Genomic DNA, 57671 nt, shown 5'->3' with positions numbered 1-57671 from the left:
CTTCAGCGGCAAATGCTCGAACCCGTAGTGTTGCAATACCAGAAATAGAATCAAAATCTACCGTCAAGCGTTCTTTAAAATAACGATAAAAAGCTTCTTGTGAATCGTTGATTCCGAATGCATTAAAGCGACTGAGTAAATCCCCATTATTTTCATAATATCCACGAATCGGCAATTGTTGTTGTAATTGCTCCAATGCCGTTCGGGAACGGATATATTCCTGCACCGAATAGGTATCATCTTGAGCCCTTGCAAAACCGGTATTTTGCAATAATGCCCCGACGCCGCTTAATGCGGCTTGATTGCGTGGAGAACGCACAACAAAACTGGATTCTGAAATATAAACATCCGCAGCAAATAAAATAAAATAAAGTGCGGAAAAGAATGTCGGGATAATCACTGTTATCCACAACAACGGCTTTATACGTTTAAAGAGCGGTCGTTTTTTTGCGAGTTTATTATTCTGCACCATTTTTATACCTCTTATAAATTATTTACGCTGTTCACTGTACTCGTGATAGGCGATGTAATAGAAAAGATCATTCTTAGGAATTTTTGAAATTCCGCTAACGGTGCATTAGAAACATACACAATATCCTTATCTTTCACCGGGAAACGCTGAATTAAGAACATTGATTTCGGTTCAAGCAAATTCGCGCGATAAACCGTCGGTACATCCATCCCTGTTTTATATCCCCGTTTGCTCCAATCCTGTTGTTGTGCTGAATTAAGCTGCGCAAAAGGCACATAACGGAAAACAAAAATACCGCGCGGATCCGAACGCGTATCAATAAGTCCGCCCATTTTCCCGATAGCTTCTGCCAATGTCAGACCTTTTGTTGAAAATTTCATTTGTTGGTTATTGCCGACAGCACCTAATCCAGTAAAGCTATAAGGTGTGGTTAATAACGAGACCACATCGCCTGCCTGTAACAAAATGTTTTGATTCGGGTCTGCAATTAACGTTTCAAAAGGTAAGGTCTTGACTTGATTGGTTCTGGTTAACTGAATGGTAATATCCTGAATATCGGCAGGTGAACCGCCAACCGCTGCAACGGCGTCCAATACTCTTTCTCCGCTTGGTGTCAGCGGCATACGGATACTGTTTCCTTGGCGAATAACGGTAACATCTGATGATTGGTTATTAACAATTCTTACCAACACTTGAGGCTGGTTCGCTTTACGCTTCAATACTGCCGTAATCTGAGCTGCAATCGACTCTGGCGTTTTTCCCTTCACAGAGATATTGCCGACAAAAGGTACGGAAATCATCCCTTTTGTGTTAATAGTTTGAGGAGGAAGTTGAGTTAAATGTCCCGTTCCTTGCCCTTCACTACTGAATGTACCGCCAAAAAGTACGGCAGGAGGCGCTTCCCAAATTGAAATTTCCAATACATCACCCACATTCGCCACACCGGAATAACCATTCGTTTGGGCTAAATGATCAAATCCGGAAAAAAGCTGGTTCTGTTGTAACTGATAAAGTGTTTGAACTGAGTTTTCGTCCAACTCAACCACATTAACATTTCTGCTTTGGTTATTTAAGTCCAAAACCCTACTATGATTAGGACCCGAAGTCGGAAGCGTTGAGCATCCACTAATAAATGCCGATACGACAGAGAAAATAATGTATAGTTTTTGTAATTTCATAGGATAAAAATTATTAAAATTCAGAAAGTAACACAACACTATACATTCTATCCTAAAACAAATAATAATAAAATAATGATAGACACAATAAAGCCAAATCACTATAATCCACACAAATTGGTACTCTTGATTTACATAACGTCGTAAAGTGGGATACATGTTTCTAGTTTTACCCCAAATAATTATTAGTTGTTCTAAGACACTATTTTCGAGAGCATACTATCCAAGTCAATCTTCTAAAATATTACTGTCCTATCCATTTAATCATTTTTTACCTTCTTCATTGATGAAAGGATATGGATATAAAGATTACTAGTTTAAATCGGTTATTCCTAGTTTCTTACAATACAAAAGGATGAGAAACAACGTTAATTTTCTTTTTGCTTCTAATCAAAGAGTGGAGATCTTTGTTGTAAGACTAAAATGATATAAGGGAAAAAGTGAGTAAAATTATTATCGTAGGATATAATTCCTGTAGCTGTGAACGAGTTGAAAAGATGTTTAATTGCTATGGAATGAAATTAGCATTACCTTCTCTAAAAGAGAAGCTAACACCTATTGAAATAAGTAAATTATGGCAAGAGGAGATTTCAAACGAAACTGAAAATAAAACGAAGGTTTCTTATTTCCCCGTACAAATATCAAACAAAAAACGAAATAGATATTCTCCGCGACAATTAAAGAAAGCTATAAGGAAAACTGAAACCAAGAAATTATTAAAACAAAATTACTCTTCTATAATAAATGATATAGCATTGAATTTAATAAATGCTAACATATCTCAAGATTTTTGGGGGTGGGCCGATAGTAAAGCTATAAATTTATTAGATTTTTGGAAAAAATTAGATTACGGTATAAAATTTGTTTTACTTTACGATAATCCTCAAAGTATCTTAATTAAAGGACTTAATGAAGGTGAAATAAAATGTAAGTATACTATCAAGAATAAACTAAATGAATATTTTGTCTATAATCAAAAATTAATCTCTTTTTTCAAGAAAAATAAGGAAATTTCTATTTTATTAAACACTCAAGAGCTAGAATCCTCAGATGGAAAGAGTCTTAAAAATTTTAACAAAAAATTAAATGTCACATTTAAAGATAATTCAATCACTTTACACAGAGGTATAGAACTCCCATTAGATATTGAACTTTCTAAATTTATTATCGATATATTCGTTCAGAGTGATCAGAATGTAACAAATCAATATCTTGAAATGCAAGAAATTGCTGATCTACCCTATAACATTTCAAATAAGTATCAATTAGACAGAGCGCTAAGAGCTTGGGAAGTCTTGGTAGAACAAAAAAATAGACTAAAACGTCAACAAGAAGAAAATGAGGCAATTAAATTTATTCAAGAAGATATTATTAACCAAAACAAGGAATTGAATACAGAAAATATTGAACTTAAGAAAATTCAATCTCAGTTACTTAAAGAGAACCTAGGATTATACCCAAAAACTTCTTTATCTGATGAAAATCAGAAGAATTTGGGAAAAGAAATAGAAATGATCTTAAAAATGTATGAGGAGATTAGAATTGAAAATGAAGAGTTATTTGCTCAGTTACATTTGGTACAAGTTGAATTAGAAAAAGTCTATAAGGACAATGAGCAATTAAGAACAAGACCTTTGTTATGGGGAGCCGCTAATAGAATAAGAAGTCAACTAAATTATAGAATTGGTCACACATTAATCCATAAAAGTAAAAATATATTTGGATTGTTATTCATGCCATTAATACTTTTATCTATATACTATCAATATAAAATGGACTATAGGAAAAATAAATGGGATAAAACACCACCTATTAGCGAGTACCAAGATGCTTATGAAGCAGAAAAGATAAAAAGACATTTATCCTACAAATTAGGATTTATATTTACAAAAAACATAAGAAACCCTTTAAGATGGATAATTCTTCCATTTTTAATTATGAGAGAAATAAAGACATTCAATAAAAAAAACAATTAGATAAGAGAGCCTTAAATTTATGAATATATTGTCAAAAGCAGTTCATGCATATACAGAAAAAGACTATCAAAATGCACTAAACTTATTTAGACAGGCTGGTAATCTTTATGGAGAACATATCGTTAAGTTTCATATTGATCGTTGTTTAACTTTTTTGAACCAACAACAAGTAACGATAAAAGAACAAAAAATTGAAGTCAAACACACCTTATCATCTAGAAGCGCTGTGATTATTTCTCCACAAACAAATCTGTCGATAGAGAATCTAGATATAGCAACACGAATATTGTTAGCGAATGAGAAAAAAACTATTTTAACTGAAGAACAAAAACAAAGCGATATTAGTCATTGGCAATTGTTAACAGCACAAAAATCTCAAAATGCAGAAACCAAAATAATAAAACCTATACCTGATGATTTTCCAAAAGATTTAACACTCGCTCCATTGCCTGAAAATCTCAATGATTTTAACTGGAATCTGAGACGAAAGCGTGGGATATCTAATCTCGCAAAAAGCAGCGGTTTATCAGTAATTGTTCCAACATTTAACCGAAGTCATATCCTTAACATAACTTTAGCTTGCCTTGTTAACCAAATGACTGATTACGATTATGAAGTCATTGTCGCCGATGATGGAAGTAAAGAAGATATTGCAAGCATAGTCAAACAATATGAGGATAAACTTGATATTAAGTATGTTCGCCAAAAAGACTATGGCTATCAGTTATGTGCGGTACGTAACCTTGGGTTACGCACAGCAAAATACGACTTTGTTTCTATTTTAGATTGCGATATGGCTCCCAACCCGAAGTGGGTTCAATCTTATATGGAATTATTATTAAAAGATGATGATGTTGCACTAATTGGTCCACGAAAATATATTGATACACATAATATTACTCGTGAACAAATACTTAATAACTCATATCTTATCGAAAACTTGCCTGAAGTAAGAACAAATAATGCTGTCGCTGGTAAAGATCAAGGAGAAATATCTGTTGATTGGAGACTTGAACATTTCCAAAAAACAGAAAATTTACGTTTGTGCGACTCCCCTTTCAGATATTTTAGTGGCGGTAATGTTGCTTTTGCTAAGAAATGGTTAGATATTGCAGGATGGTTTGACGAAGAATTTACACATTGGGGGGGAGAAGATAATGAATTTGGTTATCGCCTGTTCCGTCATGGTTGTTTCTTTCGTGCCGTTGACGGTGGAATAGCATACCACCAAGAGCCACCGGGGAAAGAAAATGAAACAGATCGGGATGAAGGAAAAAAGATAACACTAAATATTGTACGAGAAAAAGTCCCATATTTTTATCGAAAATTACAACCAATTGAAGCGTCACACATTCATCGAGTACCTTTAGTTAGTATTTATATCCCAGCTTATAATTGTGCATCAACCATTCAGCGCTGTGTAGATAGTGCATTAAATCAAACTGTAACCGATTTAGAGGTTTGTATTTGTAATGATGGTTCTACTGACAATACATTATCCGTGCTAATAGCACTCTACGGCAATAACCCTCGTGTTCGGATTCTCGATCAAAAAAATGGAGGAATTGCTTCTGCCTCTAATTCTGCAGTAACTAATTCTCGTGGTTACTATATTGCTCAATTAGACTCCGATGATTATATAGAACCAGATGCTGTTGAGCTTTGTTTGAAAGAGTTTTTCAAAGATCGCTCCTTAGCTTGTGTATATACAACAAATCGCAATGTAAATCCTGACGGTTCACTAATTGCTAACGGCTATAATTGGCCGGAATTTTCTCGTGAAAAAATGACAACAGCGATGATCGTACATCATTTTAGAATGTTTACGGCAAGAGCTTGGTATCTAACAGAAGGCTTTGATGAAAAAATTGAAAATTCTGTCGACTATGATATGTACCTGAAATTAAGTGAGGTTGGTAAGTTTAAACATATTAATAAAATTTGCTATAACCGAGTGTTACACGGCAATAATACATCTATTAAAAAACTTGATATTCAAAAGAAAAATCATTTTCTTGTAGTTAACGCATCTCTTAAACGACAAGGTATTACACATTATAGCTACGACGCTCAAGATAATGATGATGCTAGTCGTAAATATATTTTTAATCGTAATACAGATCATAGCGGAGAATATAAAACGATTGAACAAACAAGTACAACCTCGTTCCAATTGCCACAAGTTCCGGCTAAACCACAAGTAAAAGAAATACCAGAAACAGACCTTGCTTTTAGCTTAGTCTGTTCTGGAAAACCTCAAGGATTAATCAAAAAACTAGAAAACATCTTAGAATATAATCCACAAACAAAAGCAATTATAGTTCATCTTGATAAAAGACAGCTCAATGTTGCGACACAAAGTGCGGTCGAAATTTTTGAAAAAGAACATAAAGTCCGTGTTCTTTTAAATCCGGAACAAGATATGGAAAATGCTAGATTCAGGCAGCTTGAATACCATTACAGCAATTTCAAACAATTAACTGAACAAAAAATTCAAACAGATTATATCGTCTTTGATTATATTGATAATATGTTTGTCCAGAAGAACTCAGTACAATATATTCAGAAATTTGATATAGGAATTAATTTAGGTACAATTTCAGGTTATTGGAAAGGTTCTATTTTATCTCATAAAACATTGCAAAATTGGATAAAAGAAAAATTGGGCAAGATGCCAAATGAACTCCGAATCAAAGGAACAGCTCAAGGTATTTTTATAAAAATAGAATTAGCTAAATCATTATTTGGTTACGTTGATGAAATTATTCAAAAATGCACTTTAAATAATGACTTACCAAAATACCTTACAGAAGAAATTTGGTTGCAAGTAGCCTTACTAATTTTTGAAAAAGAAGAAAATACACCTCTTAAAAAAGGGGGAACGTTAACTTATCTCCCGTGGGAGCGAAAATTACAATGGCTTCAAGAAGAAATTGAAAACTCTAAAAATGGTATAGGCTTGCCAGATAATAAGTTTATAATAGGAAACATAGACTTTTCAAAATTTAACTCTATCATTAAATAACATTACTTACAGAACAAGAGGCTCATATGTCTAATTTAAAAACTTACTCTTTTTGGCAATCTCCATCATATTCTGAGAATATCCCCCCCTATATACTACTTGGATTAGCTTCAGCTAGAATATTACTAGGTGAACGTTTTGAAGTTTTAAATCTAAATACAATTAAACAATATCTAGATTTATCTTTATTTAAAGATAAAATTTGGCAATTTAGAAATGAATCTGATGAAAGAAAAAAAGAATTAATGTCTATTATAGCAAAATCTGACTATATAAGGATGGCTTTAATCGAAAAAGTTGGAGGTGTATGGATTGATGCAGATACAATAATTATTGGAGATTATACTGAACATCTAGATTCAATAACCGAAAATAGTAAATTAATTTGGTATACAGAACAGTTTTTCTCTGCAGATAAAAACAATTTGCTCTTACAAAAAGCATCAAATAATATGCTTGAGGCAGATTATCAAACATGGGGAAATCCTGGATTAATTAAAAATTTAATATCTGATAATCCAGAAGAAATAAAGAAAATACCCTATGATCTTATAGACCCAAAATATGTAGAAAAATATCAATATGCTAGCAGAGATATTATGTTATCAGATAAGATTGATCCAAAGGAATTCTTATTAAATAACAAACAATGTATATTAATACTATATAATACTCCTTTTTCTCAAACACATTGGGCAAAAATGACTTGCGAAGAATTTTTAGAACAAAATATTTTATTATCTAAAATATTCTTACATATTAATCCATCTAAAGAGCTCTGGATAGAAAAAGTTCAGGATATTTTAAAAATGATTAATGCTTAAATTTTAAACCATGAAAAAAATAACCATAGCAGGTGCAGGTTATGTCGGTTTATCTAATTCCATATTGCTTGCACAATATCATCAAGTAACATTAATTGATATTAATCAAAAAAGAATTGATCTTATTAACCAAAAGAAATCGCCTATTTCGGATAATGAAATTGAACATTTCTTAATGAAAAAATCATTAAATTTAACTGCTTGTATCGCTCCTCAAACAGCCTATCAAGATTGCGAATTTGTTATTATTGCAACACCAACAAATTACGATCCTGATACCAATTATTTTGATACTTCTAGCGTAGAAGCAGTCATTCAAACTGTATTATCTATTAATCCACAAGCAACGATGATTATAAAATCTACCGTGCCTGTAGGGTTTACTGAAAAAGTAAAAATAAAATATCAGACAGAAAATATTATTTTTTCGCCTGAATTTCTCCGAGAAGGAAAAGCCCTGTACGATAATTTATACCCTAGTCGTATTATCGTCGGAGAAATTTCAGAAAGGGCAAAAATATTTGCTAATTTATTAAGTCAGGCAGCAATTAAAAAAGATACCCCCATATTGTTTGTAAATAATACGGAAGCAGAAGCTATTAAACTTTTTTCTAATACTTATTTAGCAATGAGAGTGGCCTATTTTAATGAGTTAGATACTTATGCAGCAATACACGGATTAGATACAAGACAAATCATTGAGGGGGTTGGCTTAGATCATCGTATAGGTAGACATTATAATAATCCAAGTTTTGGCTATGGCGGCTATTGTTTACCTAAAGATACAAAACAATTATTAGCAAATTACGACAAAGTTCCACAAAATTTAATTAGGGCAATTGTAGATTCTAATGATACCCGTAAGAACTTTATTGCAGATGATATACTAAAGCGACAACCTAAAACAGTTGGTGTATATCGATTAATTATGAAGTCAGGTTCAGATAATTTTAGATCTTCTTCTATTCAAGGAATTATTCGCCGATTACAGGCAAAAGGTGTGGCTGTCGTTATCTATGAACCTACATTAGATGGGAATGATTTTAATGGGATTGAGGTGATTAATAATATTGATATATTTAAAAAAAATGTAGATATTATTATTGCAAATAGAATCACACAGGAATTAAAAGATATTTCCAATAAAATCTATACCCGAGATATCTTCGGTATAGATAGTTAGGCATCTATGTTTTTTAAAAAGAAGAAGCTTAATATACAACAGCTTGCAATGAGTAATTTATCTATTGAATTGCAAGCTGATTTACTTTGTCAGCAAAATTTGTACTATTCAATTTTGAATAATACAAAATTATCTGATAGTTATGCTTATATTATCGCTTTAGCCGCTACGGGAAAGAAGATAGAAGCCATTCAGCAACTAACACAATTTGAGAAAAAAACTGATTTTGAAAAATATCGATTAAAACTACTAAAAGGATTATTACCTTTTTTACCTCATATTTCTTTTAGCCTATTAGACTCTCATATTTTAAAAAAAGAAAAATTACTTGTTACAAGTTTATTATCCTTTCTTAATAAAAAAAATGATTTAGCACCTATTCTCCAAAATTTATCACTAGAAGATAAAAAAAAACAACCTGAGTTTTTCTTAATAGAAAATCACGCTGACCTAAAACCACATGAGAAATTAAATAATATTAACTTATATTTAGGCGTTCACTCATTGCTTCCGATAAATCTAATAAATAGTGAAAAGTGTTTATATATTAATAATATACGATCAGAAAAAATAAAAAACTTTGAAAATAATAAGGCATTACCTTTAGTCAGTATATTGGTTACCGTGTACAATCGAGAGAAACTCATTAAAAATTGCTTATTATCACTTATTTATCAATCATATGAAAATAAAGAAATTATAGTTATTGATGATGCAAGTTCAGATAATTCAGTCAATATTATAAAAGAATTAGCACAAGTTTATTCTCAAATAAAACTTATTGAGTTAAAAAATAATGTTGGAACATTCATTGCTAAAAATATTGGAGCAAAAAGTGCAGTCGGAGAATTTATAACATGCCACGATTCTGATGATTGGGCACATCCTCAAAAATTAGAAAAACAAATAACACCTTTACTCAATAAACCAAATCTTATTGCAACTTTCTCTAAATGGATTAGGTTAACCGAAACTGGAAGCCCTTATTCCCGATTTATTAGCCCTATAACTCGATTAAACCCATCTTCTGCACTATTTAGAAGAGAGCTTGTCGAACAATCAATGGGATTATGGGACTGTGTTAGAACAGGGGCTGATAGCGAATTTAATCAAAGACTTAAATTAAATTTTCCAAATAGGACACTTAATGTAAATTTACCGCTGACATTAGGAAGCCATCATCCCGATTCGCTAATGAATACAGAAGAAACAGGTTATATTTCCGGGGTATCCACCCAACGTCTAGAGTATTGGGAAACATGGAATAAATGGCATATTCAATGCTTAAAAGAAAATAAACTTCCAAAGTTACCTGTTTTTGATATATACACTATAAAAAATAGATGAAAAACATATTAACTTTTTCAAAAGGTATTTTAAAAATAACTTATCTCCCCTTATTCCTGCCTGAATACCATATTCAGGCATCTTCCTGTTTACCTTGGAAAAATAAAAAAGCAGATCAAGTGTTGGGTTGGGGATTACGTCCATCCACTCGTAAAGCCAGAGCCTATGCGAAAAAGCATAAGTTATCTTATGTCGCGTTAGAAGACGGCTTTCTCCGTTCTCTAGGGCTTGGTGTACAGGGTTATCCGCCGCTTTCAATAGTAGTAGATAATGTGGGGATTTACTACGACACCACTCGTCCGTCGCTATTAGAGCAACTTATCCTTGAAACGGAATTAACCGAGGAGCAGGAAAATGAGGCTATTCGGACGATTTCGTTGATTCGGGAACACCGTTTATCCAAATATAATCATGCTCCTGAACTGACTGATATCCCCAAATGCTCAATAGTGTTAGTTATTGATCAGACTTTTGGCGATATGGCGGTTAAATACGGTCAGGCGGATGCAAGCCATTTTGAGCAAATGCTTAATTCCGCAATTTCAGAAAATCCGCAGGCTGAAATTTGGGTGAAAACCCACCCTGATGTGATCAGCGGTAAAAAGCAAGGCTATTTAACTAAACTTGTACAAAATGCCCCCAATGTACGTTTATTTAGCCAAGATGTCAGCCCATTGTCCCTATTGAATATGGCTGCAAAAGTGTATTGCGTAACATCACAAATGGGTTTTGAGGCATTACTATTGAATAAACAGGTCATTACTTTTGGTATACCTTGGTTTGCCGGATGGGGGCTAACCGATGATCGCCACATCAATGCTATTCCGCTATGCCAAAGTTCTCGCAGAAAAGTGCGGTCAATTTTAGCGCTGTTTTATGCCGCTTATTTTCGTTACAGTCGTTATATTAATCCGCATACAGGCAAGGCCGGCACAATATTTGACGTAATTGATTATTTGATTGAAGCGAAACGACACGATACTTACCTGAAGGGTGATTTATATTGTGTCGGTATGTCGTTATGGAAACAGGCTGTTATCAAACCGTTTTTTAGGTTCCCCAATTGTCGATTGCACTTTGTATCAAATCTGACTAAGTTACAACACCTCCTCGCGAACCAAGCGATTACCTCAGCAAAATTATTGGTGTGGAGTGAGGGAAAAGAGAAGCTGACGGAATTTGCAACGCGACATCAACTCCCTATTTTACGAATGGAAGACGGTTTTATCCGTTCCGTGGGATTAGGCTCAAACTTGGTTTCGCCGTTATCCCTGGTCGTAGACGAGCTTGGTATCTATTTTAATGCTCAAAAGCCGTCTCGTTTGGAAAATATTCTGCAAAATAAAGCCTTTAGCTCTCAGGATTTAGAGCGTGCCGAGCAATTACGCCAAGTATTAATCCAATCCCATATTGCTAAATATAATGTCGGTTCATCAGATTTTTCTGTGCAATCGAACGGTCTAATTGTGCTTCTTGTCGTAGGGCAAGTGGAAGATGATGCCTCTATTCGCTTTGGTTCTCCGCAGATTACCGATAATTTTACGCTGCTTAAAACCGTAAGAGAGAGAAATCCAAATGCCTACATCATCTATAAACCTCACCCCGATGTGGTCAGTGGCAACCGTAAAGGGAATATTCCCGAATATCAAGCTCATCAATTTGCTGATAGAATAGCTACTACAGCGAATATTTTAGATTGTATCAATCAAGCTGATGAGATACATACAATGACATCCTTAGCCGGATTTGAAGCGCTTTTGCGCAACAAAACAGTTCATTGCTATGGATTGCCGTTTTATTCGGGTTGGGGATTAACCGTTGATTATTTAACGATACCGCGCCGAAGCCGTAAACTCAGCCTACACGAGCTTATTGCGGCAACGTTGATTTACTACCCGCTTTATTTTGATCCCAATCAACAGCGCTTAGTCAATGTAGAGCAAGCTGTTTGTTATTTAAAACAACTGAAAGCCACACAGGGAAATGCCAATATTCATCGAACTTGGTTTGAGAAGCAGTGTGGAAAACTAAAACAACTATGGATAGCGCTAAGATAAAAGATAAAAGATAAAAGATAAAAGATAAATGAACCATAATCTTGATGAATTAATTAAATTATCGAACCGTATTTTGCTATTGCAAGGCCCGGTCGGCTCTTTTTTTACCGATTTTGCCCACTGGTTGAAAAACCAGAATAAAACGGTATTTAAGTGTAATTTTAATGCCGGCGATGACTATTTTTACCCAGAATCGGAAGGCAATGTTTTTGGCTTTCGAGATAAATTAGAACATTTTGCAGACTACTTAGCCCGACTTTGCCAAACATATAAAATTGATAATATCGTTTGCTTTGGCGATAACCGAAAATATCACAAAATCGCAAAACTCATTTCAAATCAATTGCATATTCATTTTTGGGTGTTTGAGGAAGGTTATTTCCGCCCTGATTACGTGACTTTTGAAAAAGACGGAGTAAATGCCTTTTCTCCTCTCCCCAGAAATGCTGAATTTTTTCTTTCCCACGCGGCGAAATATCAATTAGGTATTAAGAAACCGCAACCGCTTGCCAAAGGGTTTATCCCTATGGCAAAATGCGCCTCTTTATATTATTTGATGGCAAATTTGGGAGCAAAACACTACCCCGACTACCAAAATCATAAACCCTTCAAACTAGGTTATTACACTAAATTATGGTTAATCTCAGGATTAAAACGAATTTATTACGCCATACACGATAAAAGGTTTGCTAAAAGGGTAGAAAAAGGCGAATTTGGCGATTTTTTTATTTTGCCTTTGCAAGTCTATAACGATAGCCAAGTACAGATTCACTCGGATTATCTGAGCATAAAGGATTTTTTGTGTGAGGTCTTAGAATCTTTCGCACAGCACGCTCCGCATCAACTCACATTAATCGTCAAACACCATCCAATGGATCGTGGCTTTACTGATTATTCTGCAACCATTAAAGATTTTTGTAAAAAATATCCTTATTTAGTCAATCGAATTTTCTACATTCACGATGTACCAATGCCGTTTTTTCTCCGTTACGGTAAAGGAATGATTACGTTAAACAGTACATCAGGTATTTCCGCACTCTTGCATAATATGCCGGTAAAAACATTAGGGCGGGCAAACTATGATTTTGCAGGGTTAACCCACCAAGGAAGCCTTGAAGAATTTTGGTCTAAACCACAAGCGCCGAATGGCGAGCTATTTGATGCTTATCGAAAATATCATCTTAATAAAACTCAAATAAACGGCAGTTTTTATAATAAAGTGCTTCTTTCTACTCAAATTAGCCGTCAATCATAAATAAAAGTGCGATCAAAATTGATCGATTCCCAACAAGTTAGATTTATTTAATTTTTAGGTTGTTTAGTCTAACTTTTTGGGACAGATCAATTACTTTGGGTGTTCAGGTTATTGATCGGATTCGTCTTCTTCCGGCTTATCTTCTTTCATCTGTAATTCTTGCTGAAGATCTTCCAACGATTTGCCATTGATAAAGTACCCTTTTTCATTTTTTTCAAGGGCCAATACATAATCCTCTCTCTTTTCTTCAAAAGCGGCGGATAATTTGCCTTGTGGTTTTACGGTTTCTAATAAAAATAATCTCCACAATGGACTTAATGATTTGATTTCTCTTGCTTTTTCATTTGTGTCATCAATCAGCATTTTATCGATCGCAAGATTGAGGGAGCCCTCAAGATTATTCAAAAAAAACGCACTGGATTCGTTTTTTTTCTCGCCTTCCTGTGCCTTACTCACAATACTATTTACTTTTAATTTAACGGGATAGGCTTGGGTTTCAGGAAACGTATTAACGGCTACGGTAAGGGTCGCATTATCGATGATTAAATCCAAATTTTTTAACTGATTTTCATCATATTTATTGCGTGTTTCTTGGCTTAAATACGCCTTACAGATCGGCTCAAAAGGGAAGTGACAAAATGCGCTTTGGAGATAGGTTTTGTAATGATTTTGCCTAATCGGTAATGAAAGAGCAATATCCTCAAGCAGTATTCCTTCTGGTGGTAATCCCAGTTTTTTTACATTTAGTGTGATATTTTCATTATATTGATCATTTTCCAATGATTCATTTTGTAAGCGAAATTCGACCTCATTGGTAACGAGTTTGTCACTATTAAAAGTTTGTAAAGTGAAGTCAAATACTGTATTGCCATGGAATTCTTTTGCCCATTTATTTTTTAACACCAGTAATTTGGTATTATCTTTCGTTGGCGCATTTTTCACGGTTAGGGCATCTAAAAAGAACGGTACGAAGGCAAGTTCATTCATTAAATTGTAGCTATTTAATTGTCCTGATAATTTTCCACCTTTCGCTTCCCATTTGATCGTCTCGTTTTCTTGCATTTGTCTTACACTTTCAACATTAAGCACGACATTTACGTTTACCCCGGCAAGATTACGATTATCTAATTTCAATCTGGCTTCACCGTTTTTCAAATTGAAATAAGGTTTTTGGTTTTTCGGCGCATTAACCGAAAGTACGGAAAGTTTTGCGTCAAATATCTCGTTCAGCGTGATAGCGGAAAGTAGTGCGCTAACACTTTCTTTTAAATTCTTATTGACACTAATTTTTTTAAATTCATTATAAAAATTGACCGCACTTGGTACACCTTGTTGATTCAACGTGATATTTAAACCGCCAAATATCGTTTGGCTTTCTTCTGTGGTGCGATTTTTATTGGAAACACGTAAAATATCACTACTTAGCCTTGTGATTAAATCACGTTTTTCCGCATGCTCCTCTTTCTTTTTATTAAATTTATAGGTGGCGTTTTTTAATTGTAAACGTGTATTTTCACCATTTAATAAGGCTAATTCGGCATTTTCTGCGGTTAATTCAATATTGGTTAAATCATATTGGCTTGCACTTAAAGAGGTAAAATAAACCTTCCCCTCTACATTTTTTAATTTACTCTCGTTATCATAGTTAAAACCGGTCAAATCACCTTTCAATTCAATATCTCGCTCATTCAAGAAATTTAATGAAAGCGTCATCTGTTGCGGTTTATTGGCAAAATCCCGAAACTCCGTCAAAATATTGGATTGTAAATAATCGCCTACCGGTGAAAATTTGCTATTAATTGTATTTTTATCAATTGTAATATTTAAATCTTTATTTAATCTTCTCACAAATTGATCAGAAAATTTGGATTCCGCTGTAATAAAGAAAGGTAAAGTTGTTAATTTAGTGGAAATAATCTCAGCATTTTGTTCATTATTATCTTTTACACTGAATATTAAATCGCGGCTAAAAAAGTTTTTATGACTTTCAGTAATCTGTAATGTTGCTTGATTATCCAAAGAATAAGGGAATTTTTGTAATACCTGATCCACTTTATGATTAGTATAAATTTGCGCACCTGCGCCAGCGATAACGAGTATCGTAGCGAGGGTTAAGGTGATTTTTTTTCTTCTACTCATATTTCCCCCAAGTCAATATTGAGAACAAGCAAGAAAATGACCGCACTTCGTTAAAGTGCGGCCGAATTTTTATGGGTTTTAACCTAAGATTTTATCTAATTCTTGGCTGACAGCTTCTACTTTTTGTGTGCCGTCTAAGCGGAAATATTGTGTGTTGCCCGCTTTCGCTTCTGCTTGATAGTAATCCACTAGCGGCTGGGTTTGCTTGTGATAAACCGCTAAACGATCTAACACGGTTTCCGGTTTATCATCGGCACGGATGATGAGGTCTTCACCGGTAACATCGTCTTTGCCTTCCACTTTCGGCGGATTGTAAACAATGTGGTAAGAACGCCCTGAGGCTTGGTGCACACGACGACCACTCATGCGTTCCACAATCACTTCATCCGGTACGTCAAACTCTAACACATAATCAATTTTTACGCCTGATTCTTTCAAAGCATCGGCTTGTGGAATGGTACGAGGGAAACCGTCTAACAAGAAACCGTTTGCACAATCCGGTTGGGCAATGCGATCTTTCACTAATGCCACGGTTAATTCATCCGGTACTAATTTTCCTTCATCCATCAACGCTTTGGCTTGTTTGCCAAGTTCAGTGCCTGCTTTGATTGCCGCACGAAACATATCTCCCGTTGAAATTTGTGGAATGCCAAATTTTTTCATAATAAATTGCGCTTGTGTGCCTTTGCCTGCACCCGGTGCGCCTAAAAGAATAATTTTCATAGAAATCTCCATTAAATCAATGTAAATAAACTTGGGTAAGATACTGATAAAGCGAAGTGCGGTCAAACCTTTTATAGGTTTTACCACACTTTTTCACTACGCAAATTTTTTCTCATTCCAAGGCGCAACCCAAAACAAACAAATCATACCCGGAACCGCTAAAAATAAGCATAGCCAAAAATAATCATAATAGCCTACTGCCCCCACAACATAGCCTGAAAGCATTCCCAATCCTTTACTTGGTAATGCGGAAAGACTGGTGAAAAGCGCCAGTTGGGTGGCGGTATAAAGCGGGTTCGTTTCACGTGCCATAAAAGCGACAAAGGCTGCGGTACCAAGCCCCACGCCAATATACTCTGCTGCGATAACAATACCTAGTCGCCATAATTCGGTAGAAGTAATGATGTCAAAATGACCAAATTTTGCCAACCAAATAAACCCGCCAATGGTCACCATTTGTACAAAACCGAATAACCATAAGGCACGGTTAATCCCCAGTTTTAACATCATGACTCCGCCGGCTAGCCCGGATAAAATGCTTGCCCAAAGGGAGGTACTTTTCACTACCAGTGCAATGTCTTCTTTGCCAAATCCCATATCGTAGATAAATTTGGTTTGGAGTGTTGTGGCAAAGGAATCACCAAATTTATATAAAAATAAGAACAGTAAAAAACCTATCGCTTGCGCCACACCTTTACGTTGGAAAAACTCTTTCAAGGGAATCCAAAAAGCTTGGTAAAAAGGCTGATTGTTTTCTGGAGCATCAATCTTGGGTTCCTTGGCGAGGAACAATGTCATAAAAATCCCTATCAACATACAAAGTGCGGTCCATAAAAACACGATTTTCCATGGATAAATTGTGGCAAGATAAAGGGAAAGTCCACCGGGAATTAAACCTGCAATACGATAGGCATTAATGTGGATGGTGTTGCCTAAGCCAAGTTCGTGGTCACTTAAAATTTCACGGCGATAGGCATCAAGTACGATATCTTGTGTAGCCGAAAAAAATGCAATGAATAACGCAATATTGGCAACAATACTTAACTGAGAGATAGGATCAAAGAGGCTGATAGCATAAAGTAAGGCAAGTAAGATCACTTGAGAAATCAGAAGCCAACTTCGGCGACGACCTAAAAAGCTCGGGAAATAACGATCTAACAAGGGCGCCCATAAAAATTTTAACCCATAAGGCAACATAACGCCGGTCACTGCCCCAATTAATTCGACAGAAAGTTTCTTATCTGTCAGCCAAACCGGTAACATTTGTAATAAGACAAATAAAGGCAAGCCGGAGCTGAAACCGGTGAACACGCAAATCAACATCTTACGTGTAAAAATTTGGGAAGAAAGCGAATTTGCTATATTTGGCATATTAAAGTGCGGTCAATTTTAATGATGTTTTAATGGCACCGGGTTTTACCCGTGCCACCATAAAGCAATATTTTTCGGAAAACCTAATCTTTGTATCCTTGTGGATTATTTTTCTGCCAATTCCATGTATCTTTCATCATTTGCTCCAGATCACGTTCTGCTGTCCAGCCTAGTTCTTTTGCGGCTAAACTCGGATCCGAGTAACAAGTGGCAATATCCCCCGGACGGCGATCCACCAGTTTGTAAGAAATTTTAATATTGTTGGCTTTTTCAAAAGCGTTCACCATATCCAATACTGAATAACCTTGCCCGGTGCCAAGATTATAAATATGTAAACCCGTATCATCTTCATGACGCTGAAGCGCTTTTAAATGCCCAATGGCTAAATCTACCACGTGAATGTAATCACGTACGCCTGTGCCATCGTGAGTGTTGTAATCGCTACCGAAAACAGAAAGTTGTGCCAGTTTACCAATCGCCACTTGGCTAATATAAGGCAATAAATTATTTGGAATCCCGTTTGGATCTTCGCCGATTAAACCGCTTGAATGTGCGCCTACCGGATTGAAATAACGCAAAATCGTCATACTAAATTGAGGCTCGGCTTTTGCCACATCACGTAAAATTTGCTCAACCATATACTTTGATGTGCCATAAGGATTGGTTGTGCCGCCCACTTCGCAATCTTCGGTAATAGGAATAATTTGGGGATCACCATACACGGTAGCGGAAGAACTAAACACAAAATTCCATACTCCCGCTTTTTTCATTTCTTGTAGCAATACCACTGTACCGGCAACGTTATTCATATAATATTCCGCCGGTTTTTGCACGCTTTCACCCACCGCCTTTAAGCCGGCAAAGTGAATCACTGAATGAATGGTGTTTTCAGAAAAGATTTTTTGCAGTAATTCACGATCTAAAATATCCCCCTCATAAAACTTGACTGTTTTACCCGTGATTTGTTCGACACGCTCAAGGGATTTCGGTGATGAATTACAAAGATTGTCTAATACCACAACCTCTTTGCCTGCATTTAATAATTCAACAACCGTATGCGAACCGATATATCCGGCACCGCCGGTAACTAAAATTGCCATCTTTAACTCCTTTTCATCAACTTAGAATTGTTGCTGATTATAGCACTATTTCATCTCAAAAAACGGATCTATTTTGACCGCACTTTTATGTGATCTTCGTCACAGAACTATTTTTTGGCACTAGCATTATTTTTTATTGAAGTATATAAAATAGAAATAATTCTTTAACATGAGTATTACAAATAGCTATGAATCAACTTATTTCTCAACTGACAAACATTGTAGGAAGTCAATATATCATCACCGATCCTTCAAAAACAGAAGCTTATCGTAGCGGCTACCGTTTCGGCTCAGGAAATGCTGTCGCCGTCGTTAAACCTGCAACCTTACTTGAATTTTGGCAGGTGTTAAAAGTTTGTGTAGAACAGGATGTGATTATTATTAACCAGGCTGCCAACACAGGATTAACCGGAGGGTCAACGCCAAATGGCAATGATTATGATCGTGAAATTGTTATCATCAACGCCATGAGAATTGATGGTATTCAATTGATTAACAATGCCTCTCAGGTAGTTTGTTTGCCGGGTTCTACTTTAAATGACTTAGAAAATAAATTAAAACCTCACGGGCGTGAGCCTCATTCTGTGATAGGTTCTTCTTGCATTGGCGCTTCTGTTATCGGGGGGATTTGTAATAATTCAGGCGGTGCATTAGTTCAGCGTGGGCCGGCTTATACGGAAATGGCACTTTACGCCCAGTTAAATGAGCAGGGCGACTTGGAACTAAAAAATCATCTCGGCATTGATTTAGGCACTACACCGGAAGAAATTTTAACTAATTTGCAAGGACATCATTATCAACAGAAAGATATTATTCAGGATTGCGGAAAAGGACATGATCACCGCTATTGCAATCATGTTCGTCAAGTTGATGAAAACTCTCCGGCCCGTTTTAATGCAGACCCAGCCCGTCATTATGAAGCCTCCGGTAGTGCGGGTAAATTAGCGATTTTTGCGGTGCGTTTAGATACATTTCCATTAGAAAGTGAAACCGCCGTTTTCTATATTGGGACTAACCAAACAGAGGTTCTTAATGATATTCGCCGTCAAATGTTAGCAAATTTTGAACAGTTACCGATTTCGGGCGAATATATTCATCGAGATGCCTTTGATGTTGCCGCCAGTTATGGAAAAGATACGTTTTGGGTGATTAAAAAATTTGGCACACACTGGTTGCCTAAGTTATTTGCCTTAAAAGCGAACGTTGATCGCCTAAGTAAGAAAGTTTCATTTTTACCACGGCATTTAAGCGATAAATTTTTACAATTGCTTTCAAAAGTGTTACCGGAACACTTACCAAAAAGTTTATGGCAATATCGGGATCGCTATGAACATCATTTAATTATTAAAATGGGCGGGCAAGGTGTGAATGAAGCTCGTATCTTCTTAAAAGATTATTTTAGCGATAGTCAAAAAGGCGGATATTTTGAATGTAATTCGGTAGAAACACAAGCGGCAATGCTACATCGTTTTGCCGTTGCTTCAGCTGCTGTCCGCTATCGTGCCATTCATGAGAAAGACGTTGAAGATATTGTCGCGCTTGATGTTGCATTACGTCGTAATGATAAAGAATGGTTCGAGAAATTGCCTAAGGAAATAGATGAGCAAATCAGTCATAAACTTTATTACGGGCACTTTATGTGCCATGTGTTCCATCAGGATTATATCGTTAAGAAAGGATATGACTGTATAAAATTAGAACATGATATGCTGAAATTACTTGATCAACGGGGCGCTCAATACCCTGCCGAACATAATGTCGGTCATTTATATGAAGCGAAACCGGAGTTACGTAAATTCTACAAAGCATTAGATCCTACCAACAGTTTTAATCCGGGTATTGGGCAAACCTCAAAGAAAAAATATTGGGCTGAATAATATTCATATCAGCACACGTGAAGGTATGTATTAATCCACATAAAAAAGAAGAGGCAGCTTATAAGCTGCCTTCTACTCTATATCAAGGACTACCTGTTGGATTCAGTCCTTTTCTATCAATATTAAAAATTAACGCTCATTCCAACGTTTGATTGATTCACGAATCACTTCTTTCGCTTCTTCAACATCGCCCCAGTGTGTCACTTTTGTGCTACCCGGTTTTTTCAAGGCTTTATAATTGTTGAAATGAAATTCAATTTGTTTGATTAACTGAGCCGGTACATCTGCAAGGCTGTTGTAAGCATTGCCGGTGTCACGATCATCCGCCGGTACGCAAACAATTTTATCGTCCACTTCACCATCATCCACGAATTTCATCACACCAATCACTTTAGCTTGAAGGAATACGCCTGTTGCAAGCGGTTGACGGGTCAGTAATAACACATCTAATTCATCGCCATCTTCATCAAGTGTTTGTGGAATAAAGCCATAGTTGGTCGGTTTTGCAAAAATTGCCGGTTCAACTCGATCTAATTGGAATGCTGCAACTTTACGGTTCCATTCGATCTTATGACAACTACCTTCTGGAATTTCGTTTACAACGTTGATGATTCCTGCATCCACATCACCCGGAGTTAAGATTTGATTAAAATCAGCCATTGTCTTTCCTTATTTTTGATTGAGTTAAAAACGGCGGAAGTATAGCAGTTTTTAGATGATTTTGTCGCTCTAAATTTTCATTCAAAAACGACTGCACTTAGCTACGCAAACGTTTACATCTTATCTTGTTTAGGTAAAATAACGCCCTTTCATTCTGACTTATCTTTAGAGGCAATATGTCTAATTTAGAAAAAATCTTTGAACTCCAAAAACGGGGTTCAACCATTCGTCAAGAAATTATTGCAGGTTTAACCACATTTCTTGCGATGGTATATTCTGTGATTGTGGTACCTAATATGCTCGGTGCAGCAGGTTTTCCCGCTGAATCTGTATTTATTGCCACTTGCTTGGTAGCAGGTTTAGGGTCGATTCTAATCGGCCTATGGGCAAATGCCCCTATGGCGATTGGTTGTGCGATTTCCCTTACAGCCTTTACCGCATTTAGTTTGGTGATTGGTCAAGGTGTTTCTATTCCTGTTGCGTTAGGGGCGGTATTTCTAATGGGGGTAACCTTTACTCTCATTTCAGCAACGGGGATTCGCGCTTGGATTTTACGCAATCTACCTTCCAGTATTGCTCATGGAGCAGGAATCGGTATTGGTTTATTCTTGCTTTTAATTGCCGCAAACGGCGTAGGATTAGTGGTGGGCAATCAAGCCGGTTTACCGGTTAAATTGGGCGATTTCACCTCATTCCCGGTTATGATGTCATTAATTGGTTTAGCCTTTATCGTTGGCTTGGAAAAAATGCAGGTAAAAGGCGGGATTTTATGGGTGATCATTGCCATTACGATTATTGGTCTCATTTTTGATCCCAATGTAAAATTCAACGGTGAAATTTTCAAAATGCCAACCTTCGGTGAAAACTCCTTATTCTTACAATTAGATTTACAAGGTGCATTGCAGCCAGCTATTTTACCTGTGGTTTTTGCTTTAGTGATGACCGCAGTCTTTGACGCGACAGGTACTATCCGAGCGGTGGCAGGTCAGGCTAATTTATTAGATAAAGACGGGCAAATCATCAATGGGGGGAAAGCTTTAACTTCTGATTCTGTCAGCAGTTTATTCTCTGGGCTATTTGGTACGGCACCGGCAGCTGTCTATATTGAATCGGCAGCCGGCACCGCAGCAGGCGGTAAAACAGGGATTACTGCTGTTGTAGTAGGAATATTGTTTTTATTTATGCTTTTCTTTCAACCTCTTGCATTTTTAGTACCGGGGTATGCAACCGCTCCGGCATTAATGTATGTGGGATTATTAATGCTAAGCAACGTGAGCAAATTGGATTTTGATGATTTTGTCGGGGCGATGAGTGGGTTAATTTGTGCGGTATTCATTGTACTCACCGCTAACATTGTTACCGGTATTATGCTTGGTTTTGCCACATTAGTGATTGGTCGTATTGTGAGCGGTGATTTTAAACGCCTCAATATCGGTACAGTATTAATTGCTGTGGCATTAGTTGTTTTCTATGCCGGTGGTTGGGCTATTTAGTTCACAAGCAAAATTGATAGAAAAACGACCGCACTTTTAAAAGTGCGGTCAATTTTTAGAAAGATTTTAAGTAAAAATTAGGCGACTTAACTAGCCGCCTAAATTGAAATTACTGATTGTTTTGAACGTAGTCAATCGCAGATTGAACAGTTGTGATTTTTTCAGCTTCTTCATCTGGAATTTCAATATCAAATTCTTCTTCTAAAGCCATTACTAATTCAACTGTGTCTAAAGAATCCGCACCTAAATCTTCAACAAAAGAAGCTTCAGATTTAACATCTTCTTCTTTAACACCTAATTGTTCAACGATGATTTTTTTTACGCGTTCTTCAATACTCATTTGTTTTTCCTATGTTGTCATAACTCATTACTGAGGGTTAGTAGTGTATGGATTTTTGACAACCTTGCAACGCTTTCGTTAGTGGTCGCACCACAAAGGGCGAGCAAGCAAAAATACATACAGAAAAAATAGTTACATACCTTTACAATACATATAAAGCGTAACCAAATTAGGTTGCGGGGCAGATTTTAACATTATCTAAAATCTTTGGCTATGATTTTATATGTGAAATCTGCCGCGACAAAATAGCAAATTCCAACGAGGAATTAGTTCATATATAAGCCACCATTTACGTGCAATGTGGTGCCCGTAATATAAGAAGCATCATCCGAAGCTAGGAACGCCACTGCCTTTGCAATATCCTTTGCTTCACCTAAATGACCAGCCGGTACATTAGCAAGAATTCCCGCTTTTTGCTCTTCAGTTAATACATCCGTCATATCTGTTGCAATAAATCCCGGTGCAACCACATTCACAGTAATACCGCGAGATGCCACTTCTTTCGCTAATGCCTTCGAGAAACCAATCACACCCGCCTTAGCTGCACAATAATTAGTCTGTCCCGGGTTCCCCGTTGCTCCCACCACAGAACCAATATTGATGATACGTCCAAAACGCTTTTTCATCATAGAACGTAACATCGCTTTAGAAAGATGATATACCGAGCTTAAATTGGTTTGCATAATATCAAACCATTCATCATCTTTCATACGCATGAGTAAATTATCACGCGTAATCCCCGCATTATTCACTAAAATATCAATATCACCAAAATCGTTCTTAATTTGTTCCAGTGCAGCTTCAATAGAGGCTTTATCTGTGACATTTAATACTAAACCTTTGCCTTTTTCACCTAAATAGGTAGAAATCGCTTCTGCCCCTTTTTCAGAAGTTGCCGTCCCGATAACAAATGCACCTTTTGATACCAGTTCTTCTGCAATTGCACGGCCAATCCCCCGTGTTGCACCTGTTACTAAAGCAATTTTGTTTTGCATTTTTTCTCCTTTCATTACGCTAAAAATTCTTCAACGCTATTGAGTGAGACAAGATCATTCACCGATATAGCTTGTAAATCACCGACAATACGTTTAGTTAAGCCGTTTAATACTTTACCCGGCCCAATTTCTATTAGAGCTTGTATGCCATCTTGCGCCATTTTTTCTACCGTTTCTGTCCAACGTACTGGGCTATAAAGCTGACGGATAAGTGCGGAACGAATGGCTGAAGCTTCAGATTCTATCGTAACATCCACGTTATTAATCACAGGAATTTCAGATGTATTCAACGTGATCGTTTCTAAAGTTGTGGCTAAGGTCTCTGCTGCCGGTTTCATCAATGCACAATGTGATGGCACACTCACTGCTAATGGTAAGGCACGTTTTGCCCCAGCTTCTTTACATAATGCAGCAGCACGCTCCACTGCCGCCCTTGCACCGGCAATCACCACTTGGCCCGGTGAGTTAAAATTAACCGCAGACACCACCTCACCTTCTTCAGCTTGCTGACAAGCATTGATAATAGCTTCATTATCCAAACCAATGATGGCATACATTGCACCGGTTCCTTCCGGCACGGCTTTCTGCATTAATTTGCCACGCAATTCCACTAATTTAATCGCATCTTGAAAATCTAATACACCTGAACAAACTAAAGCTGAATATTCACCTAAACTATGTCCCGCCATTACTGTCGGTTTGTAATGAGGGTATTTTTCTTGCCACACACGATAGATCGCAACGGAGGCGGCCAAAAGTGCCGGCTGAGTTTGCCATGTTTTATTAAGTTCTTCGGCTGGGCCTTGTTGAACGAGCTGCCATAAATCATAGCTTAGTACCTCAGAGGCCTGTTTAAATGTATCGGTAACGACAGGATATTCCGTAGCAAGTTCAGCTAACATTCCCACTGCTTGCGAACCCTGACCAGGAAATACCATTGCAAATTTTTTCATTCTTTTTTCCTACTTTATTTTAAATTGAAATATTTCTTTGATAAAAATTAGTGTACGCGATAGCTGATGTAAAAAGTGCGGTCAAATTTAACCGCACTTTCCAATAATTCTACGGCGATTCTAACAGAATTATCAGAAACGCACCAACGCAGAACCCCAAGTCCAACCGCCACCGAAGGCTTCTAATAATAACAGCTGTCCACGTTGAATACGTCCATCACGTACCGCTTCATCTAATGCTACCGGCACGGTTGCCGCACTGTTATTCGCATACTTATCCAGCGTAACAACCACTTGAGACATATCCATTTCCAGTTTTTTTGCCGTTGCACTGATAATGCGTAAATTGGCTTGATGTGGCACAAGCCAATCTAAATCTTTTTTATCCAGATTATTTGCCGCTAAGGTTTCTTCTACGACATTAGAAAGTTCACGCACTGCAAGTTTGAAGGTCTCATTACCTTGCATTTCAATATAACCGGATTTTTCAACACCACGCTCAGCTTGTGGTAATACTAAAGCGTTATGTTTATCTGCAGAGGCGTGTAAATGCGTTGAAATAATCCCTTCTTTTTCACTGCCTTCTAAAATCACGGCACCAGCACCATCACCAAATAACACAACAGTGCTACGATCCGTTTCGTCTAATTTACGGGAATTAAGATCAGAACCGATCACTAACGCTTTTTTTACTTTACCTGTTCGGATAAATTGATCGGCCACACTTAATGCATAAACAAACCCCGTACAGGCGGCGGCTAAATCAAAAGAAATGGCATCATCAATCTCCAACATCCCTTGGATTTGACAAGCGGCACTCGGGTAAGCATGGGAACTACTCGTAGTGGCGACAATAATAAGATCAATATTTTGAGGATTAATCTCAGCACTTTTAATGGCATTTTTTGCTGCTTCAAAACCCATTGTCGCAACCGTTTCGTCCTCTGTGGCAATACGACGCTCACGAATGCCCGAACGAGTTACAATCCATTCGTCTGAGGTATCAACCATTTTTTCAAGATCCGCATTTGTACGGATTCTGCTTGGTAAATAACTACCGGTAGATAAAATTCTGCTATTCATAATTAATAAGTTAAGTCATTAATAACGGGATAAACCCGCCAAAATTTTTTCAGGAAGTTTCTGACGCGCTTGAAAAGCGGCATCGGCGATAGCGTGAGCAAATGCATTCACATTTGCACTGCCATGGCTTTTTACCACCACCGCAGTCAATCCAATAAACGAAGCCCCATTATATTCATCAGGATTAATACGTTTTAAGCGTTGATACTTTGTCTTAAATAAATAACGCATTCCCCAAAAAACAGGTTTTAAACAATAGTGTTTAGAGGGCTCTTTGAATAAAGATAAAACATTTTTTGCTGCGCCCTCTAAAGTTTTTAAGGCAATATTGCCGGAAAAACCATCACTGACAATGACATCCGCTTTACCGTTTAGCAATAAATCACCTTCAACAAAGCCGATATAGTTAAGTGCGGTTGATTTTTCTAACAAATTTGCGGCATCACGAATAAATTGATGCCCTTTAATTTCTTCCACACCAATATTTAATAATCCGACTCTGGGATAAACTAAATTGAGTTGATGTTCGGCAAAAATGCTCCCCATTATAGCAAATTGATAAAGATTTTCTGCACTGCATTCCAGGTTTGCACCGAGATCCAACATCACCGATTTTTCACCCTCAATTGTCGGTATCATGGAAACTAAAGCTGGTCTGCTAATTCCGTTAAGAGGTTGTAATAAAATCTTCGATAATCCCATCAATGCCCCGGTATTACCGGCACTTACACAACCTTGTGCAACACCATGCTGAACCGCCTCAAGAGCTAAACGCATTGAGGTATTTTTACTACGGCGTAGTGCATAAGAAACACCTTGATTATTATCAATAGTTCGAGTGCAATGATGGATTTGAATGCGTTCTAAACTGGCTTTTGGAATGTTTTCAAGAAAAGGGGATATTGCTTGGTTATCACCAAATAAGATCAAAGAAAGCATTGGATCATTTTCCAATGCTAAAAGCGATGCGGGGATAGTAATACGGGGACCAATGTCCCCGCCCATCACATCTAACGCTAAGGTTAGACGATTCAAGTGAATACCTATAAGTAAAAAATTACTTATTAATCACTTTACGACCACGATAGTAACCGTCTGCGGTTACGTGATGGCGTAAGTGAGTTTCACCACTTGCTTTATCCACTGATACTGCAGCAGTTGTTAACGCATCGTGTGAACGACGCATATCACGACGTGAACGAGATTTTTTATTTTGTTGAACAGCCATTGGCTATACTCCTAAATTTAATTTACTTTTGTTTTAAATTAGCTAATACAGCGAACGGGTTCGGTTTTTTTGCCAATTCTTCCGGCAATTCGCCAAAAACCTGTTCCTGCGCGTACACTTCACAGTGTTCAGATGAATGCTTTGGTACAAGTGGTAGTGTTAAAATTAACTCATCTTCCACTACACCAAGTAAATCTATTTCACCAAATTCATTAAACTCAATTGGCTCATAAATTTCCGGCAATACATCAGCCTGATCCCAGTTAGCCACCGGACTGTAAATAAAATCACATTCCAATGTGTGCTTAAAGGGTTCACCACAACGTTGACATTCTAATTCAACATCAACCTGTGCTTTTCCTTTCATCACCACTAATTTCTGCGGATCAATATAAAACGATAATGTTACCTGTGCATCGCTAAGCACATTTACCACAGACTCAGCCAACCGCACTAACTGATTAATCGTGTAACAACCTTCATAATCAATTCGCTGTTGTGCGCCTTTAACCGGGTCTACAGTGAGGGGTAGTTTTACCTTTTGCATAGGGCGTGAATATTACCTGTTGTAAAGAAAATAGTCAAAGGGAAATCACACTTTTTACGCAATAAAGACACATAACTTTCGGGCAAAACTAGCTTTTACAAGAATTCCCTTTTTTCATTACTTTTCCAAAATCATTTTTAGCATCAGGTTTTGAGAGATGATTTGGGGCACCTTTTTGAACCGGATAAATAGAATCCATTTGCCACTGATTCCAACCACCATCATACACAATGGCATTTTCCCACCCTGCAAGTTGCGTCATAAACCAAGACACACCGGCGCGCCAGCCGGTACCACAATAAAAGGCTAACTTATCATTTTTTTCAATCCCCTGCGTTTTCCACAAGGCAAAAATTTCATTTGGGTTACGTAACGTCCCATCAGGATCATAATAATCCGCCATATTGGATGAATCCGTTCCTGCAAATCCCCAGACAGCCCCTAGAGGTTCACCTTTTCCGGGTATGTAGTCATAACCGCTGATTTTTCCCACGTATTCATCCCAAGAACGATTACTAATCAACTTTAAGCCTTGTTGCTGTGCTGTGATAATTTCTTTTGGTGTTTCAATATTAATGGAGGGATTAGCCGGAATTTTTGCCCCAAAAACCCTTTCCGGTATCGGTGTATTTACTGTGGTTTCCGTTGGTAGATCAGCATCCATCCAAGTAGAAAGATTACCATTTAACACCCTAACATCTTTTACACCCGCCCATTTCAATGCCCAAAATACGCGATAGGCGGCTAATTGGTTATCGGAATATAAAATGATCGTTTTATTCGCAGTGATGCCATTTTTTAATAAATTTTGTTCGATCACATCCGGTGATGATAAATTCCAGATTGGGCCGTTTTCAATCCAATCTGTATCAAAGTGATGTGCACCGACAATATGCTGAACATAATTCTGAGATTTTTCTAACGATCCCCAAGAAACTTCAAAAATCGCAAATTGATTATTATCATAGGTTTCCGGTTTTTGACCATTGATCACCGCATTAACCCACTCAGGCGATACACTATAGTGAAAATTGGGGAAACTTTCTAAAGGATAGCCTGCATTGGCATAGCTCACAAAATCATTAAACACAAATGTTTTGTACCCTTTTGCCGCAAAATCTGCACTGATACAAGCAAGATTATCAGGATTAGAATCATAAAAAACCAATGTTTTATCTTTTGTTATTCCTTTATCTGCGGCAAAAGATTCAAATTTATCCGGTGCAATCACATCCAACCACGAGCACGAAAACGACACAGCACCGAGAATATGTCCGCCTCGGGTCGCATTTTTATCTTTAAAGCCGTTATAAAAGCTATCTTGGCGAGAATCAATCATCACATAATTCGGATTATTTAAATTATCCAAAAGTGCTTTGGTTTCAATCGTTTTTACTTGATTATCCTCACAACCGGCAAGTGTAAATAATATACTCACCCCAAGTAAAGTGCGGTTAAATTTCATCTTGTTTTCTCCTTTTATCTTTTGATAAACCACTTATTTGCTATCCAACAGCCCATTAAGATACATCCTGTCGCCAACCAGCCTTGCCAAGAAAAATAAGCCGTTGCCACTAAAGCATTGGTGACAGTGCATCCCCCTGCCAATGCAGCCCCCAATCCCATCACTACGCCGCCAACAATACGACGTAAAGCTTCTTTAGGCTCAGGTATTCTTAAATGAAAATTACCGCTGAGTTTTGCCATTAAGAATGAGCCAAGCGGAATACCCAAAACAAACAAACTTCCCCAATTTAAATAGCGCTGTTGTCCAATCACTAAATATTGCATCACATTAGCAGAAGGTACAGCAATGCCATAGCCATAATGACGACCGGTTCGCGAGCTAAAATACCATGCCACAAGCCCCAATATACCTATTAATAATCCACCAAAATAAAGATTCCACTGAGATTTAAAAATGCGGTCAAAAAAAGAAAGATTTTCAGAATGGTAGGATTCCTCTCGACAAAGAAACAAAATCACTGTCAGAAACACCAATATCCCAACTAACCACCAAGGCGAAATAGAGAATGTTAAATAGATGTTATTCCATTCTGTACTTTGCTGCGTCCAGCGGTTGATAAATTGATGGAGGCTACCGGTTTGCGTTGAGGCTATTGTGATAGCAAAAGCTATCAATGCTAAGAAACTCCCAATAGCACCTTCTGCTGAACGAAACCAGGCTCCACTTCCACAACAGTTACTCAATACCATTCCGACACCAAATAACAGTCCGCCGACTATGGTGGCTAAAATCGGTAAAGTCGTTTGAGGAATATTAATGACACCAAACTCGGCAAGTGTAAACAACCCTACAGATTGCCCACTGATTGCAATTAAAAGTGCGGTTAAAAATTGGAAATTTTTTTCAAAAAATAAACGGCGAAAGCCTGAGACAAAACAAAATTGTGTTCGTTGAAGCAGGATGCCAAAAGCGATCCCAACCAAAAGCCCGGTAAACATTGATTAAACCTTAATACTGATGTTTAGAAATGAGGGTATAGATGATAGCAAACAAAAATGCGGCTGAAAACAACCGCACTTTATGTTTATTAATTATTCTAAACGTTTCGCCACTTCTAACCAATCTGCCTTAAATTCACGGCGCATATTATTAATGGCATCAATAATATCATGGTGAACAAGCTGTTCATTTTGGATACCCACACAATAACCGCCTTTACCTTGAAGCAGAATATCCACCGCATAAACCCCCATACGTGAAGCTAAAATACGGTCAAATGCACAAGGTGAGCCGCCACGCTGAATATGACCTAACACAGTAGCACGGGTTTCGTGCCCTACTCTCGCTTCAATTTCTTTCGCAAGAGAATGCACATCAGTGATTAATTCAGTGATGGCAACGATAGCATGGCGTTTGCCACGGATAATACTACGTTCAATTTGTTGTACGAGCTCTTCACGATTAAATTCCATTTCAGAAGCAACAATATATTCGCAACCGCCTGCAATACCTGCAGAAATCGTCAAATCACTGCAATGACGTCCCATAATTTCTACGATAGAAATACGCTGATGAGAACTTGATGTATCACGTAAACGGTCAATAGCATCCACAGCCGTTTGTAACGCAGTTTGATAACCGATTGTATAATCAGTCCCTGCCACATCGTTATCAATGGTCCCCGGAATACCTACACAAGGGAAACCATGTTCTTCTGTTAAAAGTTTTGCGCCCATATAAGAGCCATCACCACCAATCACAACTAAAGCATCAATGCCGTGTGAACGTAAAATTTCCGCACATTTTGCCCGCACTTTCGGATCTTTAAATTCCGGAAAACGTGCCGACCCCAAAAACGTACCGCCACGATTAATAATATCGGATACACTATAACGGTTTAGTTGCTTAATTTTGTTATTATATAAGCCTTGATAACCATCATAGATACCAAACACATCTAAACCTTCCGCTAATGCCGCACGCACGACACCACGAATTGCGGCGTTCATACCCGGTGCATCACCACCACTGGTTAATACTGCAATTTTTTTAATCATATACTACCTACTTGAGTTAAATTGAATAAAATGAAGAAATGTCGCTAAGATTACACGATTCAGCCAATAGGCTCTAGAAAAAATTTGAGAAATTTATTCACCTTTTGATCTAGATAAATTTTTATTTCAGATCCTGACAATGCCACTGCCAATCCATTTTCTCTAAATTTTTCATTTCTTTTGCAATCAGGTATTTTTGCAAATGCTGTAAAATCTTTTCTTTACTTAAATGTCGGCTCTTTTTTACTTTCTGCGAGTATTGAAACTGAACAAAACCGCATCTTATCATCTCTTTTCCCATCATCATATTCACCTGCCAATAAGGATCATTTTCTGTTGGCGGATAAATCACATAGCCTTTTAATCCCTCATATTTCTTGGTTTTATCATCTTTGATGGGGGTTAATTTGAATGAGGAAACCTCCGTGTTGCGATAAATGCGTTCACGTAATGTAATACGTTCCTTAATATCACGGTGTTGTTCATTTCGATCGAGTAATAACTCAATTTGTGATTGCCATTTTTCCAAGGTATCGGGTTGGCTTAAATAAACATAACGGGCGACACTGCCTAAATCCTGCCCTGCAACCATTTGATATGATTTGTTTTTATGTTTAATTTGATTCGGCACAGCCAACTGTGAAGGTTGGCTTGCACAGGCAGAAAGCAAAAGTGCGGTCAAAATTATAATAATTTTATTCATCATGATCTCGCTTAAACACCCATTCTTTTTCCGTTGATGTCGTCTCATCAAACCAATAACCGCCCAAATTAAAGTCTTTCAATTGCTCAACTTCCGTTATACGCTGCTGAATCATATAACGACACATCAGCCCACGGGCTTTTTTCGCATAAAAACTCACCACTTTATATTTACCGTTTTTATTATCTAAAAAAACCGGTTTTATAATTTGAGCATGAAGTTGGTTTTCTTTCACAGATTTATAATATTCATCGGAGGAAAGATTAACCAATACACTATCACCTTGAGCATCAAGTGCTTGCTGTATTGATTGAGTAATAATATTGCCCCAAAACGCATAAAGGTCTTTACCTTTAGTATTTGCTAATTTTGTCCCCATCTCTAAACGGTAAGGTTGCATTAAATCAAGAGGCTGGAGTAAACCATATAATCCGGAAAGCATACGGAGATGGGACTGGGCAAACATAATCTCCTCATCAGACAAAGTCTCCGCATCCAAGCCTGTATAAACATCCCCTTTAAAAGCGAAAATAGCCGCTCTTGAATTCTGTTCGCTATGTTCAACTGTCCACTCGGCAAAACGTGCGGCATTTAAGCCGGCAAGCTTATCGCTAATCGACATCAAAGAAGCAATTTCTTGCGGGGAAAATTGGCGACAAATCTCAATTAATTGTGCACTATAATCGGTCAAGTGCGGTTGAAAAACAGGAAGATTTCTAACCGCACTTTCAAAATCTAGGGTTTTCGCGGGGGAAATAAGGGCTAACATAGTCTCTCCTCAATAAAATTGAGCGCCATTCTAGCATATTTCTACACGCGTTTATAAAGTCCATTTTCACACAGAATCAAATCCTGCAACTCCAGATCTAAAAGTTGAACCAACAGCACCTCTACCGTCAAACCAAATTCTTGAGCAAGATCATCAATACTCACCGGCGTATAACCAATACGCGCATAAAGTTTAGGGTGGCTTGGGGCTTCCACCAAACGCCGAGGATTCGGTGGCGGTGTATAATTTGCCGTTTCAATTTGATTAACATCAATTTCAGTTTGACTATGAATGGAATGTTGATAAAGCGTCTCGAGAATATCTTTCACATTTTCGACTAACATAGCCCCTTGCTTAATTAGGCGATTACAACCACGGCTAAACTCACTCATCACACTCCCGGGCAAAGCAAAAATTTCACGGTTTTGCTCCAAAGCATAACGTGCGGTAATGAGAGAGCCGCTTTTTTCCGTTGCCTCAATCACCAATGTTCCTACCGAAAGCCCACTAATAATACGGTTACGGCGGGGAAAATTCATCGCTATGGGCGGTTGATTTGGCACAAACTCAGAGACCAATGCACCATTATTTTCAAGAATTTGCTCTGCCAATTCCCAATGTTTTGCAGGATAAATTTCATTTAAGCCACTTCCTAACACGGCTATCGTTTGCCCTTTAATATCCACCACAGCACGATGACAATGCCCATCAATGCCTAAGGCTAAACCGCTTGTAATGGTAAAACCGGCAAGAGACAGTTCTGTGGCAAAATATTTCGCCCACTGTTCCCCATAAGAGGTGCAATATCGACTGCCAACCATTGCCATTTGTCGCTGTGAAATGGCTGTCACATTCCCCCTCACAAATAACAAAGGAGGAAAACTACCAATTTGTTTCAATAAGTAAGGATAAAAAGGAGAAAAATAATTCACCAAATGATTCCCTTCTTTCTCAGCCCAAGTCAGTGCCGAATCCATAAATTTCCTTTCAGGCTTAAACCAACGGCGAATCTGAATCGCTCCCCAGCCCATTTGACGAAATGCAATATCGTCATAGCTTAGCAATTCCTCCAAGGTCACCTTTGATAAAATTTTCTCAATTGCCACCCCGCCTAGTTTGGGTACTTGCATTAAGCGTAGTAATGTTTCATTGATGTTCTTCATTTCTTTTTTCTCATACCTTCAATAAATGCCCGATTATGTAATAAATAGAAAAATGTGCGAGTTTTTCACCGCACTTTTGCGATCCATATCTCAAAAATAGAAATTAACCTCAGCGAATCTGCCAACTTTCTCTCACCGATTAAAATCTCCCCTTTAGTTTTTGCACAAAAATTTACAAAAATCACCTCTTAATAGCTTGACACAATCGTTTTTTTTTTTTCAATAGGCAGATTTTAAATTTCACTAAGAGAACATAAAAAATGAGAACAAAAAAGCGAGAAGAAGAAAGTGCGTTATTGCATTTTGAACGCTTTTGCAAACAACAAAACTGGACTTTCCAATTAAATTGCCAACCGGAAACCTATCCTGATGCACTCGTAACCCTAAATGGAAGACAAACTTGGATAGAAGTAACAACTGCTTATTTAGATCAGGGACAAGCAAAATATCATTCAAATCCCAATAGACCTTCAATACGAGAAGAGGTTATTTCTTTAGTGGGGATTGAATATCAGTTTTATCAACGTGTTTTTGACGCAATCAATAAAAAACTCCAAAAAAACACGATGAAAGAAACTGCACAAACAAAGGGGAAAGGCATTTTAATTATCTTATTTACCACACCTTTTACATCTGAAGAAAATAATTTATTTGTAGAAAGCTACAAGGATGATTATTTAAAATTACTCAATCATCACCCTAATATTTTTGAAGAGATCTATTTACATAATGTTTTCACAAAACAAATACTCAAACTTATTTAAAAAATATAAGCCATTAATAATACCAATAATATTACTAGTTTTTATTGTTGCAGAGTTAATTCAGTATGATTGGATACTTTCAGAAAAATATGAACATTTAAATTTTCCCATTACTAATCAACTTTCAGCGATAGGAAGCCTTCTTTCAGCCGTTAGAAGTATGTTTTCTGCCGTATTTGCTTTTTATGCCATTAATATTTCATATCGAACTTGGCGTAATGATAAATATTTAACCTATATACAAAGGCTTAATGAAACTCACGAACAAGCATTTAAACAACTAAATAAAATCTTACCGTATTTAAAGGATACTCAATATCACAATATAGCAGACGTACCCTATAAATTATCTTTAGATGAAACAAAAAACACCTTGAATTTTGAAAAATATAAAAACCTATTGAGAGAATATGAGCGATTTAAATCGCCATATCCTTATCATCTTAAACTGATTAGAGTATTAACTTATTTAGAAGCCACTTATAATCAACTAGGACACTATTTACTACTTTACATTGAGGAAAATGAAAATGGGGTATGGGAAACAGGAGATGAACAATACAAACAAAAAGCAGATAAATCAATTAAACGCTTATTGAAATTAGAACATTGTTTTTCTAAAACAAGAGAGAAAATACTTTCTCATCTTTATCAACAAATTCATAAAATCTAAATACACAGTAAGGAAATAAAAATGAAACATCATAAAACTTCATTCTTTTTCACCGCACTTTTCGCTTTTTCTACCGCCACAGTTAGCCCTATTGTTTTAGCTGATGACGAAAACGATAAGGCTCAATTTCTACAAGTTCTACAAGGCGTTAAAGCAGTTAAGAAAGGTGATTATCAAACAGCGTTTAGTTTATGGAAACCGTTAGCAGAACAAGGGAATGCAATAGCACAATTTAATCTTGGGTTGATGTATTACAACGGACAAGGGGTAAAACAAGATGATGCCGAAGCGGTAAAATGGTACACAAAATCTGCCGAACAAGGGAATGCAAAAGCACAATTTAATCTTGGGTTGATGTATGACAACGGACAAGGGGTAAAACAAGATTATGCCGAAGCGGTAAAATGGTTCACAAAATCTGCCGAACAAGGAAATGCAATAGCACAATTTAATCTTGGGGTGATGTATGAGAAAGGACAAGGCGTAAAACAAGATGATGCCGAAGCGGTAAAATGGTACACAAAATCTGCCGAACAGGGCAATGCCGATGCACAATTTAATCTTGGGTTGATGTATTACAACAGACAAGGGGTAAAACAAGATGATGCCGAAGCGGTAAAATGGTACACAAAATCTGCCGAACAAGGAAATGCAATAGCACAAGTTAATCTTGGTGTGATGTATGAAAGAGGACAAGGGGTAAAACAAGATAACACCGAAGCCGTGAAATGGTACACAAAATCTGCCGAACAAGGTAATGCAAATGCGCAATTTAATCTTGGGGTGATGTATGACAACGGACGAGGGGTAAAACAAGATTATATTCAAGCGAAAAAATGGTATGAAAAAGCCTCAGAGCAAAAGCACGCTGCTGCCACCACAAATCTTGGCTATCTTTATGAAAATGGCTATGGCACAAGACAAGATAAACACAAAGCCCGTGAGCTTTATGGCAAGGGTTGCGATTTAGGTAATCAGATTGGATGTAATAATTACAATAATATGAAAGATATGTTTTTAGTTGAAAGTACTGAAAGTATATTTGAACGTCATGCCAAAGAACGTAAAGAGGAAGCAGAGCGTCAGGCAAAAGAACGTATCGAAAATGGCAAAAAAGATTTTGAGGAAACCTTAACCAAAGTAAAAAATGAGCCTAAAAATGCAGAAGCCCTATATCAACTTGGCGATTATTACAACAGAGGCTGGGGGGTTGAAGAAAATAAACAGCAATCCGAAAAATGGATGACAAAAGCGGCTGAACGAAATCATCGAGGAGCACAATATTGGTTGGGGATTTATTGGTTAGGCTGGGACGTGCAATATAATGTTGCTTATGGATACGATATTGCTAAAGGCATTGATTATTTAACCCAAGCAGCGAAACAAAATCACTCAGAAGCACAACATGTACTGGGGCTTCAATATTTAAATGGGGTGACGGTACGACAAGATTTATATAAAGCTAAAGGATTATTCGGACAGGCTTGTGATAACGGCAACATGGAGGGGTGTCAAAATTATAAAGATGAAAGATTGCAAAATCTTCCAAACCCGTTTGAAAAAATATTTGGTGAATATTGGGCTACGATATTGGGTGGCTTAGTGGCATTAATGCTCACATTGATTGCGTTTTTACTTGGCAAAAGATCAAAAAATAAAAAGGAAAAATAGCGTTTTTTCTACCGCACTTTTGCCAAAAAAGCGTAAAAAACAAAAAAATTTGATGATTTTTTTACACACTTAGAAATAAACAAAAGACAGAGTGAAAATAGGTATTTAACCTAACACAAAAGAATATTATTCCAACAACAAAAACATAAAAAGATAATTTAACTATTTTTACATTATTAAAAACTCACAGACAAACATAAAACACTAAAAAAAGCATTTGACAGCCCTTTATTTATTCGTAACATAGCAAGGGTTTCACACAGGATTTTCGTAGGATTTTTTATGTTTTTTTCCGTTTCTTTATCACTCAATCTGCTGCTCACACATTCTTTGTGCGGCTAGCTTGTGGATGAAAAACCATTAAATGTAAAAAACAAAAACTAACCCGCACTTCATAGAATTGCGGGTTTTTATTTAAAAAATTTTGTAAAAAATAACCGCACTTTCGGCACTATTTTTAAAAGGACATTGTTATGACAGATCGCGTAATTATTTTTGACACCACGTTGCGTGACGGTGAACAAGCATTAAAAGCGAGCTTGACCGTTAAGGAAAAATTGCAAATTGCTTTAGCGTTGGAACGCTTAGGGGTCGATGTGATGGAAGTGGGCTTTCCGGTATCCTCTCAGGGAGATTTTGAATCGGTACAAACCATTGCACGCCATATCAAGCATTCACGTGTAGCGGCGTTATCCCGTGCGGTAGATAAAGATATTGATGCCGCCTACGAAGCCTTGAAGGTGGCAGAGGCCTTCCGTATTCACACCTTCATCGCCAGCTCTGCCTTACACGTGGAAGCCAAATTAAAACGCACTTTTGATGATGTCGTGGAAATGGCAGTTGCCGCAGTAAAACGAGCCCGTAATTACACCGATGATGTGGAATTTTCCTGCGAAGATGCGGGGCGTACGGGCATTGATAATATTTGTCGTATTGTAGAAGCCGCCATCAACGCCGGTGCGACAACCGTCAATATTCCCGATACCGTAGGTTATTGTTTACCAATAGAATATGGCAACATTATCGCTCAGGTGCGTAATCGTGTGCCGAATATCGATAAAGCGGTGATTTCCGTGCATTGCCACAACGATTTAGGTATGGCAACTGCCAATTCCTTAACTGCTGTACAAAATGGTGCACGTCAGATTGAATGTACCGTCAATGGTATCGGTGAACGTGCCGGTAATACCGCCCTTGAAGAGGTGGTGATGGCAATTAAAACCCGTCAGGAATTGTTTGGTGTGGATACCCGCATTAACACACAAGAAATCCACCGTGTCAGCCAAATGGTGAGCCAGCTTTGCAATATGCCGATTCAACCAAATAAAGCCATCGTGGGTTCTAACGCCTTCGCCCATTCCTCAGGTATCCATCAAGACGGTATGTTGAAAAACAAAAATACCTACGAAATTATGTCGCCGGAAACCATCGGGTTGAAAAAAGAAAAATTAAACCTCACCGCCCGTTCCGGTCGTGCCGCAGTGAAAGGTCATATGGCGGATATGGGTTATACCGAGCAAGATTATGATTTGGATAAATTATATGATGCCTTCTTGAAATTGGCAGACAAAAAAGGACAAGTGTTTGATTACGATTTGGAAGCCTTGGCATTTATTGATATGCAGCAAGGTGATGAAGATCGTTTGGTATTAGATAAACTTTCCGCCCACTCCACCAAAGAATATCCGGCAACGGCATTTGTTCAATTACAATTAGACGGAGAAAAATTAAGCACATCTTCTATCGGCGGTAACGGCCCTGTGGATGCAGTATATAACGCCATTTTGACCTTAACGGGCTTAGATATCAAAATGTCTCACTACAATTTAACCGCTAAGGGAGAAGGTGCGGAAGCCTTAGGCCAAGTGGATATTGTGGTGGAACACGAGGGACGCAAATTCCACGGTGTTGGTTTAGCAACGGATATTGTGGAATCCTCAGCATTGGCGTTGGTGCATGCGATTAATGCGATTTATCGATCTCAGAAAGTTGCGGATATTAAACATCATAAAGCAGTCGGGGCTTAATCCCGTTCAGGTTTCGCCCTGAAGGGCGAGTTACTTTTCTTTGCTTTGCCAAAGAAAAGTAACCAAAAGAAAAGCAACCCTGCTTTGCCTTAACCCTTTGTTCCATTGAATTTGCTTAACGGAAATTTTCTGAACTCGCTACGCTCAAACAGACGAAAATTTCCTACAAATTCAATTCCACAAAGGCGGCAAAGAAGGGAACCCGATAAAGTGCGGTTAAAATTCTAGATATTTTTATATCTTAAAAATATTGTTAAAACCAACCGCACTTTTCAAATGATGTGCCGATTAATTCGGGGCCCCATATAAATCGCCTTTGCGACTTGGCATTTTTAGCTAAATTTGTACTGTTTGAGCGTAGCGAGTTTACAAATTTAGCGTTAAGAAAATGACAATAAAGCAAAGATCAGCGATTTAACTGGGGCGTGTTTTCTTTGCCTACTTTCTTTTACACGAGTAAAAGAAAGTAGGTCGCCATCGGCGAAACCCGATGCTAATTTAAAATAAAATTTAAACAAAATAGGAAAAACCAAAATGAAATCATACAACATCGCAATCCTCCCCGGTGACGGAATCGGCCCTGAAGTCATGGCGGAGGCAATAAAAGTCCTTAACAAAATCCAAGAGAAATTCAATATTAAATTCAACTTTAATGAATTTTATGTCGGTGGTGCGGCAATTGACAATTGTGGGTGTCCATTGCCGGCTGAAACCTTAAAAGGTTGTGAAAACGCCGATGCAATTTTATTCGGTTCTGTTGGAGGCCCTAAGTGGACAAATTTACCACCGGATCAACAGCCGGAACGTGGTGCACTCTTGCCATTGCGTAAACATTTCAAATTATTTTGCAACCTCCGTCCGGCAACCCTTTACAAAGGGTTAGAAAAATTCTGTCCTTTACGTGCGGATATTGCGGCGAAAGGCTTTGATATGGTGGTGGTGCGTGAATTAACCGGCGGTATTTACTTTGGTCAGCCGAAAGGTCGTGAAGGCGAAGGGGCGCAAACCAAAGCATTTGATACAGAAGTCTATTACAAATACGAAATTGAACGCATTGCCCGTGCGGCTTTTGAAGCGGCAATGAAACGCCGTAAACACGTCACTTCCGTAGATAAGGCGAACGTATTGCAAAGTTCAATTTTATGGCGTGAAACCGTGGCGGAAATCGCAAAGGAATATCCTGAAGTGACCGTTGAAAATATGTATATCGACAATGCCACTATGCAATTAATCAAAGCACCGGAATCTTTTGATGTCCTGCTCTGCTCCAACATTTTCGGCGATATTATTTCCGATGAAGCAGCCATGATCACTGGTTCAATGGGAATGTTGCCTTCCGCCAGTTTAAATGAAGAAGGCTTTGGCTTATACGAACCAGCCGGCGGTTCTGCACCGGATATCGCCGGCAAAGGTATTGCCAATCCTATCGCACAAATTTTATCGGCGGCAATGATGCTACGTTATAGCTTTAACTTAAATGAAGCAGCTGATGCTATTGAGAATGCTGTACAAAAAGTTTTGGCTGCCGGCTATCGTACCGGCGATTTAGCCGATGATTCGGCCCCCATCTCTACGGCGGAAATGGGCACTTTGATTACAAACGCACTTTAACCCGTGGCTGAAAGTGCGGTCAAAAATTCTATCTTTTTTCACCGCACTTTCCCCTCAATAAAATAGAGAAAAAGATTATGGCAAAAACACTTTATCAAAAATTATTTGACTCTCACATTGTGTATGAAGCGGAAGGCGAAACGCCGATTTTGTATATTAACCGCCATCTGATCCACGAGGTCACCAGCCCACAAGCCTTTGACGGTTTGCGTGTGGCAGGTCGCAATGTGCGTCAAGTGGGTAAAACCTTTGGCACGATGGATCACAGCATTTCCACGCAAGTGCGTGATGTGAATAAATTAGAAGGTCAGGCAAAAATTCAAGTATTAGAACTTGAAAAAAACACCAAAGCTACCGGTATTCAGTTGTTTGATATGAAAACCAAAGAACAAGGCATTGTGCATGTAATGGGGCCGGAACAGGGTTTAACCCTTCCCGGTATGACGATTGTTTGCGGCGACTCGCACACTGCCACCCATGGTGCATTCGGGGCATTAGCATTTGGTATCGGCACATCAGAAGTGGAACACGTTTTAGCCACACAAACCTTAAAGCAAGCCCGAGCCAAAAGTATGAAAATTGAAGTCCGTGGCAAAGTTGCACCAGGGATTACCGCAAAAGATATTATCCTTGCTATCATCGGTAAAACCACCATGGCAGGCGGTACAGGACACGTTGTAGAATTTTGCGGTGAGGCAATTCGTGATCTTTCGATGGAAGGCAGAATGACAGTCTGCAATATGGCCATTGAAATGGGGGCAAAAGCAGGCTTAATCGCCCCGGATGAAACGACCTTTGAATATTTAAAAGGTCGCCCTCATGCGCCGAAAGGTCAAGATTGGGACGATGCGGTGGAATATTGGAAAACCTTAAAATCCGATGAAGATGCACAATTTGACACAGTGGTTACCTTAGAAGCAAAAGATATTGCACCGCAGGTCACTTGGGGAACGAATCCCGGGCAAGTTATCGGCATCAACCAATTAGTGCCGAATCCAACAGAAATGGACGATCCCGTTACCCGTGCGTCTGCAGAAAAAGCTTTGCAATATATTGGTTTAGAAGCTAATACGAATTTAAAGGATATTGCTGTCGATCAAGTGTTTATCGGCTCTTGCACCAATGCCCGCATTGAAGATTTGCGTGCTGCCGCAGCAGTGATGAAGGGGCGTAAAAAAGCAGATAACGTGAAACGCATTTTAGTCGTGCCGGGTTCAGGCTTGGTAAAAGAACAAGCAGAAAAAGAAGGCTTAGATAAAATCTTTATCGAAGCAGGCGCAGAATGGCGTAACCCGGGATGCTCTATGTGTTTAGGGATGAATGACGACCGTTTAGGCGAGTGGGAACGTTGTGCCTCCACCAGCAACCGTAACTTTGAGGGTCGCCAAGGTCGCAACGGACGAACACACCTTGTCAGCCCGGCAATGGCTGCGGCAGCAGGAATGTTCGGTAAATTTGTTGATATTCGTGATGTGGCATTAAATTAAGAGGAAACAAAAATGGCAGGATTTAAACAACTTTCAGGCTTAGTGGTACCCTTGGATGCAGCCAATGTGGACACCGATGCCATCATTCCCAAACAATTTCTACAAGCCATTACCCGTGTAGGCTTTGGCAAACATTTATTCCACGAATGGCGTTATTTAGATGTGGAAGGCACACAACCTAATCCGGAATTTGTGCTGAATTTTCCACAATATCAAGGGGCAACCATTTTACTTGCCCGTAAAAATCTTGGTTGCGGTTCTTCCCGTGAACACGCCCCTTGGGCACTCGCCGATTACGGTTTTAAAGTGATGATTGCCCCAAGTTTTGCGGATATTTTCTACAATAATAGCTTAAACAATCATATGTTGCCGATTCGTTTGAGCGAGCAAGAAGTAGAAGAAATTTTCCAATGGGTATGGGCGAATGAAGGCAAACCAATTCATGTGGATTTGGAAGCCATGACCGTGACCGTAGGCGAGAAAGTCTATCACTTTGAACTGGACGAATTCCGCCGTCATTGCTTATTAAACGGCTTAGATAATATCGGCTTAACCCTTCAGCACGAGGACAAGATCGCCGAATACGAGAAAAATATCCCGGCATTTTTGCGTTAATCCTACAAAAGTGCGGTTAAAAATCTCGGTGTTTTTAACCGCACTTTTACCTAAATGTTTCCATAGCGTTTGACAGACTTTCCCCTTCCCCCTATTATCTTCCACGCTTTTATATTGATTATTCTAAGGAACAGCACAATGATTGCTTACACCTTTCTATCTTTATTTACGATTGCGGCAATAATTTTTATTGTGAACTCTCATTATCGTTGGACATATCTTTTTGCGATTTCATTATTTGTTTTCTTCTTTGGTGGAATGCTCACCTTGACAGGACAATGGCAACGCGCGCTCAATTTTTCCTCTGTGTTTTTTGTGGCGCTGATGCTATTCCACCGCTTAAAAATCCATTACTATAAACAACCTTTGCTCATTTCCGATTTTTTTCTAGTGGTCGATTGGCGCAACTGGGAAACCCTATTGCACTATAAGGGTGCCTTAGTTGGTGTAATTGGCTTACTTACATTACTTGGTTATGCCATTTTCGGTTGGTCAGATACCGAATCACTGGGGATATTCGGGCATATATTCGGAGGGATTTTATTGCTCGGGAGTTTTTCCCTAATGTGGCATTATTCTAAAAATCCTCAGGCTTTACAGGTTTGGCTTGATTCTTTACCTGATGATGGGCGTGATGTGTTTTTAAATTTGCCGATGTCTTGTCGGGGAATTTTCTTCAAAGTGCCGCAATTTTCAGGTGAAAGTGAAAATTTTACGAAAAAAATGACTGCACTTTACGCACAACAAACCGGGCCAACCCCAGCAACCGACAAACCGGATATTGTGGTGGCATTATTAGAATCCACACTTAATCCTCACCAATTCGCTTTCACTCGGCAAAACATTCCACCACTGCCAATGTTTGAACAGCAAAAGGATACTGTCTTTATGTCTCCCTTGCGAGTACATACTTTTGCCGGTGCCACTTGGCGTTCCGAATTTGCTTTCCTTGCCGGCGTGCCTTGCACGGATTTTGGTGCATTAGCCAGCGGTGTTTTTTATTCCGTCGTGCCGCATTTAAAATCGGGCTTAATTAAAAATTTACGTGCACAGGGCTATTTCTGCGTAGCGCTCTCTCCTTTTACCAAAGGCAATTACAATGCAAAGTCCGCTTATGATCATTTTGGCTTTGACTTAATGTTGCAACCCCAAGATTTGGGCTATCCTGCGCCATTAAGCAAAAATTTATGGACAATCAGCAGTGAAGAAATGATGACATACACGAGAATGATCTTAGAAAAGCAACATCCTTCACTCGAAAAAATTAACCAGCCAATATTTATCTATGTTTTAACCATGCGTGAGCACGGCCCTTATAATTTAGATATGGAAAATATCTATCACCTTGAAATGCCAACTTTAAATGAGAAGAGCATTTCCTCACTCAATGATTACACTCAACGCATCGTGGCACTCAATGAAGCGATTGAGAAGATGGACGAATATTTACATCAACGCAACAAACCCTTTGTTTTCGGCTATTTTGGTGATCATCAAGTGGCATTTGATAACGCTATTCCGGCAAAAAAAGGCGATTTTCCTTTCCCTGATTACATCACTCAATTTGTCGTGAGAAGTAATGCAACTACGCCATTCAAACAAGAACAAGATTTCCTTGATCTTGCCTTTGCAGGCGGTTTATTGTTAGATGTTGCCGGATTATCAGCACAAGATAAGTTTATGGAAGCCAATAAAGCGATGCGCCAATTAAGTGAAGGAAAACTGGAAGATAGTCCGAATAAGCAGTTCGTTGATGACTATCGTCACTATCTCTATCAAACCTTAAAAATTGCACAATAATGGTTGAAGCCACGAAACATTATCTTGCTTCTGTTATCATTTCCTTCGTCTGAAGTTAAGGAATAGTAAGCCAACATAACCCACGAGTGGGCTAAATTAAAACCGCCCACTCGTTATTTCCTAAATATTAGGATTCTACCTTTGTTTTTTTCACCACATAGTTATAAATCACCAACACGATAAAGATACCGACTATCGAGAATGTGATCATATCTTTGGAAAAATATTGAGCCATGTAACCAAGTACAATTCCCACACCACCAAAGTCAGCATCAGAGAAAGTCGTATTGGCAAAACCTAACGAACCTAACACAGGAAGTAAGAATACCGGCAGGAAAGTGATCAATAACCCTTGGGCAAATGCCCCTATTATCGCGCCACGGCGACCACCTGTTGCATTACCAAATACACCGGCTGTCGCACCACAAAAGAAATGCGGTACAACGCCCGGAAGGATTAATACCCAATTCAATTGGTTCAACAAGGCAAGCCCGACAATCCCACCAACAAAACTAGAAAGAAAACCGATTAATACTGCATTTGGAGCATAGGGGAATACGATAGGGCAATCTAATGCCGGTTTTGCATTCGGTACTAATTTTTCAGAAATACCGGTAAAGGCGGGTACAATTTCAGCTAAAATTAAACGCACGCCTTGTAAGATAATAAATACCCCGGCAGCGAAGGTAATAGCTTGAATTGCCGCATAAACCAAATAGTGTTGCTCATGGCTATAATGCTGGCTAACATAATCACGTCCAGAGGCGATTGCAAGAATAAAATAAATCACCATCATGGTTAGAGAAATAGAAATCGAGCTATCACGCAAGAAACTTAGATTTTTAGGCAAATCCATTTCTTCGGTGGATTTAGAGCCTTTCCCGAACACTTGACCAAGTGCCCCTGAAAGCACATAGCCCAAAGTACCAAAATGGCCAAATCCAACCTCATCGCTTTCAGTAATTTTCTTCATATAAACATGTGCAATCGCAGGGAAGAATGCCATGATTAAACCAAGTGTAAGCGCACCGGTAAAAATTAATTCCACACCGTCTAAACCTGCCACGGTAAGTATTACGGCTATCATACAGGCCATATAAAATGTGTGATGACCGGTTAAGAAAATAAATTTTAAACGGGTAAAACGAGCAACAATAATATTGGCGACCATTCCAAATGCCATAATAAGTGCGGTTGCGGTTCCATATTTTTCAATTGCCATGGAAACAATGGCTTCATTATTCGGGATAATCCCCTGTACATTAAAACCATATTCAAACATACCGCCTAATGGCGAAAGTGAACCAACCAATACGCCGGCCCCTCCGCCTAATACAATAAAACCTAAGATAGTTTTAATCGTTCCCTTAATCACGTCCGGAAAAGATTTTTTCTGCATAAGCAAACCGACAAGTGCGATTAAACCCACCAGAATGGAAGGGACTTTAAGAATATCAAGGATAAAGAAAAGAATAGATTCCATTTTGTGTTCCTTCTGATAATGAAACAAAGTTAGCGATTAAAATATTCACCAAGTTTTTCTTCAAATTCAGTCACGCTGACAATATTTTTCATCACAATGACACGATCTTCGGGAATCGGGCTACTTTTTGCTATATCACGTGCCATAACGAAAACATCGGCATCATCGACCGTTACCGAAGCGAGATCGGTATGAGCGACTTCTGCCTCAATGCCTAATTTCTTTAAGGCTTTTTTAATGTTCATTTCCATCATAAAGCTACTACCAATACCATGTCCGCAAACAGCCATAATTTTCATAATGTTTCTCCTATAATGAGAGAGGATTGAATGAATAAGGGTTAGACTTTTCTAAAATTGTATGAAGATCAGAAACCTAGTCATTAAAAGTCTATTATTTCCAGCATAATTGCCTCACCGACAATTAAGTTAAAGCAAGTCTATGACTGAATGATAGCGTTATCAATAAGCAATATTCAGAAATGTGATCTGGTTAACATTTTTTTCATAAAGCCTTTTTGCTAAAATCAGGCAGGCTTAACATTTGGATATACTAAGAATGACTCTTTTAGGAAAACATCGCCGTTCATCCGGTAAAGTCACTTTATCGCATGTCGCAAAATTGGCAGGCGTAGGACAAATGACCGTTTCACGTGCACTACGTACCCCAGAACAGGTCTCGGCAGAACTTCGTGAAAAAATTCAGCAAGCCATTGAAACTTTGGGCTATGTTCCTAATTCTGCCGCTCGAGAATTAGCCTCTAATACTTCACGCAATATTGTGATCGTTACGCCTTCTATCACTGCAACGGAAAATACTCTGATACTCAACGGCTTACAAAAAGCCCTTGATGATGTAGATATTCAACTGATTATTCTAATTGCAGGTAAACCGAATTGGTTACGAGAGTTAGTGAATTATTCCCCCTCTGCGGTCATTCTGATTAATTTGAATGTACCTTTATCCGAACGAAATTGGATTGCCAATAGTGGCTTGCCTTGCATTGAAATCGGCTCAAAACAACGTACACCACTTGGTATTAATGTGTGTGTCGATGTTAAAAGTGCGGTCGAAATGATGATTGATTATTTAATCAAACAAGGTTATCAAGAAATCGGGTTACTCTGTGCCAGACAACAGCAGGCAATTTTCCAACAATATCTTGAAAGCTGGCATAAAACACTCCTCTCACGCTTTCGAGATCCTCAGCTCATTCTTCACAGTGCAGAAATCCCCTCCTTTTCCGGTGGGGCAAAATTATTCAATGAGGCATTATTGACTTGGGATAAAGTGGACGCATTAATTTTCCTTTCTGATGAATTAGCTTGCGGAGCGTTATTTGAAGCACAACGCAAGCATTATGCGATCCCTTATAAAGTCGCGATTGCCGGCTTAGGTGGATTAGAAGTCGGTCAAGCCGCCTACCCTACATTAACAACAATTCAAATTCCCTATGAGCAGTTAGGAAAAATTGCCGGTGAAAAATTAAAACAATGCCTCCAAGATACTCATCACTCCTTAGAAAAAGAAACCATTCAGCTTGAGACTCGGCTCATTATTCGGGATAGTGCCTAATAAAGCAGAAAGGGGTTATCTGAACACTTAAATCAAGATAGCGCTAAATTGCTGATCACTATCTTGAATAACGACATTATCATTATAAAACTCACAATAGCTGAACAACATTTCATACATCAAGTGCGGTCAAAATTATGAAGATTTTTAACCGCACTTTCTTCATTGACACAGCAAAGACATCTGCCTATTATCATTGCAATGATCCTGTTCTATAACTAAACCATGCAAAAAAATACTCTAACCCCACTCAAAAACGCTCTTGCCCAACGCATTTTAATCCTTGATGGTGCTATGGGGACGATGATCCAACAATATAAACTCACCGAGGCAGATTTCCGCGGTGAACGTTTTAAAAACAGCCCGATTGATGTACGTGGTAATAACGATTTACTCACACTTACCCAACCACTCTTGATTTCCGCTATTCACGAAAAATACCTTGAGGCGGGTGCCGATATTATTGAAACCAATACCTTTAGTGCCACGACCATTGCACAGGCAGATTACGAGTTACAGTCCATTGCCTATGAATTAAATTTTGCCGGTGCAAAATTGGCACGTCTTGCGGCGGATAAATACAGCACACCGGAAAAACCACGTTTTATCGCCGGCATTCTAGGCCCAACCAATCGAACCGCCTCCATTTCCCCAAATGTGAACGATCCCGGTTTTCGGAATATCACCTTTATGGCATTAGTAGAAGCCTATGCAGAAGCCACTCGAGGTTTGATAGAAGGTGGCTCAGATTTAATTATGATCGAAACCATTTTCGACACGCTCAACGCCAAAGCAGCAGTATTTGCCATTGAAACGGTATTTGAAGAATTGGGTGTAGCGCTGCCGATTATGATCTCAGGCACGATCACCGATGCCTCGGGACGAACACTCTCAGGACAAACCACTGAAGCCTTCTACAACTCCCTTCGCCACGCTAAACCGATCAGTTTCGGATTAAACTGTGCATTAGGGCCGAAAGAGCTGCGTCAATATGTGGAACAACTTTCCAAAATCAGCGAAACCTATGTTTCCGTTCATCCTAACGCCGGTTTGCCGAATGCCTTTGGTGGCTATGATTTAGGCGCAGAAGAGATGGCAGCGCAATTAAAAGAATGGGCGGAGAGCGGTTTTGTGAATATTATCGGAGGTTGCTGCGGCACAACGCCCGAACATATTAAAGCCTTTACAGAAGCGGTGGCAAACATTCCACCACGCCGATTGCCTGAAATTAAAACTGCCATGAGGTTGTCTGGGCTTGAGCCACTCAATATTGATGACGACAGTTTGTTTGTCAATGTGGGGGAACGCAATAATGTGACGGGTTCGGCAAAATTCAAAAAATTAATCAAAGAAGAAAAATTTGCTGAAGCCATTGAGATTGCGATTGAACAAGTAGAAAACGGCGCACAAGTGATCGATGTGAATATGGACGAAGCCCTACTCGACTCGCAAAAATGTATGACCCGTTTCCTCAACATTATGGCAACAGAACCCGATGCCGCCAAAGTACCTGTGATGATCGATTCAAGTAAATGGGAAGTAATTGAGGCAGGTTTGCAAGCGATTCAAGGGAAAGGCATTGTGAACTCCATTTCACTGAAAGAGGGGGAGGAAAAATTTATCCAACAAGCCAAATTGGTGCGTAAATACGGTGCGGCAGTGGTTGTGATGGCATTTGATGAAGTGGGGCAAGCAGATACCGAAGATCGAAAAGTGGAAATCTGCACCCGTGCTTATCGGATTTTGGTCGATCAAGTGGGCTTTCCACCCGAAGATATTATTTTTGACCCGAATATTTTCGCCATTGGCACAGGGATCGAAGAACACAATAACTACGGTGTGGATTTTATCAATGCCACAGGGCGAATCAAACGTACCTTACCGCACGCCAAAATTTCAGGTGGAGTATCCAATGTATCCTTCTCCTTCCGAGGCAATAATGCCATGCGTGAAGCCATACATGCGGTATTCCTCTACCATGCCATTAAACAAGGAATGGATATGGGGATTGTCAATGCGGGACAACTAGCGATTTATGACGATCTCGATCCCGAACTGCGTGAAGTCGTGGAAGATGCGGTGCTTAATCGCCACCCTGATGCAACTGAACGTCTATTGGATATTGCGGAAAAATATCGTCATCAAGGTAACGAAAGTGCGGTCGATTCTGTCGCAGAATGGCGCACTTGGTCAGTGGAAGAACGCTTAAAACACGCCTTGGTGAAAGGAATCACTACCTATATTGTGGAAGATACCGAAGAAGCCCGCCAAAAATTCCCGACACCATTAGAGGTGATCGAAGGGCCATTGATGGACGGTATGGACGTGGTCGGTGATTTATTTGGGGACGGTAAAATGTTCTTACCCCAAGTGGTGAAATCGGCACGGGTGATGAAACAGTCAGTCGCCTATTTAGAGCCATTTATCAATGCGACCAAACAAAAAGGCTCATCAAATGGAAAAGTCGTGATCGCTACTGTCAAAGGCGATGTGCACGACATCGGCAAAAATATCGTCAGCGTGGTGTTGCAATGTAATAATTTTGAAGTGATTGATCTTGGCGTGATGGTGCCGGCGGATAAAATTATTCAAACAGCGATTGACGAAAACGCGGATATTATCGGCTTGAGTGGGTTGATCACGCCGTCCCTCGATGAAATGGAATACTTTTTAGGCGAAATGAACCGCCTGAAATTGAATATTCCCGTCATTATCGGCGGAGCGACCACCTCCAAAGAACACACAGCGATTAAACTTTACCCGAAATATCAGCACGAAGTGATTTACACCACCAATGCCTCCCGTGCCGTGACCGTCTGTGCGGCGTTGATGAATCCGGAAACTAAAGCAGAACTATGGGCGAGAACGAAACAAGAATACGAAAAAATCCAGCAAGCCTTTGCCAACAAAAAAGCACCCCGCAAGCAGTTACCAATTGAAGAAGCCAGAGCCAACCGCTTTGATGCCTTCAGCGGCGAATGGGCGGATTATCAAGTGCCTGTGCCAAACCAGATAGGCGTTATCGAATATAAAAATGTGCCGATTGCTACGTTACGCCAATTTATCGACTGGTCGCCATTCTTCCGCTTATGGGGCTTGATGGGCGGCTACCCTGATGCCTTTGACTATCCTGAAGGCGGTGAAGAAGCCCGTAAAGTCTATAATGATGCACAAAAAGTGTTGGACGAATTAGAGCAAAATCACAAGCTCAACCCTAGCGGTGTGATGGGAATCTTCCCGGCCAACAGCGTGGGCGATGATATTGAAATCTATCAAAATTCTGACCGCACTTTAGTGGCAGGCAAGGCCTATCATCTCCGCCAACAAGGTGAAAGGGGTAAAAACAGCAAAAGCCCGTACAATCTTTGTTTAAGCGATTTTATCGCAAGCAAAGAGAGCTGTAAGCAAGATTGGTTCGGCATGTTCGCCGTTTGTGCAGGGACAGAAGAACACGATTTAGTGGAAGGCTACAAAGCCGCAGGGGACGACTACAATGCGATTTTACTGCAAGCCGTTGGCGATCGACTTGCCGAAGCGATGGCGGAATATCTGCACTTTGAACTTCGCACGAAAATCTGGGGATATAGCAAAGAAACCTTTGAAAACGACCGCTTGATCCGTGAAGATTACATCGGCATTCGCCCTGCCCCCGGCTACCCAAGTTGCCCTGAACACACCGAAAAACAGATCATCTGGGATTTACTGGAGGTAGAACAACGCATCGGCATGAAACTCACCGAAAGCTACGCCATGTGGCCTGCCGCCAGTGTTTGTGGCTGGTACTTCACCCACCCAGCTTCCAACTACTTCACATTGGGAAGAATTGATGAAGATCAGGCAGTGGATTATGCCAAACGGAAAGGCTGGGGAGAGAAAGAGGTGGAGAAGTGGTTGGGGGTGGTGATGAAGTGAAGCACTCAAAACAATTAAAGGTAGTAAATAATATCTATGGTGATTCTAGAGGGCTAATAATATGAAACAAGTCTATATTACTCACGGTTATACAGCAAATGAAGACCAACATTGGTTTCCTTGGCTTGAATTAGAATTAACAAAAATTGGCATTCCTTGCCAACGGTTAGCTATGCCAAATAGCCATCAACCTAACTCACGAGAATGGCTCAATTATCATTTACAAAATGTGATTCTAACACCAGAAACTATTTTAGTCGGACATAGCCTCGGATGTATCGCTTCTCTTCGTTTACTTGCCCATACTCAACAAAAAATTACGGCGGGAATTTTCGTTTCTGGATTTTACGAATCGGTACCGGGTTTACCGATGTTAGATGAATTTATAACAGATTATGCAAAACAACTCCCCTGTTTACCAGAGCATTCTTATGTCATTACAGCCCAAGACGATAGTATTGTGCCTTCTGAGTTCAGCCAACGATTTGCACATTATTTAGGAGCTGAGTATCATTGCTTACCAATGGGGGGACATTTTCTTGATCGAGAAGGGGCAACTGAATTTCCACTTTTATTAGAAATTATTCGTTTACTGACATAAAGTTGAAAAGGAGCAACGTATCGAATAAAACTCACCGAAGGCTACGCCATGTGCCATGTGCCAACCGCTAGCATTTGTGGTTGGTATTTCACCCCCCCCCCCTTCTAATTACTTCACCCTAGGGAGAATTGATGAAGATCTGGCAATGGATTATGCACAACGCAGGGGGGAGTGAGAGAGAAAGGGTGAAGTCGTTGGAAGTGGCGATGAAATAGAGTTAATTTATTAGAATTAGATATAGCATTTCCCCACTTTCCTTTAGTATATAAAGAAAAAGCGGCATTCAAAATGATATTTAATTGGAGTAAAATGGAAAAAATAAAAAATTTTAAATTAACACTATCTTCTATTATGGGAATTGAATGGTTAATTTCCTTTTTATTATTAGTAACATATTTAGATTTATATTTCCAGGTTAAATATAACATATCAATTGTAACTGCATTAGAAAGGTGGGAAATATATCTTAAGAACCCTATTGATTACTTATTTTTACTAATTCCATTTTCATTAATTTTTTCTATTCTATTTCCTATCATGGAGTTTATTTATGTTATGTTTATTTCAGATTTACTTACAAGAGTGGGATTAAAAGTCTATAGAACATCATATGACGAAAATTTTAAGCATCTAGATAATGTAATATTAATAACCATTCAGACTAATAATGATACATTAATGAAGTATTGTGAACAATGTAAGATCACTTTTAAAAAAAGAAGGTTTATAACTGTAGCTAGTTGGGGAATTATATATTTATTATTACTCTACTACTCATTACCTAATAATGGAGATAACCCTATTTTAATAAAAATATATATTGACTCCTTTAAATATGCAGAAGAAAAATCTATTTTTCTTTTATATAGTCTAATGCTTGCAAGTATATCCTCTGTCTTTTTTCTATTTGATACTTTATTTTATATTAATAGAAAAGAAGTATATTTCCCTGTAATAAAAGATAAATAAGTTTAGACTTACCAGTATATTTTATTTCTACAACATATCTAAACCTTAAGAAGATTATATAGACATAGCAGACAAGGAGTTGACCATAATTTTACGCTCCCATTTTGTTCACTATGCAAGTATTTCTCCCCTAAAGGAGCTTAGCATAACCTAGGGTAACTTGTTACCCGCGGCATTAAAAACTCCCATAACAGCTAATCCATCACATAAACCACTTCAACCCCATCAATCTTGAGTTTTTCATAGTATTTTCCTGTAATCAGGATCTTTTTATAGTTATCTTTAATATACAAAAGATTATTGATTTCGTGGATATTTTCAGGGATTTAAAAGGCAACTTGAATATATGAAATTTCATCAGACTTTTGAGCAATAAAGTCAATTCCTTTGCTATCTAGTTTCCCTACATCAACAATATAGCCTCATCTTAATAACTCAATAAAACAATATTTTCTAAACGATTAGAATCATTCGTATTTTGCTTCATCTTTTATAGAATAATCGGTAAATATCACAACTAAAAAACCCCTCTTAGGTTTTCCTAAGAGGGGTTTTAGTTAATGACTATACAAGTCAACAATTAAGCAATTTGTACAGTAACAGCCTCTTCTACAAGAAGTTGTGCACCATAAGTTGCACCTGTCTGGTTATAGGCTTTATAGGTTACACCGCCATCAGTGACAGTACCTGCTTCTTCCCAGTTACCACCGATAAGGTCAACTTTATCTTGAGCATCACCTAATACTTTCACTTGGTGTTTAGATTGACCAAATGTTTTAAGCTGGTGATTTAGGTCAAGTACATCTTGTACACCAATTTTCAGTGTTTTCGCACTCTCTCCTTTATCTAAATCAAGTACTTCGATATTTGAGATACGGGACATGCCAACACCTGTTGCCATATATCCGACACCTGCGTTCGTGATCTTAGAGAAATCAATCGTTGTTACATCACTTGCAAAAGATAATGTATCAACACCTTGACCACCGTCTACACGAGCGAAACGTCCATCCTGCTCATAACTATTCGTACGAGCTAGGGCATCAAGGTTGCTTTGATTTAGTACAATGGTGTCATTGCCAAAACCGGTGTAAATAACATCCGCACCACCATTACCGTATACCTTATCAGCACCGCTAGTTCCGCCAATAAAATCGCTAAACTCGGTACCTTGTGCTTCACCATTTTCTACAGTGATTGTTGGCTGTACATTTAGCTCTCGATGTCCTGAGAAAATAGTTACTTGCCCTGGGTTAAGGATCACATCTCCAGAGCTGGAAGTTCTAGAATTCGTACTTGCTGTTGCAGGGCTATGTAGTAAGGCAAAGTCCACCAAACCATCACCATTAAAGTCAGAGAAACCGGCAATAGCTAAACCTTTAGTTGCTGATTCAGGAATAATAAAACCATGCACGCCAATATTCTCTAAATCAACCGTAGTCGTTGTATTACCCGGCGCACCAAATAATACGAAGCTACCGCCTGTCTCATTTGCAATAACATAATCACCTAAGCCATCACCATCTAAATCACCAATACCTGATACGGCAGTTTTATCAGTGAATGTGCCTTCTTTACCTTTAATAATTATGCCACCATTACCGCCGGTTATGCTATCAGCACCAAATGACACAGGTGTTGTGCTATTACCACCAAAAAGAACATAAGCTCGATCTTGTTCAGGTGAAACAACTATCGCATCAGCATAGCCATCGCCATTCACATCACCGGCAGCATTTACACTATCAACCTCATTACTAAAGGTCAGAACGTTGCTGTTATTTAGACCCTCTTTGCTACCAAAGAAAATACCTTTATTAGTAACAACATCAGCATAACCATCATTATTGAAGTCACCTAATGCCGCCGCACGTGGTGCTTTTGCAGTAACATCAGCCTCAGCTTTATTAAACTCTAAGCCGGTTTGATCCGGGTTACCACCTTGGCTAAATGGTTTACCAAAGTATACATTAGAAGTCGTTGGCCCTAATACCGCAACATCAGATAAACCATCCCCGTTTACATCACCGATACCGGCAATACCTGTGGCTGGTACTCCATTATGATTAATCGTAACGCTTGGTGCTTGCGCTTCAGGACCTGAAATCAATGTAATGTTAGCTGTAGTCGGATTATAATCAGGTAAAGTAGCTGTATAACTAGTTACCCCTGCAACACTTGGATTCCGTTTATAACTTATTGCGTGTGTAGCAGCCACAACGTCATTCAAGCCATCTCCATTAAAGTCACCCAATCCTGTTTGTAAATAAGTTGATTGACCAATACTAAGTGGCTTAGAGCCAAACCCACCCTGTCCATTAGAGGTCATCACATCATAACCGGCACGGTTTACAGAAACAGCCGCTAAGTTATCAAAACTATTTCCAAGTGGCCCTAATGACGAAATTGTTGTTCCGTTCATGCTAACTTTTTTCATCGACGCATCACTAAAGGTGTGAGACGAACCACGGACAACAGTAATATCAAAGCTTTCTACAGTTGATGCAGGTATTGTACTCTCCGTTGAAGCATAGAACGAATGTTGTTTAATCGTCAATGTTTTCTCTTGAGGTACGTCATATGTCCAGTTTCCGTTTGCATCAGCTTGAACTTCTGCAAATTTCACATAGTGGCCACCTGCATCTTTTTCAAACAAGTAAACTGTACTGTTTGGTTTAGTTGCTGTACCTTTAAGCATTGGGTTAGCATCATCAGTTTGTGTTCCGCTCAGGAAAGTACCCGTAACATCGCCAATATCATCGTCATAAGAAGTGATTTTAGCCGTCATGGTTACATCAGGAACATCTACCGGCTTCGCTTTATCTAACTCAGCTTGTGCAGCTGTTTTACCTTGACCATCCGGTAAGCTGTCGATTGCTTTCTGTGCTGCATCTTTCGCTGCTTCAACTGCAGCGTTTGCATTTTCAATCGCTTTCTTCTCTTCAGGAGTGATCGAGTTATCTGAGTTCGCCTTGTCAAGTGCGTCTTTTGCTGCTTCCGCCGCAACTTTTGCAGCATTAACTAAGTCATCAACACTATCCGGAACACCGTTACTGTTTTCATCATTGACTGCAGGTACTTGAATACCGTCTAACGCATCAACAGTGCCTTGTAAAGTGTCTTTACCTTCAATACTATCCGGTAAACCTTTCACTGCTTCATCCGCTGCTTTTTTCGCATCACTCGCTGCTTTCTGCGCTGCGTCTAATTCGGTTTTTTCAGTCGGGTTAATTACACCGTCTTTCTGAGCTTCTTTTAACGCATCTTTCGCCGCTTGGTCGGCGTCTTTTGCAGCTTTCACCAAGTCATCCACATTATCCGGGATACCGTTACTGTTTGCATCGTTTACAGCTGGCACCTCAACACCATTTGCTGAATCAACTTTCTCTTTTAACCCAGCTTTTTCAGGTGAAGCATCATCTACGTTGCTGAGCGCTTCATTTGCAGCCGCTTTCGCATCATCTACCGCTTTATTGAGTTTCTCCAATTCAGCAACAGCTTCTGGACTTACCACTTTTGGATCACCTAAACTATCCAATTTATCTTGAGCTGCTTTTTGTGCATCTTCAACTGCTTTCACTAAATCATCTACGGCTTTATCTACCGGTGCTTGATCTGTAGTTGTTGAAGGTGTCTTGTTAGCGGCTGCAGGTGTAGTTTTTACAGTAACTGTAGAACCATCTTTCACATCATCAGCTGGTAATGTCACTACCCCATTACGAATGCTGTCATGTCCTGTCCATCTAATATTACCGTTAGGTTGTGCAACACCTGTTACTGTGACAGTTTGTGGATTACCATTTTCATCAGTATAGGTAATTTCAGCCACTCCAGCCTCTTGAGGTAATTGAATTTTAACCTGACCTTTATCATTGCCTGTTGTAACAGGAGTGATAATAGCCGATGCAGCTTCTTCAGTTGGAGTTACCAGTGGTACTTCTACCGGATTTACTTCGTCTAAACGACCTTGTAATTCCTCTTTACCTTTGCTGTCCGGTAAATTATCAAGTGCTTTTTGTGCGTCATCTTTTGCTTTTTCAACCGCAGCATTTGCATCTTCAATCGCTTTTTTCTCATCAGCCGTGATCACACCATCAGATTTCGCATCTTCAAGTGCTTTTTCTGCCGCTTCTTCTGCATCTTCTGCGGCTTTCACCACATCTTCCAATGCTTTCTCTTGATCATCCGGGATACCATTGCCGTTAGCATCAGTAACATCAGGAACCTCTACCGGATTTACTTCGTCTAAACGACCTTGTAATGCGTCTTTACCTTTGCTGTCCGGCAAGTTGTCAATAGCTTTTTGTGCTGCATCTTTCGCTGCTTCAACAGCCGCATTTGCATCTTCAACCGCTTTCTTCTCTTCAGGTGTGATCACACCATCAGATTTCGCATCTTCAAGCGCTTTTTCTGCTGCTTTTTCTGCGTCTTCTGCGGCTTTCACCACATCTTCCAATGCTTTTTCTTGATCATCCGGGATACCATTGCCGTTAGCAT

At 38.8% G+C, this 57671-nt stretch carries 44 protein-coding genes and 1 pseudogene (1 of these 45 running past the window's edge); 21 read left to right on the top strand and 24 right to left on the bottom strand.

Annotated features, from left to right (window positions below; genetic code table 11):
- Together E4T92_RS10005 and E4T92_RS10000 are read right to left on the bottom strand one after the other, a co-directional pair.
- On the bottom strand, positions 1-472 hold the 5' end (the start) of the coding sequence (locus E4T92_RS10005) for a capsule biosynthesis protein (RefSeq protein WP_135094600.1). Its footprint begins 653 nt before the window's first position; only the first 472 of its 1125 coding nucleotides appear in the window; the start codon lies at positions 470-472; its stop codon lies beyond the left edge, outside the window.
- Positions 473-483: 11 nt separating this feature from the next.
- A complete protein-coding gene (locus tag E4T92_RS10000) occupies positions 484-1650 on the bottom strand; it encodes a polysaccharide biosynthesis/export family protein (RefSeq protein WP_135094598.1) in 1167 nt (388 codons plus the stop codon).
- 440 nt (positions 1651-2090) lie between these two features.
- Here E4T92_RS10000 and E4T92_RS09995 point away from each other — a divergent pair, with 440 nt between their 5' ends.
- The 7 genes from E4T92_RS09995 to E4T92_RS09965 are packed head-to-tail and all read left to right on the top strand — an operon-like array spanning position 2091 to position 13317.
- Positions 2091-3626 (top strand): hypothetical protein, encoded by a 1536-nt coding sequence (locus E4T92_RS09995; RefSeq protein ID WP_135094596.1) that lies wholly within the window; start codon positions 2091-2093, stop codon positions 3624-3626.
- A 19-nt stretch (positions 3627-3645) separates the two neighbouring features.
- Positions 3646-6651, top strand: a complete 3006-nt coding sequence (locus E4T92_RS09990) for a glycosyltransferase (protein WP_135094594.1) — start codon at positions 3646-3648, stop codon at positions 6649-6651.
- A gap of 26 nt (positions 6652-6677) precedes the next feature.
- Positions 6678-7475 (top strand): capsular polysaccharide synthesis protein, encoded by a 798-nt coding sequence (locus tag E4T92_RS09985; RefSeq protein WP_135094592.1) that lies wholly within the window; start codon positions 6678-6680, stop codon positions 7473-7475.
- A gap of 10 nt (positions 7476-7485) precedes the next feature.
- Complete coding sequence (locus tag E4T92_RS09980; RefSeq protein ID WP_135094590.1) at positions 7486-8658, top strand: nucleotide sugar dehydrogenase; 1173 nt, start codon at positions 7486-7488, stop codon at positions 8656-8658.
- Between the two features lie 6 nt (positions 8659-8664).
- Complete coding sequence (locus tag E4T92_RS09975; RefSeq protein WP_135094588.1) at positions 8665-10005, top strand: glycosyltransferase family 2 protein; 1341 nt, start codon at positions 8665-8667, stop codon at positions 10003-10005.
- Positions 10002-12062: a capsular polysaccharide biosynthesis protein gene (locus tag E4T92_RS09970; protein ID WP_135094586.1), complete on the top strand. Its 2061-nt coding sequence runs from the start codon at positions 10002-10004 to the stop codon at positions 12060-12062. The genes E4T92_RS09975 and E4T92_RS09970 overlap by 4 nt, the downstream gene beginning before the upstream one ends.
- 28 nt (positions 12063-12090) lie before the next feature.
- On the top strand, positions 12091-13317 hold the full coding sequence (locus tag E4T92_RS09965; protein ID WP_135094584.1) for a capsule biosynthesis protein: 1227 nt from the start codon (positions 12091-12093) through the stop codon (positions 13315-13317).
- 108 nt (positions 13318-13425) lie between these two features.
- Here E4T92_RS09965 and E4T92_RS09960 read toward each other — a convergent pair whose 3' ends face one another.
- The 4 genes from E4T92_RS09960 to galE form a co-directional block, all read right to left on the bottom strand.
- Positions 13426-15456: a hypothetical protein gene (locus E4T92_RS09960; RefSeq protein WP_135094582.1), complete on the bottom strand. Its 2031-nt coding sequence runs from the start codon at positions 15454-15456 to the stop codon at positions 13426-13428.
- A gap of 78 nt (positions 15457-15534) precedes the next feature.
- Positions 15535-16179, bottom strand: a complete 645-nt coding sequence (gene adk / locus E4T92_RS09955; protein ID WP_135094580.1) for an adenylate kinase — start codon at positions 16177-16179, stop codon at positions 15535-15537.
- Positions 16180-16275: 96 nt separating this feature from the next.
- A complete protein-coding gene (locus E4T92_RS09950; protein ID WP_194199168.1) occupies positions 16276-17502 on the bottom strand; it encodes an MFS transporter in 1227 nt (408 codons plus the stop codon).
- A 131-nt stretch (positions 17503-17633) separates the two neighbouring features.
- The gene (galE, locus tag E4T92_RS09945; RefSeq protein WP_135094578.1) at positions 17634-18650 is read right to left on the bottom strand and encodes a UDP-glucose 4-epimerase GalE; all 1017 of its coding nucleotides are present in this window, start codon (positions 18648-18650) and stop codon (positions 17634-17636) included.
- A gap of 182 nt (positions 18651-18832) precedes the next feature.
- Here galE and dld point away from each other — a divergent pair, with 182 nt between their 5' ends.
- Entirely contained in the window at positions 18833-20527 is a 1695-nt protein-coding gene (gene dld, locus E4T92_RS09940; protein ID WP_135094576.1) for a D-lactate dehydrogenase, read from the top strand.
- A 129-nt stretch (positions 20528-20656) separates the two neighbouring features.
- On the opposite strand, the gene E4T92_RS09935 is transcribed toward dld, so the two are convergent.
- The gene (locus E4T92_RS09935; RefSeq protein ID WP_077543082.1) at positions 20657-21187 is read right to left on the bottom strand and encodes an inorganic diphosphatase; all 531 of its coding nucleotides are present in this window, start codon (positions 21185-21187) and stop codon (positions 20657-20659) included.
- Positions 21188-21363: 176 nt separating this feature from the next.
- Between E4T92_RS09935 and E4T92_RS09930 the strand changes: the two genes are divergently transcribed.
- Positions 21364-22680 carry an NCS2 family permease gene (locus E4T92_RS09930; protein WP_135094574.1) on the top strand — a complete coding sequence of 439 codons (1317 nt, stop codon included), beginning with the start codon at positions 21364-21366 and terminating at the stop codon, positions 22678-22680.
- 109 nt (positions 22681-22789) lie between these two features.
- Here the strand turns inward: E4T92_RS09930 and acpP are convergent, their stop codons facing one another.
- The 13 genes from acpP to dprA form a co-directional block, all read right to left on the bottom strand.
- Positions 22790-23020, bottom strand: coding sequence for an acyl carrier protein (gene acpP, locus E4T92_RS09925; protein WP_005627318.1), 231 nt, complete (start codon positions 23018-23020; stop codon positions 22790-22792).
- A gap of 266 nt (positions 23021-23286) precedes the next feature.
- Positions 23287-24015 carry a 3-oxoacyl-ACP reductase FabG gene (gene fabG, locus E4T92_RS09920; protein ID WP_135094572.1) on the bottom strand — a complete coding sequence of 243 codons (729 nt, stop codon included), beginning with the start codon at positions 24013-24015 and terminating at the stop codon, positions 23287-23289.
- Between the two features lie 14 nt (positions 24016-24029).
- Positions 24030-24968: an ACP S-malonyltransferase gene (gene fabD / locus E4T92_RS09915; RefSeq protein WP_135094570.1), complete on the bottom strand. Its 939-nt coding sequence runs from the start codon at positions 24966-24968 to the stop codon at positions 24030-24032.
- 132 nt (positions 24969-25100) lie between these two features.
- Positions 25101-26051 (bottom strand): beta-ketoacyl-ACP synthase III, encoded by a 951-nt coding sequence (locus tag E4T92_RS09910; RefSeq protein WP_135094568.1) that lies wholly within the window; start codon positions 26049-26051, stop codon positions 25101-25103.
- A gap of 18 nt (positions 26052-26069) precedes the next feature.
- Positions 26070-27086: a phosphate acyltransferase PlsX gene (plsX, locus tag E4T92_RS09905; protein ID WP_135094566.1), complete on the bottom strand. Its 1017-nt coding sequence runs from the start codon at positions 27084-27086 to the stop codon at positions 26070-26072.
- A 22-nt stretch (positions 27087-27108) separates the two neighbouring features.
- Positions 27109-27279: a 50S ribosomal protein L32 gene (rpmF, locus tag E4T92_RS09900; protein WP_005544470.1), complete on the bottom strand. Its 171-nt coding sequence runs from the start codon at positions 27277-27279 to the stop codon at positions 27109-27111.
- 22 nt (positions 27280-27301) lie between these two features.
- Complete coding sequence (gene yceD / locus E4T92_RS09895) at positions 27302-27826, bottom strand: 23S rRNA accumulation protein YceD (protein WP_018355424.1); 525 nt, start codon at positions 27824-27826, stop codon at positions 27302-27304.
- An 88-nt stretch (positions 27827-27914) separates the two neighbouring features.
- On the bottom strand, positions 27915-29291 hold the full coding sequence (locus tag E4T92_RS09890) for a rhodanese-like domain-containing protein (RefSeq protein ID WP_135094564.1): 1377 nt from the start codon (positions 29289-29291) through the stop codon (positions 27915-27917).
- Positions 29292-29305: 14 nt separating this feature from the next.
- Entirely contained in the window at positions 29306-30292 is a 987-nt protein-coding gene (locus tag E4T92_RS09885) for a YeeE/YedE family protein (protein ID WP_135094562.1), read from the bottom strand.
- Positions 30293-30385: 93 nt separating this feature from the next.
- On the bottom strand, positions 30386-31351 hold the full coding sequence (gene pfkA, locus E4T92_RS09880) for a 6-phosphofructokinase (RefSeq protein ID WP_077543091.1): 966 nt from the start codon (positions 31349-31351) through the stop codon (positions 30386-30388).
- Positions 31352-31472: 121 nt separating this feature from the next.
- On the bottom strand, positions 31473-32054 hold the full coding sequence (locus E4T92_RS09875) for a hypothetical protein (protein ID WP_077543092.1): 582 nt from the start codon (positions 32052-32054) through the stop codon (positions 31473-31475).
- Positions 32047-32823 carry a peroxide stress protein YaaA gene (gene yaaA, locus E4T92_RS09870; protein WP_135094558.1) on the bottom strand — a complete coding sequence of 259 codons (777 nt, stop codon included), beginning with the start codon at positions 32821-32823 and terminating at the stop codon, positions 32047-32049. Before yaaA ends, E4T92_RS09875 begins: the two co-directional genes overlap by 8 nt.
- A 41-nt stretch (positions 32824-32864) precedes the next feature.
- Positions 32865-33986: a DNA-processing protein DprA gene (gene dprA / locus E4T92_RS09865; protein WP_077543094.1), complete on the bottom strand. Its 1122-nt coding sequence runs from the start codon at positions 33984-33986 to the stop codon at positions 32865-32867.
- 260 nt (positions 33987-34246) lie between these two features.
- On the opposite strand from dprA, the gene E4T92_RS09860 reads away from it, so the two are divergent.
- From E4T92_RS09860 to E4T92_RS09825, 8 genes are all read left to right on the top strand, one after another.
- Entirely contained in the window at positions 34247-34750 is a 504-nt protein-coding gene (locus E4T92_RS09860) for a hypothetical protein (protein ID WP_135094556.1), read from the top strand.
- Positions 34716-35423: a hypothetical protein gene (locus E4T92_RS09855; RefSeq protein ID WP_135094554.1), complete on the top strand. Its 708-nt coding sequence runs from the start codon at positions 34716-34718 to the stop codon at positions 35421-35423. Before E4T92_RS09860 ends, E4T92_RS09855 begins: the two co-directional genes overlap by 35 nt.
- Before the next feature lie 21 nt (positions 35424-35444).
- On the top strand, positions 35445-37094 hold the full coding sequence (locus tag E4T92_RS09850) for an SEL1-like repeat protein (RefSeq protein WP_135094552.1): 1650 nt from the start codon (positions 35445-35447) through the stop codon (positions 37092-37094).
- A 473-nt stretch (positions 37095-37567) separates the two neighbouring features.
- Positions 37568-39121, top strand: a complete 1554-nt coding sequence (gene leuA / locus E4T92_RS09845; RefSeq protein ID WP_135094551.1) for a 2-isopropylmalate synthase — start codon at positions 37568-37570, stop codon at positions 39119-39121.
- A gap of 534 nt (positions 39122-39655) precedes the next feature.
- Entirely contained in the window at positions 39656-40732 is a 1077-nt protein-coding gene (leuB, locus tag E4T92_RS09840) for a 3-isopropylmalate dehydrogenase (protein ID WP_135094550.1), read from the top strand.
- 77 nt (positions 40733-40809) lie between these two features.
- Positions 40810-42219 carry a 3-isopropylmalate dehydratase large subunit gene (gene leuC / locus E4T92_RS09835; RefSeq protein ID WP_135094549.1) on the top strand — a complete coding sequence of 470 codons (1410 nt, stop codon included), beginning with the start codon at positions 40810-40812 and terminating at the stop codon, positions 42217-42219.
- A gap of 12 nt (positions 42220-42231) precedes the next feature.
- On the top strand, positions 42232-42834 hold the full coding sequence (gene leuD / locus E4T92_RS09830; protein WP_135094548.1) for a 3-isopropylmalate dehydratase small subunit: 603 nt from the start codon (positions 42232-42234) through the stop codon (positions 42832-42834).
- A gap of 138 nt (positions 42835-42972) precedes the next feature.
- Positions 42973-44634 (top strand): LTA synthase family protein, encoded by a 1662-nt coding sequence (locus E4T92_RS09825; RefSeq protein ID WP_135094547.1) that lies wholly within the window; start codon positions 42973-42975, stop codon positions 44632-44634.
- Between the two features lie 127 nt (positions 44635-44761).
- On the opposite strand, the gene E4T92_RS09820 is transcribed toward E4T92_RS09825, so the two are convergent.
- Together E4T92_RS09820 and E4T92_RS09815 are read right to left on the bottom strand one after the other, a co-directional pair.
- On the bottom strand, positions 44762-46117 hold the full coding sequence (locus E4T92_RS09820; RefSeq protein ID WP_135094546.1) for a PTS ascorbate transporter subunit IIC: 1356 nt from the start codon (positions 46115-46117) through the stop codon (positions 44762-44764).
- 29 nt (positions 46118-46146) lie between these two features.
- Positions 46147-46416, bottom strand: a complete 270-nt coding sequence (locus E4T92_RS09815; RefSeq protein ID WP_077543115.1) for a PTS sugar transporter subunit IIB — start codon at positions 46414-46416, stop codon at positions 46147-46149.
- 259 nt (positions 46417-46675) lie between these two features.
- On the opposite strand from E4T92_RS09815, the gene E4T92_RS09810 reads away from it, so the two are divergent.
- From E4T92_RS09810 to E4T92_RS09790, 4 genes are all read left to right on the top strand, one after another.
- A complete protein-coding gene (locus E4T92_RS09810) occupies positions 46676-47692 on the top strand; it encodes a LacI family DNA-binding transcriptional regulator (RefSeq protein WP_135094545.1) in 1017 nt (338 codons plus the stop codon).
- Between the two features lie 225 nt (positions 47693-47917).
- Positions 47918-51604: a methionine synthase gene (gene metH / locus E4T92_RS09805; RefSeq protein WP_135094543.1), complete on the top strand. Its 3687-nt coding sequence runs from the start codon at positions 47918-47920 to the stop codon at positions 51602-51604.
- 61 nt (positions 51605-51665) lie between these two features.
- Positions 51666-52205 (top strand): alpha/beta hydrolase, encoded by a 540-nt coding sequence (locus E4T92_RS09800; RefSeq protein WP_135094541.1) that lies wholly within the window; start codon positions 51666-51668, stop codon positions 52203-52205.
- Positions 52206-52514: 309 nt separating this feature from the next.
- A complete protein-coding gene (locus E4T92_RS09790) occupies positions 52515-53174 on the top strand; it encodes a hypothetical protein (protein ID WP_135094539.1) in 660 nt (219 codons plus the stop codon).
- Between the two features lie 194 nt (positions 53175-53368).
- On the opposite strand, the pseudogene E4T92_RS11370 reads toward E4T92_RS09790, so the two are convergent.
- Both E4T92_RS11370 and E4T92_RS09780 read right to left on the bottom strand, forming a co-directional pair.
- Positions 53369-53658, bottom strand: a pseudogene (locus tag E4T92_RS11370) (hypothetical protein); the annotation flags it as partial.
- A 96-nt stretch (positions 53659-53754) separates the two neighbouring features.
- Positions 53755-57671, bottom strand: a 3917-nt coding sequence (locus tag E4T92_RS09780; protein WP_135094537.1) for an FG-GAP-like repeat-containing protein, incomplete at its 5' end; no start/stop codon positions are given.

The sequence above is a fragment of the Pasteurella sp. WM03 genome, from assembly GCF_004570945.1.
In the GTDB taxonomy this organism is placed as follows: domain Bacteria; phylum Pseudomonadota; class Gammaproteobacteria; order Enterobacterales; family Pasteurellaceae; genus Rodentibacter.
This window is presented reverse-complemented; position numbering and strand designations above follow the sequence as displayed.

Bases quoted from the DNA above. Each gene is read 5' to 3' on its own strand.
- E4T92_RS10000 (WP_135094598.1), bottom strand. From the start codon at position 1,650: ATGAAATTACAAAAACTATACATTATTTTCTCTGTCGTATCGGCATTT.
- E4T92_RS09990 (WP_135094594.1), top strand. From the start codon at position 3,646: ATGAATATATTGTCAAAAGCAGTTCATGCATATACAGAAAAAGACTAT.
- E4T92_RS09985 (WP_135094592.1), top strand. From the start codon at position 6,678: ATGTCTAATTTAAAAACTTACTCTTTTTGGCAATCTCCATCATATTCT.
- E4T92_RS09980 (WP_135094590.1), top strand. From the start codon at position 7,486: ATGAAAAAAATAACCATAGCAGGTGCAGGTTATGTCGGTTTATCTAAT.
- E4T92_RS09975 (WP_135094588.1), top strand. From the start codon at position 8,665: ATGTTTTTTAAAAAGAAGAAGCTTAATATACAACAGCTTGCAATGAGT.
- E4T92_RS09970 (WP_135094586.1), top strand. From the start codon at position 10,002: ATGAAAAACATATTAACTTTTTCAAAAGGTATTTTAAAAATAACTTAT.
- E4T92_RS09965 (WP_135094584.1), top strand. From the start codon at position 12,091: ATGAACCATAATCTTGATGAATTAATTAAATTATCGAACCGTATTTTG.
- E4T92_RS09960 (WP_135094582.1), bottom strand. From the start codon at position 15,456: ATGAGTAGAAGAAAAAAAATCACCTTAACCCTCGCTACGATACTCGTT.
- adk (WP_135094580.1), bottom strand. From the start codon at position 16,179: ATGAAAATTATTCTTTTAGGCGCACCGGGTGCAGGCAAAGGCACACAA.
- E4T92_RS09950 (WP_194199168.1), bottom strand. From the start codon at position 17,502: ATGTTGATTTGCGTGTTCACCGGTTTCAGCTCCGGCTTGCCTTTATTT.
- galE (WP_135094578.1), bottom strand. From the start codon at position 18,650: ATGGCAATTTTAGTTACCGGCGGTGCCGGATATATCGGTTCGCATACG.
- E4T92_RS09935 (WP_077543082.1), bottom strand. From the start codon at position 21,187: ATGGCTGATTTTAATCAAATCTTAACTCCGGGTGATGTGGATGCAGGA.
- E4T92_RS09930 (WP_135094574.1), top strand. From the start codon at position 21,364: ATGTCTAATTTAGAAAAAATCTTTGAACTCCAAAAACGGGGTTCAACC.
- acpP (WP_005627318.1), bottom strand. From the start codon at position 23,020: ATGAGTATTGAAGAACGCGTAAAAAAAATCATCGTTGAACAATTAGGT.
- fabG (WP_135094572.1), bottom strand. From the start codon at position 24,015: ATGCAAAACAAAATTGCTTTAGTAACAGGTGCAACACGGGGGATTGGC.
- fabD (WP_135094570.1), bottom strand. From the start codon at position 24,968: ATGAAAAAATTTGCAATGGTATTTCCTGGTCAGGGTTCGCAAGCAGTG.
- E4T92_RS09910 (WP_135094568.1), bottom strand. From the start codon at position 26,051: ATGAATAGCAGAATTTTATCTACCGGTAGTTATTTACCAAGCAGAATC.
- rpmF (WP_005544470.1), bottom strand. From the start codon at position 27,279: ATGGCTGTTCAACAAAATAAAAAATCTCGTTCACGTCGTGATATGCGT.
- yceD (WP_018355424.1), bottom strand. From the start codon at position 27,826: ATGCAAAAGGTAAAACTACCCCTCACTGTAGACCCGGTTAAAGGCGCA.
- E4T92_RS09890 (WP_135094564.1), bottom strand. From the start codon at position 29,291: ATGAAATTTAACCGCACTTTACTTGGGGTGAGTATATTATTTACACTT.
- E4T92_RS09885 (WP_135094562.1), bottom strand. From the start codon at position 30,292: ATGTTTACCGGGCTTTTGGTTGGGATCGCTTTTGGCATCCTGCTTCAA.
- pfkA (WP_077543091.1), bottom strand. From the start codon at position 31,351: ATGATTAAAAAAATTGCAGTATTAACCAGTGGTGGTGATGCACCGGGT.
- E4T92_RS09875 (WP_077543092.1), bottom strand. From the start codon at position 32,054: ATGAATAAAATTATTATAATTTTGACCGCACTTTTGCTTTCTGCCTGT.
- yaaA (WP_135094558.1), bottom strand. From the start codon at position 32,823: ATGTTAGCCCTTATTTCCCCCGCGAAAACCCTAGATTTTGAAAGTGCG.
- dprA (WP_077543094.1), bottom strand. From the start codon at position 33,986: ATGAAGAACATCAATGAAACATTACTACGCTTAATGCAAGTACCCAAA.
- E4T92_RS09860 (WP_135094556.1), top strand. From the start codon at position 34,247: ATGAGAACAAAAAAGCGAGAAGAAGAAAGTGCGTTATTGCATTTTGAA.
- E4T92_RS09855 (WP_135094554.1), top strand. From the start codon at position 34,716: ATGTTTTCACAAAACAAATACTCAAACTTATTTAAAAAATATAAGCCA.
- E4T92_RS09850 (WP_135094552.1), top strand. From the start codon at position 35,445: ATGAAACATCATAAAACTTCATTCTTTTTCACCGCACTTTTCGCTTTT.
- leuA (WP_135094551.1), top strand. From the start codon at position 37,568: ATGACAGATCGCGTAATTATTTTTGACACCACGTTGCGTGACGGTGAA.
- leuB (WP_135094550.1), top strand. From the start codon at position 39,656: ATGAAATCATACAACATCGCAATCCTCCCCGGTGACGGAATCGGCCCT.
- leuC (WP_135094549.1), top strand. From the start codon at position 40,810: ATGGCAAAAACACTTTATCAAAAATTATTTGACTCTCACATTGTGTAT.
- leuD (WP_135094548.1), top strand. From the start codon at position 42,232: ATGGCAGGATTTAAACAACTTTCAGGCTTAGTGGTACCCTTGGATGCA.
- E4T92_RS09825 (WP_135094547.1), top strand. From the start codon at position 42,973: ATGATTGCTTACACCTTTCTATCTTTATTTACGATTGCGGCAATAATT.
- E4T92_RS09820 (WP_135094546.1), bottom strand. From the start codon at position 46,117: ATGGAATCTATTCTTTTCTTTATCCTTGATATTCTTAAAGTCCCTTCC.
- E4T92_RS09815 (WP_077543115.1), bottom strand. From the start codon at position 46,416: ATGAAAATTATGGCTGTTTGCGGACATGGTATTGGTAGTAGCTTTATG.
- E4T92_RS09810 (WP_135094545.1), top strand. From the start codon at position 46,676: ATGACTCTTTTAGGAAAACATCGCCGTTCATCCGGTAAAGTCACTTTA.
- metH (WP_135094543.1), top strand. From the start codon at position 47,918: ATGCAAAAAAATACTCTAACCCCACTCAAAAACGCTCTTGCCCAACGC.
- E4T92_RS09800 (WP_135094541.1), top strand. From the start codon at position 51,666: ATGAAACAAGTCTATATTACTCACGGTTATACAGCAAATGAAGACCAA.
- E4T92_RS09790 (WP_135094539.1), top strand. From the start codon at position 52,515: ATGGAAAAAATAAAAAATTTTAAATTAACACTATCTTCTATTATGGGA.